This window comes from Persicobacter psychrovividus (assembly GCF_036492425.1).
Lineage (GTDB): Bacteria > Bacteroidota > Bacteroidia > Cytophagales > Cyclobacteriaceae > Persicobacter > Persicobacter psychrovividus.
Genome location: NZ_AP025299.1, coordinates 57,672 through 115,342 on the forward strand (window position 1 = coordinate 57,672; position 57,671 = coordinate 115,342).

At 44.7% G+C, this 57,671-nt stretch carries 28 protein-coding genes (2 of these 28 cut by a window edge); 5 read left to right on the top strand and 23 right to left on the bottom strand.

Annotated elements, in window-relative coordinates; all coding sequences use genetic code 11:
• Positions 1 to 321, bottom strand: partial view of a PAS domain-containing sensor histidine kinase gene (locus AABK40_RS22375; RefSeq protein ID WP_338399462.1) — the 5' end (the start) only. The gene continues 756 nt to the left of window position 1, outside the view; only the first 321 of its 1,077 coding nucleotides appear in the window; its start codon is at positions 319 to 321; its stop codon lies off the left edge, out of view.
• Positions 322 to 727: 406 nt separating this feature from the next.
• On the opposite strand from AABK40_RS22375, the gene AABK40_RS22380 reads away from it, so the two are divergent.
• From AABK40_RS22380 to AABK40_RS22390, 3 genes are all read left to right on the top strand, one after another.
• Positions 728 to 1,078, top strand: a complete 351-nt coding sequence (locus AABK40_RS22380; RefSeq protein ID WP_421953332.1) for an NUDIX hydrolase — start codon at positions 728 to 730, stop codon at positions 1,076 to 1,078.
• A 286-nt stretch (positions 1,079 to 1,364) separates the two neighbouring features.
• The gene (locus tag AABK40_RS22385) at positions 1,365 to 3,140 is read left to right on the top strand and encodes an ATP-binding protein (RefSeq protein WP_338399463.1); all 1,776 of its coding nucleotides are present in this window, start codon (positions 1,365 to 1,367) and stop codon (positions 3,138 to 3,140) included.
• A gap of 232 nt (positions 3,141 to 3,372) precedes the next feature.
• Positions 3,373 to 5,595, top strand: coding sequence for a GH92 family glycosyl hydrolase (locus tag AABK40_RS22390; protein ID WP_479681206.1), 2,223 nt, complete (start codon positions 3,373 to 3,375; stop codon positions 5,593 to 5,595).
• 469 nt (positions 5,596 to 6,064) lie between these two features.
• Here the strand turns inward: AABK40_RS22390 and AABK40_RS22395 are convergent, their stop codons facing one another.
• A complete protein-coding gene (locus AABK40_RS22395; protein WP_338399465.1) occupies positions 6,065 to 6,505 on the bottom strand; it encodes a hypothetical protein in 441 nt (146 codons plus the stop codon).
• Between the two features lie 310 nt (positions 6,506 to 6,815).
• Here AABK40_RS22395 and AABK40_RS22400 point away from each other — a divergent pair, with 310 nt between their 5' ends.
• Together AABK40_RS22400 and AABK40_RS22405 are read left to right on the top strand one after the other, a co-directional pair.
• On the top strand, positions 6,816 to 7,439 hold the full coding sequence (locus AABK40_RS22400; protein ID WP_338399466.1) for a BrxA family protein: 624 nt from the start codon (positions 6,816 to 6,818) through the stop codon (positions 7,437 to 7,439).
• Positions 7,440 to 7,580: 141 nt separating this feature from the next.
• The gene (locus tag AABK40_RS22405) at positions 7,581 to 8,156 is read left to right on the top strand and encodes a DUF1788 domain-containing protein (RefSeq protein WP_338399467.1); all 576 of its coding nucleotides are present in this window, start codon (positions 7,581 to 7,583) and stop codon (positions 8,154 to 8,156) included.
• A 179-nt stretch (positions 8,157 to 8,335) separates the two neighbouring features.
• On the opposite strand, the gene AABK40_RS22410 is transcribed toward AABK40_RS22405, so the two are convergent.
• The 21 genes from AABK40_RS22410 to AABK40_RS22510 form a co-directional block, all read right to left on the bottom strand.
• A complete protein-coding gene (locus tag AABK40_RS22410; protein WP_338399471.1) occupies positions 8,336 to 9,418 on the bottom strand; it encodes an IS3 family transposase in 1,083 nt (360 codons plus the stop codon).
• A complete protein-coding gene (locus tag AABK40_RS22415; RefSeq protein ID WP_338399133.1) occupies positions 9,372 to 9,743 on the bottom strand; it encodes a hypothetical protein in 372 nt (123 codons plus the stop codon). Before AABK40_RS22415 ends, AABK40_RS22410 begins: the two co-directional genes overlap by 47 nt.
• 206 nt (positions 9,744 to 9,949) lie before the next feature.
• Positions 9,950 to 10,342, bottom strand: a complete 393-nt coding sequence (locus AABK40_RS22420) for a DUF1987 domain-containing protein (RefSeq protein ID WP_338399468.1) — start codon at positions 10,340 to 10,342, stop codon at positions 9,950 to 9,952.
• 8 nt (positions 10,343 to 10,350) lie between these two features.
• Positions 10,351 to 10,890: a SiaB family protein kinase gene (locus AABK40_RS22425; RefSeq protein WP_332922828.1), complete on the bottom strand. Its 540-nt coding sequence runs from the start codon at positions 10,888 to 10,890 to the stop codon at positions 10,351 to 10,353.
• Positions 10,891 to 10,894: 4 nt separating this feature from the next.
• Entirely contained in the window at positions 10,895 to 13,369 is a 2,475-nt protein-coding gene (locus AABK40_RS22430) for a SpoIIE family protein phosphatase (protein WP_338399469.1), read from the bottom strand.
• Between the two features lie 68 nt (positions 13,370 to 13,437).
• Positions 13,438 to 15,645: a TonB-dependent receptor gene (locus tag AABK40_RS22435; RefSeq protein ID WP_338399470.1), complete on the bottom strand. Its 2,208-nt coding sequence runs from the start codon at positions 15,643 to 15,645 to the stop codon at positions 13,438 to 13,440.
• A gap of 17 nt (positions 15,646 to 15,662) precedes the next feature.
• On the bottom strand, positions 15,663 to 25,700 hold the full coding sequence (locus AABK40_RS22440) for a fibronectin type III domain-containing protein (protein WP_338399411.1): 10,038 nt from the start codon (positions 25,698 to 25,700) through the stop codon (positions 15,663 to 15,665).
• A 910-nt stretch (positions 25,701 to 26,610) separates the two neighbouring features.
• Positions 26,611 to 27,258: a fibronectin type III domain-containing protein gene (locus tag AABK40_RS22445; RefSeq protein ID WP_338399412.1), complete on the bottom strand. Its 648-nt coding sequence runs from the start codon at positions 27,256 to 27,258 to the stop codon at positions 26,611 to 26,613.
• 261 nt (positions 27,259 to 27,519) lie between these two features.
• The gene (locus AABK40_RS22450; RefSeq protein WP_338399413.1) at positions 27,520 to 28,917 is read right to left on the bottom strand and encodes a TolC family protein; all 1,398 of its coding nucleotides are present in this window, start codon (positions 28,915 to 28,917) and stop codon (positions 27,520 to 27,522) included.
• Between the two features lie 2 nt (positions 28,918 to 28,919).
• Positions 28,920 to 32,078, bottom strand: a complete 3,159-nt coding sequence (locus tag AABK40_RS22455) for an efflux RND transporter permease subunit (RefSeq protein ID WP_338399414.1) — start codon at positions 32,076 to 32,078, stop codon at positions 28,920 to 28,922.
• An 8-nt stretch (positions 32,079 to 32,086) separates the two neighbouring features.
• Positions 32,087 to 33,196: an efflux RND transporter periplasmic adaptor subunit gene (locus AABK40_RS22460; RefSeq protein ID WP_338399415.1), complete on the bottom strand. Its 1,110-nt coding sequence runs from the start codon at positions 33,194 to 33,196 to the stop codon at positions 32,087 to 32,089.
• Positions 33,197 to 33,571: 375 nt separating this feature from the next.
• A complete protein-coding gene (locus tag AABK40_RS22465; protein ID WP_332922836.1) occupies positions 33,572 to 34,021 on the bottom strand; it encodes a cold-shock protein in 450 nt (149 codons plus the stop codon).
• 488 nt (positions 34,022 to 34,509) lie between these two features.
• Positions 34,510 to 41,754: a malectin domain-containing carbohydrate-binding protein gene (locus tag AABK40_RS22470; RefSeq protein WP_338399416.1), complete on the bottom strand. Its 7,245-nt coding sequence runs from the start codon at positions 41,752 to 41,754 to the stop codon at positions 34,510 to 34,512.
• 3 nt (positions 41,755 to 41,757) lie between these two features.
• Positions 41,758 to 42,120 (bottom strand): hypothetical protein, encoded by a 363-nt coding sequence (locus AABK40_RS22475; protein WP_338399417.1) that lies wholly within the window; start codon positions 42,118 to 42,120, stop codon positions 41,758 to 41,760.
• Between the two features lie 1,257 nt (positions 42,121 to 43,377).
• Entirely contained in the window at positions 43,378 to 45,240 is a 1,863-nt protein-coding gene (locus AABK40_RS22480) for a 7TM diverse intracellular signaling domain-containing protein (protein ID WP_338399418.1), read from the bottom strand.
• Between the two features lie 19 nt (positions 45,241 to 45,259).
• The gene (locus tag AABK40_RS22485) at positions 45,260 to 47,290 is read right to left on the bottom strand and encodes a family 16 glycosylhydrolase (protein ID WP_338399419.1); all 2,031 of its coding nucleotides are present in this window, start codon (positions 47,288 to 47,290) and stop codon (positions 45,260 to 45,262) included.
• A gap of 641 nt (positions 47,291 to 47,931) precedes the next feature.
• On the bottom strand, positions 47,932 to 50,298 hold the full coding sequence (locus AABK40_RS22490; protein WP_338399420.1) for a glycoside hydrolase family 3 N-terminal domain-containing protein: 2,367 nt from the start codon (positions 50,296 to 50,298) through the stop codon (positions 47,932 to 47,934).
• Positions 50,299 to 50,520: 222 nt separating this feature from the next.
• Positions 50,521 to 51,948, bottom strand: coding sequence for a PKD domain-containing protein (locus AABK40_RS22495; protein WP_338399421.1), 1,428 nt, complete (start codon positions 51,946 to 51,948; stop codon positions 50,521 to 50,523).
• A 28-nt stretch (positions 51,949 to 51,976) separates the two neighbouring features.
• The gene (locus AABK40_RS22500) at positions 51,977 to 53,608 is read right to left on the bottom strand and encodes a RagB/SusD family nutrient uptake outer membrane protein (RefSeq protein WP_332922365.1); all 1,632 of its coding nucleotides are present in this window, start codon (positions 53,606 to 53,608) and stop codon (positions 51,977 to 51,979) included.
• Between the two features lie 24 nt (positions 53,609 to 53,632).
• A complete protein-coding gene (locus AABK40_RS22505; protein ID WP_338399422.1) occupies positions 53,633 to 56,668 on the bottom strand; it encodes a SusC/RagA family TonB-linked outer membrane protein in 3,036 nt (1,011 codons plus the stop codon).
• An 838-nt stretch (positions 56,669 to 57,506) separates the two neighbouring features.
• Positions 57,507 to 57,671, bottom strand: the final stretch of a protein-coding gene (locus tag AABK40_RS22510; RefSeq protein WP_338399423.1) for a TonB-dependent receptor domain-containing protein. Its footprint extends 2,304 nt past the window's final position; the window shows 165 of its 2,469 coding nt (coding positions 2,305-2,469); its start codon lies off the right edge, out of view — the gene reads right to left on this strand; the stop codon is at positions 57,507 to 57,509.

Consider the following 57,671-nt stretch of genomic DNA (forward strand, 5'->3'; position numbering starts at 1 on the left):
AGAAAACAAAACAGGAATCGTTGCCCCTTTTTTGGTGAGCAGACCCACCTCCATAGCAGGGAGATTTTTGTTGGTATCAATACCATTACCCACGCCGAGGGCAACATCAAGATCATTGGGATGAAAAAAATAGGATAATGATTTTCCGATCACTTCCGAATTTTCATACAATAATACCTTTGAAAATGAGGGGTTACAGGCCAAAATTTTTCCTGAAGAAGGACATATAGTAGCACATAGCACAGGAAGGCTATCATAAATTTTAAGCAGATTTTCCTGCTCAAGCGCCTGATTTGTGTTACTGTTGATCACTCTTTCCATGCTTATTTCCTTTTAGCTAAATGCCCCTGCAATGCAGGTTTTGATCTTTTGGTGGATTGTTTATTACTAACCTATGAATGATATTATTAAAAATAAATGAAATTACATAGTTGAGCCTATTTGGGCTTACAGGCACAGATGTAAGATATTACATAGGATAAGGTCGTCTATACTAAATATCCAATTGAATTCATTTAGAATTAATTTATATCTGTAGTTAAAACCACTGGAATAGGTGGTTAGGGTTCCTGTAATGATAACATCAAAACCCGAATTGGTTAATATTAATCAAGTTGATCGAATTTCTTACGTCTTGGTAATTATCCAGATTCTCTATTCCTTTGTTGCATGAAATTGATAGATAAAGTGGCTTGGATCCACCTCGAAGATCGAAGATCGACGAGTGTTGAGCACGCGTAGTAGGGGTAAATCGGTTTATTATTTCCCTGGCGGAAAAAGGGAAGCGGGGGAGACCGATGTTGAGGTGCTTTGCCGGGAGATTAAAGAGGAACTTGATGTGGAGATAGACCGGGACTCTGCCATTTATATAGGCACTTTTGAAGCACACGCACACGGGCATGATGCGGAAGTATTGTTGCAGATGCGGTGTTATGAAGCGAATTTTTCGGGAACACTGACCGCTTCAAGTGAAATCGATTGCTTCGAGTGGATGCGCTATCGGGATCGGGAACGGACTTCGGAAGTGGATCAGAAGATATTTGATTTTTTATGGGAGAGGGCGTTGATTGATATGTAATATTTTTCTTGAAAACAGCGCGTAAAATGATGGCAATCTCCATGCTTTATTGGCGGAAGAGTGAAAAAAAGTACGTTTACCGGTCAATTCAGATGATTACCTTCCTGTAGGGGTGTTGGTCAATTTAATTCGCACTTGGTAACTTATAGGATCCATTCACCGGATTTCAGAGTGCTAATTTCAAACAGATGTCTTAACTTCAGAAAGTGAGGTGAATTTAACCTCTATTGTATTTCTATTAGCGTCTTTTTTGAATTTTATCCTGTGTCGGATCAATCCAATATATATGATCGAGTCTTCCTATAAATCCAATGCTGATGGTGTAAAGTTGAGCAACACTATTGCCCTGCTGATTGCCTTGGTGATTTTTCCTTACATTTTTATTTTTCAGCAGATGCAAGGGCTTGAGTTCATGTCCCCTTTATCTGCGGTGCTGTCTTTTGCCTATATTACCGTTCCGGTGCTTAATCACTTTAAAAAATATTTGGCAGCAAAAATTTATATTGTCATCCAGACCACCATCGAGATCACGGTTTACTCCATGGTCCTGGGGGGAGAAACGTTGCTGTTTGTTTACTTTTTTTCGATGGTCCTGGTGCCGCTGATGTTCTTTTCCTATGAGGAAAAGAAGCTTATATTTTTCTCCTATCTTTTGATTCTGGTCAACCTGATCGTCGATATCAGCTATAAATATTTCACCAATGATGCCCTGATGAGCAGCTCGTACATGCCGCTGATTATCGGTAATATTGCCGTGTGCTTTTGTTTGGTGTGCATTTACAGCTATCGGATTGTGCAGGAAAAATACCATTACAGTAGAAGGCTGGAGGCGCATAATCAGCACCTGACAGATTTGATTGATCAGCAGATTGAAGCAGAAGAAAAGCTGATCAAAGCGCGAGAACTTGCCGAATCGGTCTCCGAGGCAAAACAGAATTTCCTTTCCTCGATGAGTCATGAGCTCCGCACCCCACTGAATGCCGTGATTGGGATTACAAATATTTTGATTGATTCCAAGCCCAACGAAGATCAGGTGGATAATTTAAATGTGATGAAATTTTCTGCGGACAACCTCCTGTCGCTCATCAATGATATTCTTGACTATAACAAAATTATAGCAGGAAAACTGACCATTGAACATGTGCCTTTTCAGTTGCATGAGCATGTGGCCAATCTGCGGGAAGCCAATTCTTTTAATGCTAAAGACCGCAACAATCAGCTGGTACTGTCCATTGAGGAGCAGGTACCCACTTTTGTAAAAGGGGACCCTGTGCGCATTGCGCAGGTGCTGAATAACCTGATCAATAATGCCATCAAATTCACCGAAAACGGGACCATTAACATTCGACTGAAACAGGGTAGCCCTGAAGATGCCACCGTTACTTTTGAGGTGGAAGACAGTGGGGTGGGCATTGCGCCAGAGAATATTGATAAGATTTTCAAGGACTTTGAACAGGCGGAAGCGAGTACCAACCGTAAATTCGGCGGTACCGGTCTGGGCTTGCCGATCAGTAAAAAATTGCTCCATTTAATGAATGCGGAAATTTTTGTTCACAGTGAAGTGGGGAAGGGAACAACTTTTACCTTTACAGTGCCTTTCGGAGTGGTTAAAGAGGAAGTGCAAACGCAGGTTACTCCACAGGAGCACGAGATTGGTCATCAAAATGAGTTGGTGGGCAAAAAGGTGTTGCTCGTTGAAGATAACCTGATAAATGTGAAGGTTGTCGCACAGTTTCTGAAAAAGTGGGGCATGTCCCACGACTGGGCGGAAAATGGGGAGATTGCCGTGAAAATGGCCTCTAAAAATGCCTACGATTTGATTTTGATGGATTTACACATGCCCGTGATGAATGGGTATGAAGCGACGAAAATTATCCGGACTTTTAACCCCACCATACCGATTATCGCACTGACCGCCTCCGCCCTTTTGGAAGTAAAAGGCAACTTGCTGGCTATTGGTATGAACGGGTCGGTGACCAAGCCTTTTGTGCCCGCAACCCTGAAGAATGAGATCCTGAAAAATATCATGATCACCGCTCCAGACAACGTCTCCTCCAATTAGGAGCGTAAGGGCTTAGAACCTCTTCTGACCATAATTACAGGTGATTTTATGCCAAAAAAAGAGAATGTAGCCCATTTGTAATTCGTATTCACTGCTTTTTTTCCTCCCCGACAGATATTTTTGATTGATGATACCAATGCGGTATTTTTTTGTCAGGTAGAAGTAGCATAATATGATAAAGGTAAAATCTATTTTTTTGTTAATCGCAGGGGTATTTGCAATGGGAACCACCATGGCAAATACTAAAAAGCAAGTTACAAAGTCACCCATGGATTACGTCGATCCATTTATTGGAACCGGCGGTATCGTCCATACTTTTCCGGGGGCTACCATGCCCAATGGGATGATTCAGCTGAGCCCGGATGGAGACACGCAGGGTTGGAACTGGTGCTCAGGCTATCATTATTCAGACACCAACCTCAAAGGTTTTTCCCACACCCATTTGTCGGGTACGGGCTGGTCGGATTTGGGAGATATTTTACTCATGCCTACCGTCGGGAAAATTCAAACCGAGCCAGGTACTAAGGAGCATCCCGATGCCGGTTGGCGGTCACGTTTCAGTCATGATCAGGAACAGGCTTCACCGGGCTATTACGAGGTATTTCTGAAAGATTATGATGTCGATGTAGCATTGACGGCCGGCAGGAGAGTGGGGTATCATCAGTATCATTTCCCTAAAACCACGGAAGCCAATGTGGTGATTGATCCTACGAACAAGATTTTCGGGTCGATTATCGAAACCAAAGTAACGCAAGAGGATGAGCATACGGTAAGTGGCTATTGTTACTCCAATGGTTGGGGCGGCAAACGCTATACTTATTTTGTGGCCAAATTTTCCAAACCCATGACGGGCTTCATGGTGAGTTCAGGGAAGGACCTTGCCCGCGCAACAAGCCGGGAAGGGAAATCAGCAAGAGGGTTCGCCATTTTCAATACTGAAGACGATCAACAACTCGAAGTGCGTGTGGCCATCTCTGCGGTGAGCCTCGAAGGTGCCAAAGCCAATTTGGCATCGGAAGTTACGGATTTCAGTACGGCATTGAAACAGGCCAAATCCTCCTGGGCAGAAAAGCTGAATGCTTTTGAGGTATCAGGCGGGACGGAAGCGCAAAAACGCATTTTTTATACCGGCATTTATCACAATTATATTGCCCCAAACCTGACCTCAGATGTGGACGGGAAATATATTGTCAATGAGAAAGTTTATCAGGCGAAAGGCTTTGAAAACTATTCTTCATTCTCTTTCTGGGATACTTTCAGGGCTACCCAACCGCTGTTACACATGGTTTCTCCAGAACTGTCAAGCAATGTGATGCAATCCCTGATTGCCCGCCACCGCGATGCGAAATCTCATTTACCACTGTGGGAGCTTTGTGGGGTAGATAACACCTGTATGATTGGTTACCCTACGGTGGCCGTGTTATATGATGCGATTATGAAAGGCGTTCCGGGGATTGATGAGGAAGAGGCTTTTGAAGCGATGAAGGACATTGCCAACACGAATAAAGATTCGAGTTCGGATGGTGTCGGTGGGCTCGATGAATATATCAGCCTGGGTTATGTGCCGGCCGATATCCCAAAGAACGTTTCCAAAACCCTCGAATATGCTTATGAGGACTGGTGCATTGCCTCTTTGGCAAAGCGGTTGGGTAAAATGGAAGATTACCGCGTTTTTAAAGCACGATCGGAAAATTACCGAAACCTCTTCAATAGCGACCGCAAAATGTTCTGGCCAAAAAATGCCGACGGCAGTTGGTTTGGAGAGATTAATCAGCATAAATGGGACGAATTGCAGCAACACTGGATTTCTGGAAATCTGTGGGCTTATGAATATTTCGCACCGCACGCAGTGAATGATTTGATTGAGCTTAAAGGTGGTGTGAAAGATTTCACGGCCCAACTCGATGATCTATTCAGCAAGTCGCTGGATATGGAAGGCGAGGAGCATGTAGATATTTCAGGCTTTATTGGTGGATACGCCCACGGCGATGAGCCCGGGCATGCGAATGCCTACCTGTATAATTATGTCGGTCAGCCCTATAAAACGCAAGCACTGGTCCGCCAGATTATGGATGAAATGTACACCGATCAGCCTGATGGCATGCCCAATAATGAGGATTGTGGGCAGATGTCGGCTTGGTATGTTTTTTCTTCCATGGGATTTTATCCTGCCTGCCCAGGGGATGAGGAGTTTTTGATCGGCTCCCCATTGTTCAGTGCTGCAAAAATGAAACTGGGCAATGGGAATGTTTTCACTATGGAAGCTAAAAACCAGTCTGCGGAAAATATCTATGTGCAGTCTATTGAAATCAATGGAAAAAAAGTGAACAGAACTTATATCACCCAGCAGGAAATTATGAATGGTGGATCCCTGAAATTAGTGATGGGCAACAAGCCGAACACCAAATTGGGGGCCAAGTCAAAATTCAGACCGACCGCTCCTGCAAGCAGATAAAATGACAAGCCTCAGGCAGCTTTCAAAATCAGCATTGTGTTGGACGTTAAAAATAACGTCTATACAGGATAATCTGCTTAGCTTAATGGCATCGGGTGAATCCGTAAAGTTGTTAACATAATATTTTGTGTTAAAGCCATAGAATTAGTTGCCCTGCCGAAAACCGAATATTATTTACCGCTAAAACTGAAATTTAAGAGGTGCAACAGCCCGATAAATATTAAAGAAATTCATTGATCGATCCCGAGGCTGAACGATGATGTTTCCTCAGGAAAATGAAAGCCATTCAATTTTATATATTTGAATTAGTGTTTGAAGCCACAGCGCGATCCTGTGGCTTTTTTTTAAGCCCATTATTTAACATAATGCTTTCTTTTTTTGGGGGGGAGTGATATTGAAAGCTTGCGAAACATGCCCCTTGGGTTGGGCAGTCGAATATTTTTGTATCCCTACTCCGAAAACTGGACGGTCAGACACACCCCAAACCCTCCAGTCGGTCCAACAGCTGATTCTCAAACCATTCCAGATCCTCAATGTCATTGATGGGGTAACGCATCCATTGCCCGTCCTCCTCGAGTCCAATGTAATGTCGTTGGCCCTCCTGCCATAACTGACACAGGCGCTTTTGCTGCTGACCGTCAATCAGTATTTCTTTTTTGATCAGGCGGTCGTTGGTTAAGAGTCGTTGGGGGTCGATATGCTTGGCCATTAATGCCTTCAGTTTTAATAATCGTTCGGGGGGAGTGCCGGAAAAGGAAATTTTCGCGAGCGAAGACCCTTCGGTGACCACCATCTTTTTCAGTCGGTGATTTTCCTGCGCAAGTTGATGATTCTCTTTTAGCCTTTTCAGGAAAAGAAAACCGAAAGCTGTGGTCAGCAATATATTTATGGAGAATAAATAAATCATCATCTTAATTGAATTGTGGTACCTTATGATTGGTTTGGACCTTTCGGTACGGACGGTGCATACAACCTCCCCACATCAAGGGCGGCTACCATCAGGGCGAGTATCAAACCAACACCCCAAAGGTCAGGCATGGCAGTGCAACGAAAGTGCAGCGGAGGATTTTCATGTTTTTTTTCGAGGCACATTGGCTGCACTTGGAAAGGGTAGGTTTGTGGTGTGGGTCGGCCCAATGTGGCTGACCTCAGCATAACGAATTCATTTCGTGTGGTACGGGCAGGCCTGACCCTTGAAATCATTTGCCTACCCCCTATAAATGTTTACCTTTGTTGGTTACCAAATGACCAATAAAAACAAGATGCCGAACAAAAAATATAGCTTTACTTTTACGCTTAGCCTTTTGCGATTATCCGAATTTTCGATGGTCATGAACGCACTTTTACGGGGGCAGGGAACGAAGGATGAGCTGATTTTAAATTTTGGAAATGGGAAAATAAAGACGGGGAGTCTGTTGTATTCCGAACTCAGCAAACGCGCCAAAGCCCTGACGCCCGAACAACAGGAGTTTTACCTCGATGCCGACTTGCCGACGCAAAAACTGCTCGCCCTGCTGGCGGTTTGTAAGGTGTATCCCTTCATTCGGGACTTCATCCTCGAGGTGCTGCGTAATAAGGTTTTGCTGTTCGACGATCAGCTCAGCCGACTGGATTATGACCGTTTCTTTGAGAACAAAAAGGAACTGCATGATGAGGTGCTGGCGCTTTCGGAGAATACAGAACGGAAAGTCCGTCGGGCAATTTTCGGGATTTTGTTGGAAGCAGGCCTGATCGAAGGGGAGGATGGCCAATACCAAATCCAACGCCCGTGGGTTTCGGGTAGATTGGAACAGGTCATTCGGCAGGACAAAGAAGAATGGTTGATGGTGTTGTTACATCATTAAATTGGTGGAATGTATGTAGGGTCAGCCCTATGTGGCTGACCTAAAAAAAAAATATCGGTATTTAGGTCAGGCACGCAGGCCAGACCCTACACGGCTGACCTAATTAATGATTGCATGCAATGCCACCCAAAAACAAAAAAAATGACAAGCATAAGCGAACAATTTGAACATATATTCGAGGTCGTTTCTTCAGAAGGATTTTTGAAGATGCAGGCCCTCGGCGGGGAGATCCCTTTCTATATTTCAGCCTATGATCCCACGCAGGAGATGCCCGTGCGTCAGGCGATCCGTGGGTTGATCAACAAGCTCGAGAAACGATCCATTTCCGTTCTGGAGGTCAATCTCTATGACTTGTCAGTGGAGATTATTGACAACAAAATGGGCATGGAAAAGATGTTCAAGGTAGAGCAAAGGCGCAAGGACAAAGCCAAGTTCATGCGCGCTTTGCAGTCGAGTTTGAACATGCACGAGGTACTTATGCCGGCGGTTGAAGCCAAGATCAAGCAGGCGCAGGCGCAGGTATATTTCTTCACAGGCATCGGCGAGGTATTCCCCTTCATCCGATCCCATAACGTGCTCAATAATTTACAGAATATTGCCAAACAAGCGCCAACGGTCATGTTTTTTCCTGGCAATTATAATGGTCATTCCTTGGAGCTTTTTGGTAAATTAACGGACGATAATTATTATCGGGCTTTTAATATCCAAAACGTGTAGGGTCAGGCCTATGTGCCTGACCTGATGATATACGCCTACGTGATGTACGGTCAGACCTACGTGCCTGACCTGATATCGGGATGGATAATCATGTCTTGTCCTGAAATAACTTGGCACTTATTATCAGCTTTTTCGTCTGATTGGATGCTTTGTAAATTGTACTATAATAGGTATGTGTTTTATGTTACATTTCGAGATGTCGCCGCGGGCGCCGCGCTCCCGCGGGGAACTTTTAAATTAGGGTGAGTTCCTTTGGCAGGCTCGAGCCTGCCAAAACTCACTAACCCAAATTCAAAAGTGCACGAACTACACCGCTGAAAAGGAGCGGCTCCTAATCGCTTATTTTTTCTATAGTTTTTCCATTTTCGTTTGATCAGTCCTTGGTGATTATGAGCTTCTTCCGGTGTCATCAAATCGAGACTCCAATGCCTTCTTTTATGGTTATAAATATCAATTGCCCAAGTGGCTTTTTTCTTTGCATCTGCAACCGTTAAAAAACTTGCTTCAAGGTAAAACTCTTGTTTCAAAATACCATTTACTCGTTCTGCAACGGCATTTTGATAGGGGTCATAACTTTCCGTCATACTCACTTGTATTTCATTCTTTCTCAACATTTTGATATATGCGTTGCAGCAATACTGAACACCACGATCGGAATGATGGATCAACGGTTGCGCCTTGTCTGGTCGCTGTTTGAGTGCCATCTTTAAGGCCTTAATGCTATCAGCCGCAGCAAGACTGTCAGAAAGTTGCCAACCGACAATCTTTCTCGAATACAGATCAGTCACCAGGTGTAAGTAGGCGTGTCTCTGGCGCCCCAAAATACTGATATAGGTAATGTCTGCTACCCAAATTTCATTTGGTCTTGTGGGCTGAATGTTACCAATCAAGTAGGGATGCTTCTTGAATTTATGCTTTGAATTGGTGGTTTTTATGTAGCTTTTTTTCTTCTTAATCAAGCCGTTATGCTCTTTCAAAAACGAGAACAACCGATCACGCCCCAAATAGATACCTTCAGCTTCAAGCGTATCATTGATTTCGATGTGTAGTTTGCGGCCACCCATATTTGGCTGATCTTTGCGCGCTTCTTTAATTACCTTGAGGATAAACTCTTCTTTACCAACCCAATCCGCCAATTTCACTTCATGCTGCTGCCAGGCTTGTCGACTCTTACCAAAAATACTTGTGAGCCTTAAAAGCCCAACAGAAGGGTGGTTATGTTTTAACTTTTCGACCGTTTCGTACCAACTTTTTTTTAAGATTCATCCCATATCGCTGCTCACCGATATCCACCAAAATTTCCATAGCCTCAGCCTTCAACTGAGCATCTTCCTTTTCACGTTGCAACTGCATCACCAATGCTTTCAATGCATTGGGGTCATTAGGTAAATCCGATTTTTTCATCTTAGGTCGTGTCTTGTATTTTGTTTGTATTAATTGTTGATACCACCAGCACCAGCGCTTCAGGGTGCGTTCACAGATTTGATAATCTTCCAAAATTTTTTTCTTACTCGCAAGCCCGACGTAATATTTTTGTACAGCTGTCCGTTTTTCTTTTGCGCTAATTTTAAGTTCCTTAATTTGCATTTTCCTTATTTTTTAATTCTCAACCATTTATGAAATAGTTGCCAACTGTATTCAGGACGATGCAACAGTTTATATAATTTACCTTATGTTAAATAAAAAGGGTCAAAAAATAAATGCTATTGGTTTAGAGTAAAAATCGGACGGGTATTATATCACCATGACCCGCCCTCAGGTATTTTTACTCATCGCTGTAGCATTTTCTTAGCTTATAAAGCGTATTCCACCAAATTCATTTCCAGCTCACTTTCTTCGATAAGATCTTCTGCTTCCATAAGCATTTCTTCATCATCGGGATCTGGATAAAACCAATTGACCGTCAAGGCGGCACCATTATCACTCAGTTCTTTTAAGTTGATGAACAAATCCAATAACGCACGAGATGAAGCGGTATTGAAATAAGTCAGTTTAATGTCCAGGGTAAATTCGCCTTTGGTTACTTCAAAGTAGTTGGCGATCCACTTGTAAATATCCTCATAAAACTGGTATGGTTCTTCAAGGTAAGACTCTCCCTGAATGGCTCCTTTTTTTGTGTTTCCTGATAGGTTCACATTAGGGACGAAAAACTTATCCCTGCTTCCTTCGACTATATAATCTTCCATGATAGTAGTTATTTTTCAAGTTGTATAAATATTGATAATAGGGATCGGTCATCGTCGATTTCTTCGACTTCAAACTGAATGGGTACTTGGGCTTTTATGGCCACCTGTATTATCCCAATATTACCGGAATTTAACCGGTGTTCGTCAGCCTTCAAAAGAAAATCTCTTTTCATTTTCCGTAAATCTTCTTTTCCGAGGTGCCCTACCACCTCGCCCTTTTGCATCACCCGGTCAATATCCTGATTATAAATTTGATTGCAGGCCCAAATGTCCAGGTGGTCGTCGGTTTCATCGATGGTAAACATCCCGATACCGTCCTGCGTTTCCGGATCGCGATCTGCGGAATAGTTGGCAATGTTTTGCACCAGTTCCATATAAATGGAAAATGCACGTTTCCATAGCTTTGCGTCATCTATGAATTTTACGCGCAGGTAATTGCCTACCATGCCAATATTACCCGAATTGAAAGGCCCGTACGCCTCGAGCTTGGCAGGGTCCGATTGCCAATAGATGGTTCGTTGCTTTTGTTTAATTTGGTCGTAACGCATGGAATTAAATTTTAAATGCTAATACAGTGATATCATCTCGTTGATCAGCACCTCCTTGATGTTGTGCCAATGCTACAGCTAATTCTTGGTATTGATCGTCCATCGGACGATCACATATTTCTTCCAAAAGAGCCTTGAATCTCCTTCGGTTAAATTTCCTTCTTTCGGGGTTGGCCTGATCGATGTAACCATCGGTCGGCAGGTACACAATGTCACCTTTCGCTAAGGTGACCTCACTGAGGCCAAACTGAATCTCCTTGTGGGCATAAATTCCCCCAATGGATTGCCGCTCTCCCATTACCTCATGAATTTTCCCCTGATGGCGATAATACACCACCTGCTTTGCGGCAACAAAGCTGAATTTTATTTGGTCTTCAGCAAGTTGTTCAAAAGAGCAGACCGTCAGGTCCATACCATCTTTGTTCCTGCTTTCCTCCTGATTAAAACGCTCCACGACATTAGCGTGAAGGTTTTCGACAATCCTGTTAGGCTCAAAAACCCGGTTGGTATTGATGATGTCGTTCAGGCCATTCATGCCCACCATCGATAAAAATGCCCCAGGAACACCATGCCCGGTACAATCCACCACGGCCACAATCTTTTTATTGTCGATTTCCTTCGCCCAGTAAAAATCACCCGACACAATATCACGTGGTTTATACAGCAAGAACAGTTCATCGAACATTTCCCGAAGGTAACCCTCAGTAGGCAAGAAGGCCTGCTGCATGGTTTGGGCGTACTTTATCGACTGCGTAACTTGCGTATTTTTCTCCTCCAGGTTTTCCTTCGCTCTGGTAATTTCCTGATTGGCCTTTTCAATTTTCAGCTGCTGCATTTGCAAAATCTTGTTATCCTTACGCTTGCGCATAAAGGAATAGATCAGTCCGAAAATCCCAAAACCAAAAAATATAATCACCAGAATGAACATATTCCGCTGACTTTGCGCCGCCTCAAGCTGTGCCTGTTTGGCCTGTTCCTGAGATTCGAGCAGCCTGATTTGCTCCTGTCGCTTTTCCTGCTCAATCTGCTGATTCTTCAGTTCAATCGCCTGCATCTCCCGCTCCTGCTTCACCTTGTCGAGTTCACTTGCCTGCTTAATCGCCTCCAGTTGCTTCTCCACAATATCCTTCGCCTGTTGCGCCCGAAGCCTTTCCAGCTCCTGATTCTTCAGCTCCGCTTTCTGTAAATCAGACTGATTCCGCAATAAATCCAACTCTTTTTCGCGCATGGCAAGCATCGTTTGCTGCCTGCGTTCATTCTCCATTTTTCGGTTCCGCTGAGCAATTTTTTTATTCAGCTGCTCTTCATTTTGCACCAATCGGCTTACATCAAGAAGGGCAGATTCCTCCTCCTTTTCTTCGGCAATCAGGGCATCATAATTTTCCTTGGCCTTCTTTGAGGCGTTATACTTACCGTCTTTCTGATGGATCAGCTCCAAAATTCGGTAACTCGTTTGCTCCAAAGATTTGTAACCGTATTCTGTCGCAATATTTAACGCCGTGGTTACCTCTTGCAGGGCCTGCACCGTATATCCCGACACATAGTAGTTGGCCGCAAGGTGGTTTAACGCATTGGCCTGTTCATACAGATTACCGCTTTTTTCAGCAATATTCAGCGCACTTGTATAAAACTCTTTTCCTTTATTGTATGACTTCAGGTTGGTGTAAGCCACCCCCACATTCAGTCTGAATTGAATTCTTTCCTCCGTGTTCAGCTGATTGTCGTTGATGCTTAACAGATCGATTACACGCATGAAGTAAGTATCCGCCTGACGCATATTTTCAAGACGCTTCTCAATAACCCCCATATTGTTGAGTACAGAAGCTTGCATGGCCGTTTCTCCGACGACCTTGTAATCCTTAACCAGCTGCTCATACTGTTTGATCGCCAATTCATAATTTCCCAGGTCGAAATCAATATTGGCGATTTTCAGCTTGGTGGAAATTACTTTTTTCTGATCTGATTCCTGATGATAATATTCCTTGAGCTGACGATACACCTCCTGATTTTTTATCGGATTGAAAGGCCCATTCAGCTGTACAAATTTTTCCCGGGCCACCATTCCCCAATCAGGCATATCGGCCTCATCATATCTCTTGAAAGCCATTTCCAGGTTTTGAATCGCCAGGGGAATCACATTCCGATCCTCATAATATTTTGCTTTCAACCAATAGACCTTCGCCTCACGTGCCGGATCAGAAATATCCTGCGCAATTTTCAGCGCAGAAAGATAATACTCAAGTTGTTGATTATAATGCGCTTCTTTGCCGTGGTTTTCTGCCAGAAGCAGGTAAATTTCATATTCCTGCCGATGAAGAAAATTTTGCTGAGCCAGCTCCAACGCCTGCTCATTGTAAGCATACGAGAGCACGTATTTCTGCTCGTTGGCCATTTGCTCACTCTGCATCAAAAGTTGTTTGATCAGTGCCAGACTTTCTATCTGAACAGAGTCCGCCTCCGCTTCATTCCCTTCTGCCATAGCCTGTAAGGGACCAAAAAGCAAAAAGTAGCAGGATAGTATCCGATATATATATTTAAATTTCAAGATTACAATTTCAAATTAAGCCCAAACATATATTGAGTTGCAGTCCGGTCTGCCATAGGGTAAAAACCGTGCTGGTTCGGCAACAAATTTTTCACATTGACAAAAACGGTGGCAAATTTAGCGAGCTGATAATTCAGACCCATTTGCCATTGGTAGCTGAAAGGAATTTCAAAATGTTGTGCCCCGGCAAAATAGGCCTCACGGCTGCTGATCAGATTTACATCATAACCGGTCTGAAAATTCAGACTGCTCTGCACAAACATCCTGTTGTAAAGAAATCTGAAACTACCATTAACCCCTCCCATACACGAGGGCATGCCATAAGTTTGTACACCTGCTGTGCTCCCCTTTTGGTAGGTCGCCCATACATGTGCATTAAATCGGTTATTGGGCAGATAGTCAATTTCTACCGTTAAGGACTGATTTCGAACCTGCCCCCCAAAGTTCTGATATTGAATAATATACTGCTCCCCTTTTTCAGGTTGCGCAATCAATTGACCCACCTCATTTTCATCCTCCTGATGATTAATCTCCTGAGCGCGCCACTCATTGTTGGCATTGCTCAATCCGTAGGTCAGGGAGAATGAAATGACCTGTATAAAAGTATTTCGATATCCAATTTTCAGGCTCTGACTTGTTTGTGGCGCCAAGTCGGGATTACTGACATAGGTGATCGTATCCATTTCACCGGTCCCCTTACTCGAAGGGTCATAAATCGGGCTCAACGAAGCCGTATGGTACTGATTCATCCCATAAGGACTCAGGCGATAACTGTTAGCTACATTCATCCACAGGTTCGCCGATTCCGTCAATTTGTACTTGGTTTGTAACTCGGCAGTCGGCATCAGGTGGTTGCTTAAATCAGCAGCATAATCCATCCTTACGCCATAATTAAAAGCCCATCGCTCAAACTCATGACTGTTTTTAGCATAGAGCCCCACGACGGTTTTATTCCCTTCCGTATACGGGTTTCTGTTTTCGTACCACTTCAGATAGGCATTGTGTGGCAAATTGAGGTACCTGATAAATTCATTATTGGTACTGATATCAATATTTTCCTGCTGAAGGTGTACACCCAAAATCAGGTCACCCTTCATCAACTTTGTCAGATACTCTCCGCGGCCATTCAAATAGCCAACCTGCTGAACCCCACCAATGCGGCCTCCCACACTTCGCTCACCCGACTGATAGGAAAGCTGATAGCGGAATTTATCCCAAAGTCCATTCAGGTTAAAATAATGCATTTTGGTGTCGTTATACGACAGGGCGACATTTGATGGTGCCTGATAAATATCCTGATACTGTGAACGCACATAGGCATAATCAATGGATATATCACGGTTTTCAGAAATCACAATGTTGGACCCTAAATCCAGAACATGGTGGTTTTTTGCGATGAACGGATAGGGGTTGGTGTAATAAGCGTTCGGTTCATAGAAAAGCAGCTCATTATTCGGGCGGTAGGTCCCCTGCGATTTGATATAGGAAGAATCATTGAACCGCTCGGTATAAGTATGGCTATAACCCGACTTAAAATAAACCCGATCTTTCACCCCCCAAGAGGCATTCACGCGGGTGTTCACTGAGCTGGAATTTCCCGCCTGAACGCTGCCGTCGAAGTGTAATTTACTGCTGTTATGTTTTTTGGATATAATCTGGATAATCCCCAGCACGGCACCTTCACCATAGGTAATGGTTGCCGGGTTAAAAACCACCTCAATACGTTCAATTTGCGACAGGTTGACGGGCACTTCTTCCCATCGTGGGCGGTTGTACACCCGGTCCATCAATGGCATTCCATCTTTCAACAGCAGATACCCTTGCCCACCAAGATCGCCTACCGTCTGAGGGCCGTTCAAGCCCTGCTTGCCCATCATCACCACATCGTAAGTACCGTTCAATTTCGGCCTTACCATTAGGCCCGGAATCATCCCCAAGCCTTCTTCCACCGTCAAAACCCCGTAATCGATCAGCTTTGCGGCAGACAATACATTGGCCTGTACTGCAAGCTCCTTGGTCTCCTCGAACTTCCCGGTAGCGGAGACAATCAGCGACCTCGCCGATATATCCACAGGCATGGTCAGGATGTCCTGCTCCACATTAAAGCGCAGGATTTCCTGACTGCTTTCCTGGGCAACCACTGACGGCATCGACAGGCAGCCTATTGAAAGCAGGAATGTTAAAAAATATGGTTTTATATAGCTATGCATTGAATATTTTAAATCATTTAGATCGTAGCGGTAGTATAGAGAATCATTGCCGATGGCTGACTTTCGTTAGTGCCAACAGCCACCACCGAAAACTGATAGGTCGAAGCCGCAGGCAGGGCATTAAAAGTATGGTTATTCACTGAAATGGTCACTTCCTCTATCAGGGTCGTTCCTGTCTGGTCATACCTTCTCAGCATATAACTTGTCGCCCCAGGAACTGCATTCCAGCCGAAAGAAACCTGACGGTCACCTGCGTTATCATTGTCTGCACTCATCGCTAAGCCCGTTGGTGCAGGAAGCTGATTCGTTTGCTGAGATTTTGGTGTACCGTAGGCAGAAACAACATCGCCATCCTTCAGTGCTCTTGCCCTGAAATAATAGGTCGTGTGATCCTCAAGACCACTGACTACCCTACTGTTTTCACTTAAAGTTACCGTCTGCTTGTCGGTGGTAAAGTTGATATCCTTGGCCCATTCGAGCTGATAACCTGTGGCATCCGTAACCGTTGCCCATGATACCGCTATGCTACTTTCCGTTACCGTCCCAAAACTCAAATCAGGGACACCCAAAGTAGCGGTGGTAAAGTTATTGGAAGCTGAAACCGTTTCTTCCGTCAGGTGAACAGCCATAATACGCACCCAGTATTGGGTGGCAGATTTTAGGCCCGTCAGGTTTGCTGAAGTAACATTCCCCACAGGCAACTGCTGATAACTTGCAAAGCTATTGTCCTCTGAAAACTGTACCGTATAGCTATTGGCGTTCATGGCTGCTGACCAACTTACCGTTGCCGAAGTATAATCTGGCGTACTGACTGTTGGTGCGCCCACCGTTCCAAGCGCTTGCGTAGTGGTGCTTTCGCTTGCCGTGAATTTCGACAAGGCGCCATCCGCTTTTGCTCTGAGTTTTACATAGTAAAGGGTATTGTTCGACAAGCCTGTTACCGTCTGACTCGTTGCGCCCACAACTGGATTATAGCGAGTGCTGTTGCTGAAATTTGACTGTTCCGCAATCAGCAAAATATAACCCTCTGTTGCTTCCGCCAGGTGATCCCACTGCACCTCAAACTCCGTGAGTGTCTCCGATCCGAGGCTCAACCCTGTTGGAACAGGAACTTCTTTTGTTGTTCCTGAAATGGTCGTCGAATATTCTGATATCTGACCGCCAATGATCGAGGCCACGGCAAAGTAATACGTTTCGTTTTGCTTCAGCCCCTCTACCGAATAGGTCAGGATGTTACCGTCGAGATTCACTACCGACGCATCCGACAAGTCCGAAGCCAAACCATATTTTACCAGGAATCCGGTTTCTTCCCCTGAATTTCCTGTATTTTTCGTCCACTCGATTTTTACTGAAGTGTAAGTCGTTTCCGCAGGGCTCGATACCGCAGGGGCAAGCACCGCCGAAGTCATAACATCTACTTTTGGCAATCGCTCTGCTGAGGCATGTCCATTGTGTACGCCCTTCACGGTATAATAATATGTCGAAGACTGCTCCAATCCTGTTATAGGATAAGCGGTTACGTTGCCCACATTGATCTCCTGTGTGGCCTCACCGTCTTTGTTAACCACAAGGATATAGCCGTCGGTTGGTCCGTAATCAATGGCTTGCCAGTTGGCCGTAAAACCATCCACAGTAATGTTCGTCGCGGCACTGAGTGACGGAACTGGCATGGCCGAAGTAGTGGCGATCACCTGATCAGAATAGTCAGAAAAATGATCTGAAATATAAGCCTTTAACCTGATGTAATAAAGTGTTCCAGGCTTCAGTCCGGTCAGGTTCGCAGATGTTGAACCTACGGTCAGTTGCTCCGTTGGCGTAAAGTTAGATTGCTCTGAATACTCCACACGGTAGCTTGTAGCACCGCTTACCGCTGGCCAGGCCACGGTCATGTCATTGTAGCTATTTACCGTTACCGAACTAATCTCCGGTTTTTCCAAAGTTTCGGTCGTCGCAGTGATCGCTGGTGTCGAGAAATCAGATTTCTCCGCATTGTAAACCGATCGGATTCTGAAATGATAAGTCGTTCCCGGATTAAGATTCTCCAGACTGTGGCTGCTACCACTCACCGCAATTACCGTCGATGGGCTGAAAGCACCGGATTCCGAATACTCAATTTCATAACTTCCCGCCAACGCGTTCGCCGTCCAGCTCAATGGAATTGTATAGAAAGTGGTGGTACCCACAGCAAAATCTGCCGGTGCACTCAATGTCTTCGTTGTTGCTGCCTCCGCAGTGCTGCTCACACGGTATGTTGATCCGTAAATACCCGTAACCGTAATGGTATAAGCCTTATTGTTGGCAAGGCTGCCCACCGTGTAGGTGTTGACATTTCCCACATTCATTGTTTTGTTGGTGCTTCCACCCACAACCTTTACTTCATAACTTTCGAAGTCGGTGCCAGTCCAGCTGATCATCAGCGCATCAGGAGTACTCCCCACTGGCGAGCTGATCGCCGGCTTGGCGATGCTGCTGGTGGTGATGTCGCTTGTGGCTGAATAAGCCGTCGAATATTCATTCACCCACGCTTTCATTCGCACATAATATGTGGTGTTCGGCAACAGGTTAGGAATCACGACCGTGGTCAGGTTACCATCCGGCACAACCACCTGCCCTGCTGAAGCAAAACCATTGTCCGTCGCATATTCTACCGTGTAGGAAGTCGCAAGGTCCACCTTGTTCCATTCCACTGCAAACTGATTGAAAGTTTGATCTTTCAGTGCCGTAATGGTAGGTGTACTCATCGCATCTGTTGCGCCACTGATTTTCGCAGAAAAGTCCGATTTCACATTGTTGTAAACCGATCGGATGGTAAAGTAATACATGGTGCCTGGCAGTAAATTCCCAAGCGAATGACTCGTGCCTGTCAGGTCGGCAATGACCACGGCATCACTCATATCCGCATTCACGCTATAAGCAATTTCATATTGCTGGGCATCCATTGCGGCAGTCCACGTCAAATTAATATTGTTGAAGTCCTTCGATGCCACGCTAAATCCTGTAGGCGCCAGCAGTCCTTTGGTGGTAACGTCATCAGTAGGTCCATCCACGGTGTAGGTCGCACCATACAAACCGACCACTTTCACGGTGTAGGCCGTTGCCAGCTCCAGATTACTGATGCGGTAACTTTTGCTTCCACCGGTGTTAATCACCTGATCTTTTCCGCCAGAAAGGTGAATTTCATAGCTGTCGAAATCATTTGCCGTCCATGAAACGTCAAAGGCATCCTGCGTTACATTACTGAATACAAGTGCCGTTGGGGCATCCATATTGGTGGTTGTGAATGTTTTCACGTCTGCGTAATCACTGAAGTGATCTGAAATCCAGGCACGCATTCTTACGTGGTAAGGCGTGTTTGGCATCAGGCCTGCCAGGTCCGTCGAGGTGATTGTTCCGTCAGCAACTTCCACCTGCGTTGCGGCAGTGAAAGAGGCATCCGTCGCAAACTCAACGGTATAGCGGCTCGCATTGCTGATTTCATTCCAGTGAGCTTTGGCAGATTTAAACCCGATATTATCTATGGTGGTCAGTACTGGTTTTTCCAGTGCGAGGGTCGAGGCGGTCAAATCAGCTGAAAATTCAGAACGCTGCGCATTGTAGGCTGATCTTATTCTGAAATAATAGGAAGTGCCCGGCTTCAGGTTGTTCAATGTATGCGAAGTACCATTCACTGAAATTAAAGTCGATGAGGTGTAACCGCTGTTATCCGCATATTCAATTTCATAAGCACCTGCATTTGTAACTTCAGCCCAGTTCAGCGTAATTTTATTGAAATCTGCTGTACCCGCCGTAAAGCCTGAAGGTGTATTCAGCTTTTGGGTAGTTGCGGTTTTAGCCGCTGAACTTACTTTGTAGCTGGTGGCATAAACCCCACTGACGGTGAAAGTATAGCTTGAATGATGCGTTAAGCTGCCATAACTCCAGCTGTTTACACTCCCTACATTAATGGTTTCATCCATGCCGGGGCCTGTCATATGGACCTCATAACTTTCGAAATGGTCACCAGTCCAGCTGAACGACAAAGCATCAGGCAAAGCCGTAACTGTAGCCGCAATTACGGGAGCATCGATTTGCTCCGTCGTGGTGTTCAGCACATTGGAATAGGCGGTGGCGAAACCATCCACCCACGCTTTCATGCGCACATAATAAGTGGTGTTCGGCACAAGTCCAGGAATGGCAACCGAAGTGGCTGGCGCTGTGACGGTCAACTGACCTGCATTTGTAAATGCATTATCAGTAGCATACTCAATTGTATAGCTTGTTGCCTTGTCAACGGTATTCCATTCTGCGGTAAACGCATTGAAAGTCTGACCGGAAAGTTGTGTAACCACCGGCGTCGCAAGGTTATCCGTTCCACCGCTGATCGGCGATGAATAGCTTGATTTTACTTTATTGTAAACACTTCGGATTTTGAAGTGATATGTTGTTCCTGGCAATAGGCTCGTCAGGCTGTAATCGGTGCCACTGATCGCTGTCACCAATACCTGATCACTGAAAGCCGCATCGGTAGCGTAGGCCAGTTCATAAGACTGGGCATCAGCTGCAGCAGTCCACTGCAAATGAATTTCATTGAAGTTCACCGACGAAATACTGAAATCTTCAGGCGCTAAAAGGTCTTCGGTGGTTGTGCTTTTCACCACACTTGCTGCCTTATACACTGGGCCATACAATCCATAAACCTGTACAGAATAGTCTGTTGCTTTTTGCAGATCGGTAAAGGTATAACTGAAGTTATTGCCCACATTGACCACCGCTGTGCTTCCGCCGGAAAGGTGTAGTTCATAGCTTTCGAAATCATCCCCCATCCAGCTTACCGTGAAACCATCCTGCTCCACCGTACTGATCAACACCATCGAAGGTGCAGTCATTCCTGAGGTCGTGAAGTCCAACGGCTCAGAATATGCACTGAAGTGATCTGAAATCCAGGCACGCATTCTTACGTGGTAAGACGTGTTTGGCATCAGACCTTCCAATTTCACATGCTCGAGTGAACCATCCGTCACTTCTATCTGCGTTGCGGCTGAGAAAGAGGCGTCTATCGCATATTCAATTGTATAGCGGCTTGCATTACTCACCGCATTCCAGTTCGCTTGCGCTGATTTAAAATCGATTTCGTCGATATTGGTCAGTACCGGTTTCTCCAAAGCAAGTGAAGTCGCTGTAATGGCCGCTGAATAATCTGACAGTTGGGTATTATATACCGAACGGAGTCTAAAATAATATTTCGTACCTGGCAACAGATTGTCGAGTTTGAACGCACTTCCTGAGACGATCACGGTTTTAGGATCCGAGCTAAAGGCAGCATCAACAGCATACTGAAGTTCATATTTCTGTGCGTCATCAGCAATGTTCCAGCTGAGATCGATCGCGTTAAAACTCACACCGTCCACAGCCAAATTCGTTGGGGCCAATAGATCTTTAGTGGTTACCGTTTTCTCGGTTGATTCCACCTTGTAACTGCCATTATATACCCCCGAAACGGATACTTGATATACTGTATTTCTCTCAAGGTTACTCACCAAATAAGTAGTGCTGCTTCCTGCGCGCTCTACCCGGCTGGTTCCTCCAGAGATATTAATTTCATATTCATCAAAATCATCTTCCAACCACGAGATGGTAAACTGATCCTGGGTAATGGATGAGATCATCAGCCCATCCGGTGCAGGAATCGCTTCAGTGGTGGTGTTTTCAGCATCAGAAAAAGCACTGAAATGATCCGTAATCCAGGCACGTACCCGTACATAATAGGTTTTCGCTGGCTGAAGGTCTGTTAATGCCAACGAACCGACATCACCATCCGGGATCGCACGTTCGCTTGCCGTACTGAAATCAGCAAATTCACTGTATTGCAGCGTATAGCTGGTGGCATTTTCTACCAGTTCCCAATGGGCGGTAAATCCGCTGAAGACAACATCTGTGGATGTTTTCATCACCGGCTTGGCCAGGTCAAGGGTGCTGGCATCAGCCGACGCAAAGGAATCTGACTTTTCAGTATCATATAAACTGTAAAGCTTGAAATACCAATGGGTTCCGGCTTTCAGTCCAGTGAGTTTAAAGCTTGTACCGGTAACGTTGGTCGTTTTTGGGTTGCTGAAGGTCGCCTCATCTGCCCAGGCCAACTGATAGCCGTTGGCATTGGCTTCCGCATCCCAACTTAAATCCATGCTGTTGAAAGTAATATTGCTGATGGCCAAATTTGTTGGTGCCACAAGCGCAAGGGTATTCACCGCCTGCGGCTCAGACCATTCAGAATAATGACTGTTGTACCAGCCCCGCACACGGTAGAAATAGGCTTTATTTTTCGACAGTTCAGCGAAATCATAGCTGTTGGCGGTACCTACTTTAAAGGTCGGCTCACTGCCTACGCTTGAGGTGGTCCCCATCCAGATTTCATATTCTGTTTCATAGCCCATCACCGTCGCCGACCAGTTCGCCCTGAATCCTGCGGCAGTAACAGCGGTAGCCTCATTCACTGCCGGCACTTCAAGCGCAGGGGTTTTCAGCTGCTCCACAGAAGAATACTGCGAGTAATGATCCCCTACCTTGGCCCTGAACCTTACATGATAAAGCTGATCAGGCGCCAGGCCGGTAATGGTATGCGCCAAAGATGATGCGCCTAAAGTCATGCGTTGTGGGCTGACAAAAGAGGCCTCCGTAGACCATTCCAGTTCATATTCGGTGGCCAGCTCTACCGCTTCCCAACTCGCTTGCATGGTATTGTAAGTCGCATCCGCCAGGGCAAGACCTTTAGGCTCTACCAAAATTAAGGTCGATACCCGGATTTCTGTACTTTTTCCAGACTGCTCCCCTTTATAGTTGGCACGCACACTGAAATAGCGATTGGTGCCCGGACTAAGATCGGCGATGTTATAGGTCGTTGTATTGGCAGGAATAGCGATTTGCTGTGCGGAGGCGTTATTTACTGTGCTCGACACAAACAGGGTATAGGAAGTTACCGGACTTACGGCATCCCATTCTATGGCCATACTGTAAAAATCTACCGACTTTTCACGCAAGTTTTCTGGCGTTGCCAAGTCGATGGTTTCCTGCATCGTTATGGTTGAGAAGGCTGATCTGTTGCCCTCAAAAACTCCTCGAATTCTGAAATAATAGGCGGTATTTTTCTGCAAACCGCCCAGCGTGTAAGCCGTCGAGTTCAGGTTCAATACATTAACATCGGTATTGAAATCGGCATCTGTAGAATATTCCGCTTCATAAACATTGGAATAAGGCACCGCTGTCCAGGCCAAAGAAATCTCATCAGGATTTGTAGATCCTGTCGTGGTAAACTGTGGTACTTCAAGTGTTCTCGTGCTCACGGGTTGCACCTCAGAAATAGGTGACTGATGCTGCTGATAATGTGCCTGCAACCAGAAATAATAGGTATTGGCCGGCTGTAAAGCGCTTACCGTCTGACTCGTTCCAATCACAGGAATAGCGATGGCCTGGCCAATATCATTGGTCGCTGACCAGTACAACGTGTACTTATCCGCCTTAAAACCTCCCGCAACAACCTCATGCCACTGAAGCATAATGTTGGTATAGTTGCTTTGCACCACCATTGGCGGTGATGGCTGGCTGTAGAAAAGAGTTTGTGCAGAAAACTCCTCAGGCGTATCAGAATATTCATTTCCAAAACGGGAATACAGTCTGAAATAGCGATAAGTCGCCGGTTGCAGGTTCTGAAGCATGTAGGAGTTGACGGACAATTCAAGCACAACAGGCTCGTCGGAATAATCCTCACGCTCATAGATCGCCAGGCGATAGCCCGTAGCATCTGTTACCACCTGCCAGCTTGGTTGCATCGAGTTAAAAGTCAGGTCGATGCCCACCAATGTTGGCGAGTTCAGTCCGAGGGTTTGCCCTTGCTCAACCGCTGACCATGCTGAAGAAAAATGCTTGAACAATCCCTTCACCCGATATTTATAGGTCGTGGCTTTCTGCAGATTTTCTGCCAGAAAAGTGGTTTCGCCCGTAAGGGTTACATTCACACTATCAGACCAGTCGCTTTTAGTTGCATATTGCAACAAGTAATCTCCTGCGGCACCCTGACCATGATAATCAACCGGTGACCAGCTGAATTTCAGTGCGTCAATTGCTTCTTCAGTAGTTTCAAGATCCTGTGGTACCGCTAAATCCGCCGTAGCAAAAGTATAAGCCACAGAATAATCAGAGTAAAACAGTTTTCCTTCTTCAAAAACTGCGCGGACTTTGAATTTATAACCTTCCCCATTCGGGATCAAATCATTTGGTGTCGTAAAACTGGTGGTTTCTGAATAACCGTAGCGGAATTCCCCGGCGTCAAAGCGCAGGGTTTCATCAAACAATACCTCAAATCCAACAGGGGCAATATTGTCATACCTGTGCATCCAATCCAGGTGGGCGGTATCGTAGCCGTTTTCAGATGCCGGCATATAAGGAGCCCTCAAAACCTCCGTCGCCACAGGATTATCGAGAATAGAAGTCGATCGTGACTCTACCTCTTCAAAAACACTTACAATTCTTACCTGATACTTTTCGTCGGGTTCCAGTCCTTCAATAAAAGTTTCAGACTCCGTGTCCGCCACTTCTTTGGTTTTCACCGACTCCTCGCTATCCCCTTCTCTATAATAGTAGATGCGGTATTTGTCGATATGCTCCTTGGGTGTCCATGCGACTTTGAGCTTCGTTAAGTAAACACCTGATACGGTGAAATCTGTTGGCGCAGGGACCTGCTCGGTATTGGCCGCAGCATATTCAGAGAAATCACTTTTGGAAGCGTTGTTCAGCTTGTTATTTTTTGCCTGAACACGGAACCTGAACTGCTGATCCGCTTTCAGTGCACGGAATACATAGAAGGTATCCGCAACATTTTTTGCCTGCTTAAAAACGGTTTCATCGAGCGAAAGTAGCTCTACATCGTAATGCGAGGCATACGCTACACCATCCCAGCTGACGGTAATCTCATTTTTCTTATTAACAAACTGTAAGTTACGCGGTGAATGAAACTGTCCGGTGGTTACACTGACAACTTTGGAAGGGTCCGATTGCGTGTAATCATTCTGAACATATACCCGCGCATAATATTTTCTGGGCAACGATTTGGTCGAAGGGGTCAGGCCATTAACTGTTACCACAGAATCACTGCCCACCTTCAATTCAGTATAATAATGTTCCCCATCCTTGAGGAAATCAGGGCTTGATGATACTTCCAAAAAGTAGTTCTTCACCAAAGCGTCATTGTTCCAAACCACACTCATTTGATCCAAGCCCACCTGATCGATATGAATACCAGTAGGTGGGTAAAGCTCGTTCGTTTTAATAAACTCACGATTATAGGTCGTCGCAGAATCTTTGGAATAAATATAGCTCAGGTCCTTCAAGGGTTCTCCCTGATTGTTATATTCCTGATATTCATACATAGAGAAAATCCCTATCCTATATTTGGCATCTGAGCGCAGCTCATCTACCAGTAAATTCAGGCTGTCGACCGCTCCGAGGTCTTTTACCGTAATCTCTTTTTCAAGTTCAAGCAACTCCGAGTTATCATCTGGGCTGGCATCCCAATAAACTTTCACCAGGTAGTGGGTCGCCCCAGCTGCCGGTGGCCAATGAAAGCGGATAGAAGAGGAATTATCCGGGCTCAGTGGCGTAACCAAACCAAGTGGCGCTTTCAATTCACCAATAACCACCTCTTCAATTTCAGAAACCTGTTTTACCTCGCCTCGCGCTTCGGACTTTACTTCGACGATCACTTCATAAAGCTGCTCAGGTACAAGGTTTACCTTATCTTCAATATTGATAAACGTTTCATCGCCATTATTTACTGCCCGCCCATTGGCGTTGGAAAAGTCCCCATTGGAGATGACCTTTCTTTCATACTTTACATTATAAGCTCCCGCTCCAATGATCCGATCCCAGCTGACATTAATTTCTGTGGATTTATCAGAGGAAAGTGTTACTTCTGGTTTAGGGAAAATAAACTCTGGAGATTCCAGGACACATCCTACCATTATGGCCATTGTCAGGGCAATGGCAAAAAAGTAAATCGCTATCCGTCGGGAATTGGTGGAGCGCATGGCAATAGGTTAATGTAAGGTTGAATTCAGGTTTTCACTAAAAATAATATCAAATAAACGTAATAATTTATAAAATTTCAAAAAAAAGTAGTCAAGTGAATGATAACGATCCCATATTTAAAAATAAAATATAGGAAAAGTGTAATTTAATTCAATTGATTAACATTTGAATTTGATCAATTTATTCCGTACAAAAAATTGGGTTTTTAAAGGAATAACGCGCAATTACGCTGTTAAAAGCCTAACTATATAATAGATGTATTGCAACAATCAACAACGCCTATAATTTACGATCCCGATATATTACATTAAATTAAAATTAAATCCATTGTTGCTTTTTCTACCCAGTTTCAGACAAAATGAAAATATCGACTTTATTCATCATTCCATTACGGAATTACTTTCATTTTTTTATGACCCTACTTTTGTAACCGTCATGTTGCCCTAACACCTGCACACCAAAGAAATCCTCAGGAACCACTGATAATAATATATACCCATAAAACCCCCTTTATTTGCTGAATTAGGGGGAAAATAAGCATAATAAGGAGCCGTGAAATCTCCTCTAACGCGGCTGCTTTAGTGAGCAAACCACAAACTACCCCCCTTTCTATAACAAATTGTACACATCCCTAAACCACAGATTGAAAAAATATCCTCGATTTCCTATCGGGATACTGCTGAGGAAAAAGGCGATCAAAGTCACCATATTAAAAAACCAATCCTATTTTTATCTCGCACTATTCACGTGCTATTCGCAGATACTGCCACCTGCTCTATCGATATCAAACCCCATAAAAAAAGGATGTCAATTTAAGTCACATTATCGACCGATTTACATCCCTTTTTTATGTAAGAATATCCACAGCAAGCAAGTCATTTCACCCTATTCCCTTAACAAAAAGGGGAATTACTGCCCGGGCTCTGTGAGTACGGCAATGGTATTTTCACTGAATTCAGATTCCCCAGCCTGCCCAATAGCCTTAACCCTATAATAATAAACCTGATTCGGTTGTAAACCCGACACCATCGCTGCGTCCCCTTCCACAACAATGCCTGCAAAGTTTTTGAGATAGGCCGATGGCTTACTGAAATCATTACTGGTCGAGATGAATAACTTGTACTCTCTTATCCCTGCTTCTTTCTGCCAATGCGCCTGAAAACTTTTCGCCATAATAGCAGTGGCTTCCTTCGCCAAAGGAGCGTCAGGGCGGGTGGTCACACTTACCACATTGGAAAATGGTGTCGGATTACCATTGTTCACACTCGCACTCACCCGATAGTAATAAGTCTGGTTTGCTTCTAAATTCAGGACTTCCGTAGGGCCTGCGAGCAAGTCAATATCCTGTGCCATAGCAGAGAAATCATCCGTAGCAGCAACCTGCAAGTGATACGCATTTGCGCCGCTTACCTTATTCCAGTTGGCTTTAAACTGTCCCGCCGACACAGCAGTCGCTGGTGTGGCCAAAGGGGTGGTCAGGGAACAAGGGTCTTCATTTTTACTGCAGGAAACTAATACCAGCCCGAAAAACAACATATATAACTTTCTGAACATCATCTTCAATGGGGAATAAATGAATAGTAAAATGACAGCAATTCTTACCTACAAGTTCAAGGATCGTTCCTATTTTCTGAAAAACGCTTTTTCATTCATAATTTAACCCACTGCTAACCATTTGTTTATCAGTACATCATAAACCAATCGTTTCTCAAATAATACGCCATGCCATTCCAATATTTCTTTTTTTAAAGCACAAAGGGACTGATGATAGATCACCAGTCCCTTTTATTTATATTGCTGATATCAGCTCAATCAGTATCAACGAACGCCACCACCTACCGCACGGTAAAGGTTAATCATGGCGCCATATTTAATATTTTTCAATCTTGCCTCCGACAAAGCGGCCACCAGTTCACTGCGTTGTGCATTCAACAATTCCAGATAATTGATCATCCCACTTTCCAACAACAAATTGGACTTACGAACCGCATCCTGATAAGCAACCACAGACTGATGCTTCAGGTCGATGCGTTCCTGACTGACCTTTAAATTGATCAGGGCATCGTTCACTTCTCTACCCGCATTCATCACCGATTTTTCATAATCCAAAAGCGCCTTTTTCTCTTCTGCCGAAGCCGCTTCATATTGTGTTTTCAACTGTCGGCCATTGAATATCGGTGCGGTGACGCCTCCCATCAGGTTGAAGAAAAGGGCTTCAGGACGCATCAGGTTTCCGAGCTGTTCCGACAGCGTTCCACCGCTTGCGGTAATGGTAAACTTCGGCAACATATTGGCTTTGGCGACATTTTGTAGCTCAAAAGCATTGATTACCCGCTGCTCCGCAGCACGGAGATCCGGACGGTGCTGCAATAAATCCACGGGAATGCCCACCGCAAAAGGGGTGTCAAATTGTTGCGCATCAATATTGCCACGTGCCACCCTGTGGGCAGGCGTACCGAGCAGGGTACAAAATTCATTTTCCAGAATTTTGATTTGCCCTTCGAGTTGGCTTTTGGTTTCTTTGGCATCAAAAAGCTGCGCCTCCAACTGCAAAACAGCCACTGCCGTTACCCCAACGGACCCGGCCTCTTTCAGTGCCGTAATCACCCGCACACTCTTGCTTCGGTTTTCAATATTTTCATTGGTGAGTCGCAACTGCTCATCCAAAGTCATCAGCTGAAAATAAGTACTCGCCACCTGCGCCACCAGCTGCGTAACCACCGCCTGATGCAACTCTACCGACTGCATATAGGCCGCACGAAAAGCTTTGTCCTGACTGTTGAGTTTCCCCCAGATATCCGCCTCCCAGGACAGTTTCCCCTCTACCTGATATCGGGTTCCATAAATGCCACCAAAAGGCACTTCTTTGGAGGTCCCAACACGGGTAACACTCGGCGTAATATTGGCCGTGGGGAAATAGCCCGCTTTCCCCTGTTTCTGAAAAGCTGCTGCCCGGGCAATATTTTGCAGGGCAATGCGGACATCAAAGTTACTGTCGAGGGCATGTTGAATATGCTTTTGCAGGAGCGTATCCTGAAAGAATTTCCGCCAGGAAACATCCGCCATATTTGTGCTGTCCTCCGAAGGGGACGCCAAGCGATATGCAGAGGTTTGAACCTGCTGAAGTTCGGGAGCGGTATATTTTTTTTGCGCCAAACAGGAACAAATGATCGGCACCAAAAGCATCAGGATGCCATTTTTTATAATTTTTTCCATGATTAAATTCTTTTTCTCGCTGCGTTAGAACTCGCCTTTTGATCGTAATTTTGCCCTGTGATTTTTTCATGCAACCACTGAAAAATTACAAACAACACCGGAATGATAAACAAGCCCAGCACCGTACCAATCAGCATTCCTCCAGCGGCGCCTGTTCCAATTGACCGGTTACCTGCGGCCGCAACACCAGAAGCAAGCACCAAAGGCAGCAGCCCTAAAATGAAAGCAAAGGAGGTCATCATTACCGGACGGATACGAGTTTTGGCACCTTCAATAGCCGCCTCGGGCAGCGACATTCCCCGCTTACGGCACTGCAGGGCAAACTCAATAATCAGAATGGCATTTTTTGCCAGCAATCCCAGTAACATAATCAGGGCCACCTGAAAGTAAATATTGTTTTCGAGTCCTCGGCTCCAGCTTACGAAATACGCCCCAGCGACCCCAAGCGGCAAAGAGAAGATCACCGCAAAAGGCAGGATATAACTTTCATACTGAATGGCCAGAAAGAGAAATACAAACAAAACCGACAGCAAGAAAATAAAACTCATCTGCCCACCAGCCAGAATTTCCTCGCGGGTCAATCCTGAATATTTAATGGCATAACCTGCCGGCAAATAGTGCGCTGCTGTTTCCTGCAATGCCTTGATCGCCTGACCTGTGGACACCCCATCTACGGTGGTTCCACGCAAGGTTACCGCATTCATCATATTGAATCTCGAAACGGTCTGTGCGCCAGTGGTGCGGGTGAGGGTTACAAACTCCGACAAAGGCGCCATTTTCCCATCCGCATTGCGGACAAACATGTTATTGAGGCTGCTGACATCCGCTCGGTCTTCGGGTTTGGCCTGAATAAACACCTTGTATTGTTTTCCATATTTATTGAAATCTGCGGCATACAGTCCGCCAATATAACCTTGCATGGCCGCCATAATTTTACTGACCGTCAGGTTGGCTTCCTTAATTTTCGGCACATCAATATGCATGTCATACTGCGGAAAATTGGTATTGAAAGAACTGTTGACAAAAGCAAATTCCGAGCGTTTCATCAGTTCACCTGAGAACTCCTGCGCGGTATTCCCCAGCGATTTCAACGCCCCCGTTCGGGTATCAACAATCTGTGCTTCCACCCCATTCGATGCCCCAAAACCTGGCACACTTCCCGGTAAAAAGAAGATAATTCGTGCGTCGGCAATGCCTTGCACCTTCCCAAATAGTTTGCCCAGTATGGCTTTGGAGCTCAAATCAGGACGTTCGCGCTCGCTCCAGTCTTTCAACCGGATAAAGCCCATGGCGTAGGAGCTTCCCTCCCCAGCAAAGAAACTTCGTCCTTTTATACAGGTGAAATGCTGTACCCCTTCTTCCTTATTCACGATATCTTCCAGCTGCGTTGCCGCCGCCACGGTTCGGTCAAGTGATGCCCCTTCGGGCAGTTCAACATTGACAAAAATGGTTCCCTGATCCTCATCGGGCACAAAGCCTGTAGGCATATTTTTATTGATCAGGAAAATGACCCCAATCGCCACTAAAACCAGTCCGCCAGCAATCCAACGATGGCGCAAAAGGCGTCCGACGCTTTTTATATAACGCGCCACCATCAGGTTAAACGCCACATTGAAGGCATCATAGAAACGATTCATAAAGCCTTTTTTCTCGGTACCGTCACCATGAGAAGGCTTTAAAAACAACGCACACAAAGCGGGCGATAAGGTCAGGGCATTCACTGCTGAAATCAGGATAGCGATAATCAGCGTAATGGCAAACTGCTTATAGAAAACCCCCACAGGGCCCGTTGCAAAAGTTACCGGAACAAAAACCGCCGCCATCACCAGGGTAATGGAGATGATCGGCACTCCAATTTCATTCATGGCCTCGACGGTCGCTTCTTTGGCATTTTTTGCCCCCCGTTCCAATTTGGAATGCACCGCCTCAACGACCACAATGGCATCATCGACGACAATCCCAATGGCGAGAATCAGTGCAAAAAGGGTCAGCAAATTGATGGAGAAACCCACCATCTCCATAAAAAAGAAGGTTCCAATAATGGCCACAGGAACAGCAATTGCGGGAATCAGTGTCGATTTAAAGTCCTGTAGGAAGATAAACACCACAAAGAATACAAGGATAAAAGCCTCGATAATGGTATGTTGTACCTTATCTACCGACGCCATCAGGAATTTATCCGAGTTCAGGTTGTAGGCAAAATGCAGCCCCTCGGGCATGGTTTTCCGCAGGTCATCAAATTTGGTGTACACCTTTTCGGCAATATCATGTGCATTGGAGCCTGGCGTCTGGAAAACCCCAAAAGTTACCGAGGCTTTCCCGTCGGTTCGGGCCTGTCCTGAATAGGAAAAAGCGTCGAGTTCAATTTTGGCAACGTCATTCAATTTCAGCAACTTCCCATTGTCGAGGCGACGAAGAATGATGTTCTCAAACTGACTTACCTTATTGTATCGGCCTTTATATTTGATCACATATTCAAAGGAATGTCCTGCATTTTGACCAAGCGTTCCCGCCGAGGCTTCACGGCTCTGTTCAGCAATTGCTGCCCTTACGTCATCCACCGTTACACCATAATTGGCCATACGGTCGGGGTCAATCCAGATTCTGAGGGTGTAATCTTTCACCCCAAAAATATTCACCTGCCCAACGCCATTTACCCGCAAAAGCTCTGGGCGAATGTTAATGGCGGTGTAGTTTTGTATAAAGGTTTCGTCGAATTCAGGATTATCCGAATATACAGAAACATACATCAGTGCAGAGGCTTCCGTTTTTTTTGTGGCCACCCCCATATTTTTTACTTCAGCAGGCAATTTTGGCGTCGCCAGCGAAACACGGTTCTGCACATTGACTGCCGCAATATCGGGATCATAGCCAGATTCAAAGAAAACCGTAATGGTGGCCGAACCATTATTACTGGCAGAGGAAGTCATGTAGGTCATCCCTTCCACCCCATTGATTTGCTCTTCCAAAGGCGTAATCACCGATTGAATCATGGTTTCGGCATTGGCACCTGGCAAACTGGTGCTGACCACCACCGTTGGAGGTGCCACCACAGGGTATTGTGTCATGGGGATGGTTTTCAACGCCAACAAGCCCAACAATACGATCAGGATAGAAATTACCGTAGAAAATACGGGTCTTTCAATGAAGATTTTAAACATAAGAAGGCCTATTTAAAATATGTTGAAAAGGAATTCACCACCTTGTCAGTTGTTGATGGAATAGGCTTTATGGTCATTCCTGGACGCAACTTGCCCACCCCTTGACCAACAATTTTGTCATGACGTTTCAGCCCAGCATTTACCACTGCCCGATTATTTACAATGGCCTCAACCTTGATGTACTTTACAAATACAGAATCGTTGGGCGCTACGGCATACACCATTTTTCGGTCCTGAAGTTCTGAAATCGACATGGCAGGAATCACCATTACCTGATGATATTCTTTGGGAACCATCACCTGCCCAGAACTTCCATTGCGCAGAATATGGTCGGGATTTGGGAATACTGCACGGAACTGTACTGCTCCCGTCATTTTATCAATTGAGCCCGTGATGGTTTCAATTTTTCCTTCATAAGGATAAGTGGTATCATCCGCCAAAAGGAGTTTCACTTTCGGCAAATGCTCAATTTTATCGGTAACGTTCTTGCCCTCAGCATCTTTAATAAACTGCAGGAACGCTTTTTCATTCATCGCAAAATAAACATAAACCTGATCGATATTGGAAACGGTGGTGAGTTTGGCAGTCATTGGACCGACGAGCGAGCCTTCACGAAAACGGATTTCATTCACCACACCATCCACTGGCGCAGTAATGTTACAATAAGCAATATTGGCGCGAATGGCCGCAAGGTTACTTTTGGCAGACTCAAGTTTGGCTTCTGCGGTTTTCAGCTGAATCGCACTTACAATTTCTTCCTTTACCAAAGGTTTTAATCGGTCCACTTCCACCTGCGCAGCACTTACCATTGCTTTGGCAGCATTGGCTTGCTGATTGAACGACTGTGTTTCAAGCTTGAAAAGGGACTGCCCTTTTTTCACCCGCTCGCCCTCATCAACCAATACCTGATTGATGTAGCCAGACACTTTGGCATTGATGTTAATATTCGAAACCCCCTCAACACTGGCTGGGTACTTAGTATAATCCACTAAACTTACGGTATCGACAGTCAGGGTCGGCAGTGCCATAGGAGGCATCGCAGGACGCCCATTTTCTGCACCAGCAGAACACGCACTCATCAGCAGGATTACTGATAAGATCATCAGGAGTTGTTTCATAAAATAGGTGTTTTTCTTAATTCCACTACAAAAGTCGAATTTTAATTCAACAATAAGAAGTGCAATCAATAAAAGCGTACAAATTATCTATCAAAGATAGCAAATCGACGACAAAGGGCTAAAATTTCGTGTTTTACCCCCCTTTATGAATTTTTTAGCGCTTAGGTTGATAAAAAGGAAATATATAAAAAATGCAATTCAGTCATTTGATTTTAATCATCATCATGTGGCATCACCCGCAGGAGGAAGGGTGATTTTTGGGGGGCAACTTCAAAAGTATAGACATATAAAAACCCCACACCTATAAAAATAAGTGTGGGGCTAATTTATATTTTCTTCAGATCCTTAGCGGACCGTAGAAAGTGTGGCCTACATTTAGGCTTTTTTGACATTCACAGCGTTCAAGCCTTTCATGCCTTGCTCTACTTCAAAAATCACACGATCATTCTCTGCAACTTTGTCGATCAGGCTACTCACGTGAACGAAGAACTTCTCACCAGTGTCTTGCTCTTTGATAAAACCGAAACCTTTAGAGTCGTTAAAGAATTCAACACGACCTTTACGCTCGGTTTCCACTTCTTCTTCCTCTTTTTTCGGTACACTGATTTCAATACTTTCGATGTCCACCTCAGTCTTTTTAGTTTCATCTGGTGGCGTATCGGTAATATTACCGAATTCATCAACATAGGCGATCATGTCGTCAAAGCTTGCCGCTCCGTCTCCTGAGGCCTTACGCTCTTCTTTTTTCTTCAGCTTATCCTGACGTTTCTTTAGACGCTTCTTTTCTTTTTCTTTTTTGTTGAATGATTCTTGTGATCTTCCCATTCTAAATTTTTAATTAAATAATTTTTATGACGCCATAATTATATGCATCGAAACAAGGGTTAAAACGGTTATGCTTCCAAAATTGTGTAATTATTTCGGCATTATACGTCGGTCACCTTGTGTTTTCACGCCTTTTCGTTAAGATTTAGCTTGAACCTCATAAAGATAAGGCTTAATTGATTAGCGAGCAAATTTACAGGGCACGTGAAAGGTAATCTATTCAAAAAAATCCAATATTCAATATTAATTGAAACTGCATTTAATAATCCTTATACAAAGCGGACGCTTGGGGCGTGTTCAAAAACATGTTTACCTGTCCCCCAATCAGCCGCCGCGCATGATGGATGATGGTTACCAAACAGGTGATACAAGAAAAAGCCGACTCCAATGGTGTCGGCTTTTTACATTTTGGGTGATTCTCTCTCGTCTTAAATTTTAATATTTGATAGGGTTCAGTTCAGGGAATGCCCTGAACCTGCCCCTTTTCATTATTTAATCATCAGTTTCAACAGTGCGCTGTCTTGGCCATTATGGTTATATTTCACCATGTAAAGACCCGATCCCAAGTTCATATTGCTTACTTTTACTCGAACCTCATCCTGAAGTTTCTCGATAGAAGTTGCATTGATGTTATGGGTAACCCCAGCCATATCTACCAGCTGAACAGCGAACTGATCGTCGGTATCTACTGCCACATTCAAGTTGAAGTAATCTGTTGTTGGGTTAGGATAAACCTTCACCGCTTCAGCAAATGGTACAAACTCACGGCTGTTATCCGCAGGCATTTCATCCACTTCCGTTACACAGATCGCTGATACTTTAGCGTTGTCGGCACAGTGCTCGTCAATGAAGAATCGGATATCAATCTTGTTTCCTTCAGTGCTTACGTAGTACTCTTTCGTGATCGCCATGTTCATTCCGCCAGCTTCTTTGAAGATGTCGAACTGTGTCAGTTTGCGCTCACCGTTGATTTCCACGTTGAAGCTACGTTTGCCTTCCGCCTGCCAGTAATTCTCAGCAAAGAACAATTTCACTTTGTAAGTTTTTCCTGCTCTTGCTGGAATGCGGTACTTGAAGTCTGCGCCGTAACGCTCTGAACGGTACAACTCATCATCGAAGCTGTTGTCAATCTGAGCGCCTCTTGCATAGTAAGTGCGTCCGCCATAGAAATACTGATCTTCAGAGAACTCAAATCCTTCATCCGACAAGTATGGTGCAGTACCGTGTGCATTCACATAGTATGAAGTGATCACTGGTGCTGGTCCGTCGATTGGCATCACACAAATCGCTGATACTTTCGCCATGTCCACGCCGTTGTCGCCTTTGTAGAATCTGATTTTCAACTCATCGCCCTGTGCCATTACATCGAATGTCTCAGTAGTTGCGATGTTCTTACCACCAGCTTTCGCAATGATGTCATAACGGTTCAGCTTGTTTTCGCCGTCGATATCAACGTTGAATACTCGCTTGCCTGCTTCTCTGTGGTAAACCTCAGCGAAGAACAACTTCACGCGGTAGTGCTTGCCTGCTGTTGCTGGGATGCGGTAGCTGAAGTCACGTCCGTAACGCTCACCTACATACAATGCATCGTCCTCAGTGGCTGCAATCTCTGTTGCATCAGCTACTTTGTAAACTGATCCGCCAGAGAAGTAACCGTCACGCTTGAAGGTATAACCTTCGGCGGTAGTGTATTCCGAGCGACCGTTAGCGTTCACATAAGTTCCCACTTCCTCGTCACCGATTGGCATCACGCAGATACCGTCCACTTTTGCGTTGTCGATACCGTTTGGTCCGCAGTAGAATGCCAGGTTCAGATAATCATCATCAGCATATACTTTGAATTCGCGCGTGATACCGATGCACTTGCCACCAGCTTCGCGGAAGATATCGAAGTCTTCCAGTACTTCTTCGCCTTCGAGTGCCACGCTGAACTTACGTTTGTTCGCTGCATTGTGGTAATTCTCAGAGAAGAACAAGGTTACTTTATAATGTTGTCCTCTTTCCGCTGGAATTGCGTAGCGGAAGTTTCTTCCGTAGCGTTCTGTGCGGTGGATTTCATCATTGTCTGTTCCGTAAATTTCCTTCGCACGGTGCGTATAGCCTGTTCCGCCGCGGAAATATTTATCGTAATCGAATACCATTCCTGAGCGGGTAGTTACCTGCTCGCTGCCATTGGCATTGATGTAAATCGGTCCGTTTTCTCTTGGAGTAGGACGAACGACTACATTGAATCGGCATTCTTCGCGGTTGCCACAGGCATCCGTAGCCGTAACGGTAACTTCTGTTGTTCCGATAGGGAAGAAATCTCCTGAACGGTGTGAGTAAGTTACTCTCAAGCCTTCGTTGGTTGTGTTTACCTTCGCTTTGAAGTCCACGAAAGAACCATCGTCGCCAAACTCAGCATATACATTCACATCCTCTGGGCAAGTCAAGCTTAATGGACGTGCACCTTTAACGGTTACCTTCTGAATTTTCATGAACTTGTTATCACAAGAGTCAATCGCAATCCAGTTACGGTCGAATTCCGCCGTGTTACAGTCGATATAGTTCCACTCGCCGTCTTCGAAACACAAGTGCTTCACGCCTGAGCAATCGTCTGCTGCTTCAATCTGTCCGTCGATTGGATCCGTTGAGTCGCCGAAGTTGATTTCTCTGTGATCAGCAAAAGCTGAGAAATATGGTTTCGAATCGTCTTTGATCTCGATGGTCTGAACATAAGTTGAGGTGTTCCCCACTGCGTCAGTTGCTGTCCAAGTACGGGTGATGATTTCGAAAGCTGGGCATTCGCCTGTTCTTGCTTTCATATCTTCGTAGCTTACGGTTACGCCTGCACAATTGTCTGTTGCTTCTGCCATGCCTGTGTTGTCTGGCAATTCGCTGTCGCCACAAGAGATCATGGTGTTGGCTGGCTTCACGGTAAACTCAGGATCGGTAACGTCTGGCTGTACGCCGATGGTTGCGTCTTTCTGTGTTTCACAACCGTTGGCATCCTTCACATAAACGGTGTAGTCACCTTTTGCCAATCCGTCGAAGATGTTTTCCGACTGATAAGTCTGACCATCCAAAGAATATTCGTAAGGCATTGTTCCGCCCATCACCGTGATGGTCAAAGCGCCGTCCAAGTTCTCAGGACAAGTAACATCCAATACCTCGATTTTCGTGATTTCCAATGGATCTGGCTGGCCAATAATAAAGTCTTGCTGAGCGATACATCCGTTTTCGTCCTCTACGGTTAAGGTATATGAACCTGCTCTCAAAGTGGTGAAAGCATTTGAGCTTTGCGCCGCGAAGATCACGTCGTTACCTTCGAAATCCATTCCTGCAACTGCATAAGTGTAGTCACCTGTTCCGCCGGTTGCTGTAATGATCGCCTTACCGTTGCTGTCGCCGTAGCACAATGCATCAGTAGTTTCGATATTGGTGATTTCCAATAATGGTGGTTGCTTCAGTTTGTAAACTGCCGAAGCCATACATCCATTTTCATCCAATACTTGCAACCAGTAAGTACCAGCACCCAAGCCTGACCATACACGCTCGCCGTAAGTCTCGCCTGTTCCAACGTTGGTCCAGAGGAAGATACAGTCGTCGTGGATCTCAGAATAAGTTCCGCCGTTGATTACCGCCGTCAATTCGCCAGTCATGTCACCGAAGCAAAGAATAGATGCTGTTTCTTCGATTTCCAATTCCAGTTTCGATGGGTTTTTCAGGGTTACATCTCCTGAAGCAGAACATCCTTTGGCGTCCGTTACGGTCAAAGTGTATTTGATCGATCCTGCCAAGTTCTCCGCCGTGAAGTCGAATGAACCGTTGTTGTCCATTACGGTTACATCGTCCATGTGACCGTTCCACTCATAAGTATATGGAGAAGTTCCGCCCATTGCTGTGAACTGTGCCGAACCGTTCGCGTCACCGTTACAGTCTGGGTTCATCGAAGAAACCAAAGTAACTTCTGGGTTTGGATGGATATTCACCGTCGCCATTTTCACTACTTCAGCACACAATCCTTGTGCAGTGAATGTGAAGTCGATCGATGCGCCATTCTCCAACTCAGCAGCTGTAGGATAATATTTAGTGATCAGGCTCTCGTCATTTTTGAAAGTACCCGCACCCGTTGTTGTCCATTTGATTGGCATGTCTGCGGTAACGTCCTCGTCTCCGATGATGTCCGCTTCCAAAGCTACCGCCTGTGCGTCTGATGAACAGATGTTCGCCATGGCATGCAACTCAATGATTGGCTCGATACATTTAACACCCAAATCGATGTTTGGATTGTATTCGCCTGGTCCCAAAACGATATCCGCTGTCATTCCGCCTGTTGAAGCATCCGCATCAGAATCTTTTGTATCGTTAGCATTTGCGCTTGCATTTGCTTCCGTTGCACCGAAACCTGCTGGCAATGATGACAAGTCGAACAATACCGAGTAAGTTGTGCCTGGCTCCAGGTTAGCGAAGTTGTATGCGCCATTTCCGTCGGTTACTGTCTCTGCAATTACATCGTAAGAACCGTCGTCTTTTTTCACTTTAAGCTTCACGATAACATGAGGAACGCCTGTTTCATTTGGATCCTGAATACCATTTCCGTTGGTGTCGTTCCAAACGAAATCACCCAATGATGCTGCAGGAACATTGATTCCCAAATCCCATGACAAGTCATTTTCATTGATTTCCAAAGCCGTTACCATCGTGAATCCGTTGGCGTCCGCATCTGAATCCAGTGCATCATTTCCGCCCTGATTCTGTGGAGAAGCTACGTGGTCTGCTGGCAAAGTGCTCAGGTCAAATTTCACCTGATAGTTATCTGGCAACAACTGTGTGAACTGATAGAAACCGTTCATGTCAGTGTTCATAGAGTCAAGCTTAACGCCATTTTCATCGAGTAAAAGTACTTTCACTCCTGGAACGCCCGCTTCGCCTGCATCCTGAATACCGTCGCGGTCTGTATCAAACCATACGAAATTACCGATGCTTGCAAACTTAGGCTCAATGATGATTTTGAAAGTCTCCTTAGACTCGCAACCTGCTGCTGAAACCGCTGTTACTTCGATATTCGCCTCAATAGTGGTGCTTCCAGGATTTTTCGCTACAAAGCTGATGTTTCCATTTCCGCTTGCTGCCAAACCGATCGCTGTGTTGTCGTTGGTCCAAGAGAAAGAAGCGATATCTGTTCCAGTAATATTTACTGTTACCTGATCTTCTACACATTTCTTAACATCCTCGATGTTTACAATCGCTGGCTTGTCGTTTACGGTCAATTTGAATGAACCTGCTTCCGATACACAACCGTCAATCTCAGCCGTTACATAGAAAGTATATTCACCTGCACTGTAATTGCTTGCTTCGAAAGTTGAACCTGTTTCGATTGGCGTCGTCAAGGTCGCATCATCATACCATTTAGCACCCTGTGCCATGGTGGTGAATGTTGCTGTTTCGCCTTCACAAATAGATTGGTTCGCTACCTGAGGACCCGCTGGAGATGGCTTCACGGTGAATTTCACCTCTGCACGCTCACTCTCACACCCATTGCTGTTGATTGCAATGAAACGAGAACCTGAACCTACACCCAGTACACCCAAATTCACTTGGTTGCCTGTTGCGATTTGTCCTGTTGAAGTTGCTGAAGCATACCAAACGATGTTGTTGCCCTGCGCATTCAAGATTACTGGCTCACCTTCACAAATCTCTACTGGCGCTGGCGCTACAGGAGCTGAAGGTTGTGCGATATTTACCGTCAATTGTGCTGAGGAAGCGCCACATGGCTGTCCTTGCATAATTTCGTAGGTGAACACCAAAGTAGTGCCATCTGCTTCATTATCAAAGCTTCTTGCATAGGTGTCATCACCTACTTCCGAATTGTTCAATGTCCATTTACCGCCATTATCAGGGTTTCCGCCCAAAAGGTCGATTAAAGTAAATGAGGTTTCATCACCCACACAAAGGTCAAGCGTTGCGTTGTTTCCTGCATTTTTTCCTTGGTCAACATTTACAGTAACATTTGCCGTTGCATCAGCACATCCGTTTCCGCCAGCAACAGTGTACTGGTAAGTAAAGCTTCCTGCTTCAGAAATAGTAATTTCACCATTTCCGTTAGGAGCAGGACCTCCGTTGGTTGCTGTCCAAACACCTGCATCAGCACCTGAATTGGTGTTATCCAAATCGAAAGTGATATTGCTTCCTTTATAACAAAGGGCCTCGTCTGTCGGGTTGCCTGCATTCGGTGCACCTGTTACTTTTACGGTTACTTTTGAATTGTCAGAACCACAAGGTGACTGACCGTTTACAGTATAAGTAAACACATATTCGCCTTCAGCAACACCTGTTAGATCTACAGTATTACCGCTTGGTGTTGGGTTACCTGTCCAAGTTCCACCTGTGGTAATATCTGAACCATTTAACTGTGCAAACAAGTCGAAATTACTTGGCAATGCTTCGATACAAACCGTTGCGTTACCATCCTGACCTGCATTTGGAGCTTCTTTCACTCCTACTGTAACATTCACTACTACATCATTACCACAAGGATTGTTGATCGTATAAGTGAAGTTGTAATTTCCAGCCGCTTGGCTCGAGAAATCAACGCTACCACTACCATTTGGCGTTGGCGTACCTGTCCAAGTTCCGCCTTCGGTATATCCGCTTTGCAAAGTGGTGAACAAATCAAAGCTGCTGTCATTGTTACAAGCCATTTGCATTTGAGGGTTTGCTGAAGCGCCCACTGAACCAAATACGGTCACTTTGAAATTACATGAGCCTGAGTAACATCTTACCTGGCTTCCACCTGCACCTGGTGTTCTGTCTTCGTAGTTGAAAACAAAGAAAGTATAAACACCTGGAGAAGACATATCATAGCTACCTGCCAATGGTGTACCATTAGTATTGTTCGCTAAATATACTTCCTGATTTCCTCCGATAGTATAAAAATCAGACAGTGTAGGAGATGCGTTATCACTCAAACATACTTGCTGAGGCGAAGGACAGGTTGGGTTACCTACTGCCGCTGGGTTACCTAATTCGATGGTCAATCCCAAAGGATCCACACAGTCGTTTCCATCCATAATCTGAATAGAATAGTCACCTGCTGGCAAACCTGTGAAGTTACCTGAAGTGTTTGAAGCCACCGCGTTACCATTACGCATAATGGTATAGGTCAATTGACCTGTTCCACCAGTAGCACCAACGTTAATTGTACCATCGCTACCGCCTGGGCAAGTAGGATCTGTGCCATTAGGTGTACCTGCAAGAGCAGCAAACGGCTCTGGCATACGATACAAGAAATTATCTTCTGACTCTTTCCCAGTAGCACTCTCAATCAATTTGAATCCATATTCTACTTCTTCCTGAATATCATAGATGGCAATACTGAACGTATCGCCGAATTCATCTTCAATATTCTTCATATCCACACAGATCAGTTCAGCTGCATACTGAGATGGAGGAATTAAAACACCCTCTTTATATACTTCGATAATATCTGGGGTAATCCCTCTCCAGTCTACTGCAAGCCATCCGCCATCATAGCCATTCGCTGCTTGGCTATCTGACAAAGGAGGCAATGAACAAGGGTCATTACTGGTGATTCTCTGGCTGTTGGCATCGAGCGGACAGTCAGGAATATACTTTACAAAAGAAAAGCGCTGTGCCTGCGTGACGTTTGCCATCAGCACAAACAGGAGCATCAAGAAACCCGTGGTCAGGAGCTTCATGAAAAAGTTATTGTGGTTATAGTTTTGCTTCATCGATTAACGGGTTCTAAAGTTTTTCTCAAATCTTTCTGCTTCAGGAATCTCCAATGGGTTGTTGGTAATTGCGCCGTCAAAAGCGATCAGTGCATATTTGATTCCTTTTTTCATACTTCCAAAGGAAATACCTGCACTTCCATTGGCGGTTTGTATGAGTTGGTATTGTCCGTTGACTACCTTATAAAAAGCGACTTGCGCATTGGCTCCGAAGCCTGAAACTTCTGTTATCAATACCTTCTCGGTGCCGTCAGCCTCCGCACTGACCTGGACATTAAGTACCTTTCCGTCTGCAAAAGCAGAGGCAGTACCAAAAGTCATCATCATTGCCAAAAGGCAAAAAGTTATGTGTTTTAAAAACTTCATTATTGAATTGATTTTATAAATGATTTTTAATGCGATGGATTAAAGTTTCATCTATGAGGAATTGTAAACTTGGATCATGGTTAAAATTTCAGGTTATGGATAACCCCACCGTGGGGTCACTTAAGTTCACAAACCCTGAAAATTATTACATAGTTCCAAGATCATATTGTATTCATTCCCAACAATATAATTGACGGATGAAAGGTAAATGACTATGATGATTGCGCTTCAACCTCACCATTTTGAAGGCTAAAAAGTAGATTTAATTATATTAATATGATTTTTCATTGCACTTAACGGGTAGTAACCGAAAGCTGATACTAAATAATCATATTAACAGGTGAATTCGTCATTTAGGAGGCAGGACGAAAAGGTGCAAATTTGCTGATTTTATCACCTGCAAGGCTGCGACCCCACCGATAATGGGCAGTTAGTGCCTAATGGTGTGCTGATCGGCAAAGCAGAAGCAATTGATGATGAGGCAGGAAAACGAGGGTAAGAGCGATCACGAGAGGGACTCTCGCAATAGTAATAAGGTGTTTGCCCTCCTACTGGCGCAACGCCTGATTACCACTCAATTTTTTATTGGCCACAGGTTACGCAGAATTACACAGATTGCTTTATTTCGCAAATCGCCCATCGTAAATCTGAAATTACTTTTCATCATTTGGTCAAAAGGGTTTCTCATATAAATAGCAAGCGTTATTTAGGGGTTGCAACACTACTGTTATGTACTCAAATTATAGCTGCCTATGGAGGTGGAGAATTCATTCATAGCAATGGATTAAACGCTTAACATTTCAGGCATCCGCTATTATTCTTTCCAACTACAGAAAAGATGAAAAAAGAATACAGCTTCTAACCCATTGATGATCCATTACTTATTGAATATTTGGAGGTAAAAAAGGGGAACATTATAAAATATTCCCCTTGATTATCTGATCAATAAATTGTTAAATACACTAAGCGCAATCATTTTTTTGATTCAATTTGTTGGCATCTACCTTTGAAAGGTCATTTCTTCTAAGGGGTTTTTGAAAGATCTCCAATTTAGGTCATCCAATGGTGATTGCACACCTCTGAAACTACATGCTTAAAGCATAGGAGTCTTTAGGTTTTGGATACTTCGGATACTTAGCGCGTGTTTAAACCTTTAAATTCATTACCAAAATTCGGCGTTTTGCAGCAGTGATAAATCATTCAACATCAATCCAATAATCCGAATTTGAATACGACGGTAAGTTTATAGACACCCACTTATTCATTGTTGTCCACTGCTTCGTTTTCATTAACGAGCAATAGATCATCCCAGCCATCAATTTGGTTGCCATCCAGGGATTCCATCTGCTTGATGATTTTTTTGGAAAAACGCCAGCAGGTATTTTTCGGTAAGTCCACCCAGGAAGATAGCTGAATCGACGTTACTTTTCCTTTGTGGGAATAGACCAGAAACACCAGATAAAATGCCTTGATAATGGAAATATGCAGGCGGTGGAAAATGGTTCCGAAAGTTGGCGACTCATCGTATCCGCATTTGGAACAACGATGGGAAAATGGCTGTTTGCCTTCGGCATGCTGTGTCGATCCGCATTTCCGACAACGGTAGCTCCCTTCGCTCCATTTCAAGTCGGCCAGGTATTGAAAGCACGATAAATCCGTTGGGAACATCGTTCTGAATTCCTCAAAAGACAGCTTTTTGTTCATCACCCGTGCTTTTTTTATATTGGAAAGGTCGCCCACCAGGTTCTGATTCTGCCGATTGAGAATCTCATTCATTTTCTTGATCTTTTCTGCCTGTTGCGAAAGCTCCTCATATGCTCTGCCCAGTTCTTCTTTTTGCCCCTCGACAATATTCTTCTGCTCCTCAACTTCGGCGGTGCGTTCAATGACTTTCTGCGAAATGATCTCTTCCCGATCCTTTAGCGAAGAAATGGTTTCTTTCTGTGCATGCTCCTTGTCTTTTTTCAGGTCTTTGAAATTTTGCACCAACGCCATGGAGTAAAACAATGCCTGCAACACCAAACCCACATTGAAGAAATACACCACACGAAAATCATCCTGACTGAAGATACCCATTTTTGGGAGCAGCCCCAGGTAGGTAATCGTAAAACCAATCAGGAATAATACCGACCCTTTCTTATAAATAGACGTTCGGCGTATCGCCAAAAAATACAGTAGCGTTGTCGGCAACATATATAGGTAGGGCGCAATAGAGGTTACTTTGGCCACAATACTGAAATTGAACCAGCATAACAAAAACAGCCCGTAAGCCACCGCAATACCGTACTTATAAATCTTTTTTCTGATGTTGAGGTAGGTTACAATATAGACCATCAGCGTTGCGAGGTAAATCGGCATAGAGAAATGATCGAGGAACTGATTTACCCACGGGTGCTCAGGCCATAAATACTGAAAGCCGAGGCTGTCTTCATACAACGTCAGGGTGATACTGCCCAGTATGTAGATCATCATGACCAGGTGCAGTCGGTCTTTTACAGAAAGGTAAAAGAAGAAATTGAAGATCAGCATCAACATCATCAGGCCATAGAACAGGCCGAGGAAAAAATATTCGTTGGTGCTGTAGGCAATCTGAAATTCGGTATTTCTCAGTTTGAAGATCAAAGGAGAATATTTGGAAGAAGATACCTCCGCAATAAAATACAGCCCCTTTTTATTCAGGTTGCCACGCACCATTTCAGGCGTAACAGAATAGATGAAATTTTTGTGATAGGAAGGTTTGCGTTCAAAAGGATACCAATAGCCCGACACCCCTTGATCGTACAATTGTCCGTCACGATAAAAATAAGCATGAAGATGATCGATATGCGAATCAATGGCTTCGAGGGTTTGCGGCGCACGATAGAGCTGATCGTTGGGCAGGCGAAAAATTACCCAGTAACTTCCATGCCCTGCGGCAGCGAAGGCGGGTTCTTCCTGAAATTTTTTAAACTTCCCCTGATGCAATAATTCCAGGGCACGATCCACCCCAATTTTTGATTCTGCATCAAAATAATATTGCATATCTGCCGAAGGCACCACATGGTTGCCGTCCGTATCTGCCGCGGCAGTTACCGAAAAAACCGTCAGTAAAAGATTAAAAAAAATGAATAAAAAACGCATATCCCTCAGTACATTTTGCCTATCCCCGCTTCAAAAATTTAGTGTACACCACTCGGCCATCCTGCAGGATCAGTCTTAACCAATAGAGGCCTGGTGTGAGTTCTCCAGTGAAAATTTCACCATTTTGCGGAACAGTTGATGATTGTTGCAATTTACCTAAAACATTGCATATTTCATATTGATTCCCTCCCCAGTTGCCTTCAATTATCAGGCTTTGGTCGCATGGATTTGGATAAACTTTTAGGTCTGAACTGATCGCCGAGCTTAATGGCATATGCTCGACGGTGATCGACTGAAGTTCAACGGCTTCCCCTTCTCCAAGCTGATTAAATTGAACGATGGAATAATCATAGGTTTTACCATTCTTTACAGCCTCATCAAGAAAAGATTGCTGCCCTGTTGGTAGGTCGATACTCATTGGGGCGTCGTTATCGCCTTTTCTGCTGCGTAAAATTTTCGTCCCTTTCACCCAATCCCCGACGGACAACCAGCTGACTAATACACCCTGCCCCGCTAATTCTTCGACGGCTGAGTTTTCCACCGCTGCGGGCAGTTGTAGGTTTTCCGCAGGCTCAAACTTGAGTCCCTTTACTTTTATCTGCCCAGATTTTGCCTCGGCAAAAGCACCATAATTCAGGTAAAACCGTAACCCTTTGACCTGTGTAAAATCAAAATTCCTATGTGCCGCCATCAGCGATGCATAATTGTGGTGCAGACGATGAAACTGCCCGTCCATAGCCCACTGTTCAGTATTAAAAACCTCGCCATTACTAAACACCTGCCCACTATGGTCGATCCAGTCGATTCTCATGTTGGCGGGTGCGTCGGTCGTGGCAATATCGATGGACATCAATGCATCTTCCGACAGGTCGAAAAGTGCATTGAATGTTAGATCAAGATAAGGGATGCTACTCGGTTGCGTGATGTCAAAATCAATCGTAGCCTCTTCAGCAGTGGCATTCACTGCTATTTCCCCCAGATGTTTGTCCGATACTTCCCATTGATTTAAGGAAAGGTCAAAAACGTGTCCCGTCGGCTTTTTTTTTACAGTAACTGCGTGCTCTGACCAATAGACTTCATTATCGTGCGTCATCTTCAGTTTGATCACATCGCTTTCACCATGCCATTTCACCTGAACTGTGCCTGTTCCCTGTCCCTGCAAAATTTCCACGCCTGTCGGCACGACCCATTCGTAATCGGCATCGTCCATAGTCGCCACGGTAAAAGTTTGCTCCGATTCCGCTTCAATAATCGTTGCTCCCTGAATTTCAGGTGCCTGAACTTTTCCATAAACCCGAACATAATCCACGAGAAGTTGCTGCGGAAAAATGCTATCATCAACGCCCTGAGCTCCACCCCAAGTTCCACCGATTGCAAGATTCAGAATGATGAAATGGGGCTTGTCAAATGGCCAGGTGCTTGCATTTCGAACCGCAGGTGCATAAGTGTAAATCAACTCATCATCCACATAAAATTTCAGTGCGGTTTCTGTCCACTCCAGAATATAATTGTGAAAAGCCGACTCTGCCGTGCTCAGTGTGTATTTTTGCGTGTTCACGGTCGCCCCGTAACTGCTTGGCGTGTGCGTGGATGAATGCACAATGCCAGGCTCAAAACCAACATATTCCATGATGTCAATTTCACCACAGGCAGGCCACCCTACCGAACTGATGTTCTCGCCCAGCATCCAGATGGCTGGCCAGGTACCTCTGCCTTTTGGCAGTTTGGCGCGGACTTCAACACGTCCGTAGGTGAAATTTTTCTGCCCCTGGGTTTTTATCCGCGCAGAACTGTAACCATAGGATTCCTTTTTGGCGGTGATCTTCAGCAAGCCCGCCTCCATTTTTACATTTTGTAAATTGTTGGTATAGTTTTGTAATTCATTGTTCCCAAAGCCACCATCACCGAGGTCATAATTCCAGGCATCTGCATCGGGCAAGCCTGAACCGTTAAATTCATCCGCCCATAGCAATTGCGGGAATTCATCAGATTGCGCCGATGCCCATTGGCTGGCGCAACAAATAAAAAGTAGTGTAAAAAGTTTTTTCATAGGATGTGTTTTAAAAAATTTAAAGGCTGTGCAATGGCATGAAGCACACTAATGAATGTTTCAAAACCTCCCGCAACAGCCCTGCTTAATCATGAGATTTAAAGAACAGCATCTTTTTTGCCTAAGATGAAAACCGGTTCAGCACAAAAAAAACAGCTGCAAGGCCACCATTCGGCAGCACTCACAGCTGATATCAGATGGATCTTTTAGAAAATTGAATTCGTTGTATACTTTGGTTCAAGCATCCCGCCTGGATCAAAGGACTTTATAAAGTTAGTCCAAGCGGGACGCTTGAACTGATGGTAGTATTAATAGGATGTTAAAGACCATGATTACCTTGATTTAAAGGATTACCATGATTATTTATATTTTGCCTGTTGAAAATATGCTATCACCCTGTCCAATAACAGGACTTCTACTGCCGTAGGGATGTTGCATGCAACGTCCGTACCGATAGGTACAAAAATATTCGACAACCTAATTTATATTAATGATTTGTGACAACAGCTGAATAGATCTCTTCAAAAAAAATCTGTGGAAATCTATGTAATCTGTGGACAAATCATTACACCTTTCAAACTATCACGAGACGGAGTCTCGCGATAGTGATATAGTGTTATAGTGTTATAGTGCTAATTTTTTTAAAGCACAGGATTCGTTTTACCGACTACCTTTGTTTCAGACACATTGAAATCTACCTGCTCAGAACCGATACCCAAGCTGAATTTTCCTTCTTCAACCACAGGTACATTGTCTGCATTGATGAAAGCCAAATCTTTTACCGGTACTTTGAAAGTAAGCACTTTGCTTTCGCCTGCATTCAAGCTGATTTTATCAAAAGCTCTCAAACGGCTAACGTCTGGTGTAATTGTAGCAAAATGATCTTTGGTGAATAACAATACGGCTTCTTTACCTGCTACTTTACCGGTATTGGTTACCGTTACCGAAGCTTCAACCGTATCGCCTACTTTGAAATCTTTTTGGTTCAATTGCAGGTTGCTGTACTCAAAAGTTGTGTAGCTCAAACCAAAGCCGAATGGCCACTGGATATCCAGGAACGACTCATAATCATACATCCCTGACATTTTCTCCTGATTTTCTGCCGGTTTGAAATCGTAAGTAATCAAAGTGTTAGGATACTTAGGGTAAGTGTAAGGCAATTTACCTGATGGGTTGATTTCACCTTTCAAGATTTTGGCCAAAGCTACCCCACCGAAGTTACCTGGAAGGTAAGTCTGAACAACGGCATCCATTTTATCCACAAACTTGCTTACCAAACGAGGACGGCCTTCATTCAATACCAAGATCACTGGCTTGCCTGTTTTGGCCATGGCTTCAGCCAATTTTTGCTGATTATCCGAGATGTACAAGTCATGCAAATCACCCGGCTTCTCGGTGTAAGTATTTTCTCCCAAACAAAGTACAATCGCATCAACACCTCTTGCTGCACGAACTGCCGCAGCAATGTTGATGTCTTTTTCTTCCATATAACTTCCTTCGAAATTATAATTTACACCCGCAGCATACTTGACGTTCGACTTACCGAATGCATCTTGCATCGCTTCCAAAATCGTCGAATACTTATCAGCAAATTCGTGAACTTTTTCTCCTTGCCAAGAATATGACCAACCACCATTCAAGGTTCTCATGTTGTTGGCATTCGGTCCTGTTACCAATACTTTTGCGTTGGCTTTCAATGGCAATACCGCTTTTTCGTTTTTCAACAAAGTGATACTCTCCGCCGCTGCATTCAACGCTTTGTCTTCAAATTTCTTTGATCCGAAATCAGGATAATCTGCCAATTTGGTTACTGGCTTTTCAAACAAGTTCAAAGCAAACTTCACACGCAACACACGACGAACCGCATCGTCAATTCTTGACATTGGCACTTCGCCTTCGTTCACCAATTCGATCAAATAATCGCAGAAAGCGAAGTTGTAAGGGATCATCGACATATCCACACCCGCATTGATCGACATTTTCACTGCCTCTTTTTGTGTTTTGGCTACTTTATCACGGTTGTGCAAGTTTTCGATATCTGCCCAGTCGGTAACTACCAAACCTTCAAAACCCATTTCTTTTTTCAAAAGGGTCGTCAGCAAATTGTAGTTCGCATGCACGGGCGTACCGTTGATCACGCCTGAATTTACCATTACAGTCGCTGCGCCCTGCGCAACGGCTTTTTGGAATGGCACCAAATATCTTTCTCTCAACTCATTCTCAGGAATGTAAGCCGGCGTACGGTCTTTTCCAGAGAAAGAAGAATAACCCAAATAGTGTTTCAAGCAAGACGCCAAATGGTTCGGATCATCCATCTGATTTTTGTCACCCTGGTACCCTTCAATCAGGCCAGCACCCATCACACTCACCAAATGAACATCTTCACCGAATGTTTCCCACATACGTGCCCAACGTGCATCACGTCCCAAATCCAATACCGGAGAGAAGGTCCATGGAATACCACAAGCACGCGTTTCGTAGGCCGTTACCTGACCAGCATCCACTGCTACTTGCTTGTTGAAAGTCGCCCCTACGCCCACTTGTTGTGGGAAGAAAGTCGCCCCAGCCGTATAGGTGGCCCCATGAATGGCATCAATACCATAGATCATCGGGATACCTGTTGCTTTGATTGAAGCCGCTTGCAACTGACTGATAATTTGATTCCATTTTTCAGGCGTACGTGCACGGTTGTTGGCCGTATTCAGCACCGAACCAATTTTATATTTTTCGAAAGCTGTGGCTACGATTTTCTTATCGAGCACCAATGGTTCATTACTGACAAACTCATTCTCCCCTTCAGTCAATACATCCAAAGTTACCTGCGCCATTTGCCCCACCTTCTCTTCCAAGGTCATTTTTTGGAGCAACTCGTCAATCTTGGTTTCAGTATTTTGCGCTACTTCAAACCCACCAACGGAAGCCTGCACCACCGTCTGCTCTTTTTGTGGTGAACATGCCGTAAGCAATGCCGCCACCATTATTCCTAAACTTACAAAAACCCTTTTCATCAATAAAAAATTTAAAGAAAAGGGACTGTTGCACAAGCACAAATTAATGTTATTCTCTGAAATTCTATTTGGTTCACTGTACGGGCCGACCTATGTGTCTGCCCAAATTATCACAAGTTTGGGATAGTTTGGATACACACACAGGTGCATCCCTACAGCTTACTTAATAATCCTTTGTGTTAGCTTCACAGCATTGAGTTGTGCGACAGTCCCCTTATTTAATTACAACAATTTAAAATCATCCAGGAAGAAAATCCCTGAGTTCTTATGCCCTTCACTACCAAATTGCAATACCACTTTATCAAAATTAGTGGCCTCTTTCACACTGCTAAAATCGAAAGTCAGTTCTACCCACTTCCCAAGGTCTTCATCAGCAACTGTTTGCACGATCTCTACCTGTGTTTCCCAAGGAGAAGGGTGTTTAGAGTCCTGAAGTTTCAGAGCAACGACTTTCTGCAATTTACCACCGATCGTTCCGCCATTTTCTGATTCATAATCATTGTAGTCTGGCAATAAAACTTTCAGCTTAAATGTATTTCTTGTAGAAAGATCCATACGGTAGGCTAACTCAAACTGAACATTCGCCCATTCGTTATCTCCAGTTCTTGTATATTTTGCCACCTTCGGAGAAGTGTTAATTCCTGCAGGACGTGGGTTATCATAAGTTGCAAATTCTTCTGTTTCCAAGATCCAGGCAATGTTACTGTTGCCGTCGAAATCGTCGAAGATATCATTTGCTTCCAAAGGTTTTTCAACCTCAGGAACTTCTGGATGCTCAAAGCCTTCACGAATGAAATTCATGTACCAGGCATTTCCATCCTGACCAATCGTACGCAATTGCAATTCATCTTCTGTCAGAAGCATTACTTCAAACTCCTGATTTCCTCCAACATGCCATGAAGGAAAGGCGCCATTGGTAAAGGTCAAAAATTTCTTTCCGTCACGGTCAGAGATTGCCCATCCCCAGCCTTCAGTGTTCAGATCAATATCAAAAGTGATGTCATCATCCTCTTGAACAATAGTACCGCCCATCGACAGAAATTCATCTTTCATATAATCCTTCACATAGGTATCGCCATTGTTTTCCAAGTCAAAAGCAAAACCAAAAATAGAGAAGTTCAAAACATCATCATAAGCACCCAACCCAGCTTTTTGATCAGGAGATGCTGCCCACCACTCTGGCGTGGTACCATCTGGAGGTCCGATGCCCATATGTGCTGGCATGGTGTGATCCCACTTCCAGTTTTTACCATTCAATGCGCTACCACCACCTGTCAGGAAGTTGTAATCTTCACGATCCAATAGCGAGGGATCATCTTTCGGCACATTATACACGATGGTTTTCTGTGCTTCTCCTCCTGCACTGATCACCTTGAGGGTGATGTCATAATCCCCTTTTGAGGGGTACATTCCCTGCGCTGTTTCGCCAGCGGCAGAAGTTCCATTCCCCAAATCCCAGATGGCTTTGAAGCCCGTTGCTGAGGTGTTGGTGAATACAGGCTGGTTGGGATCGCTGTCATCAATAGCGAAAGATATTTGATCCTCCGTAATTTGATCACCAAGCGAAGGTCTGCTTTCCTCATAAGGAGAACAGGCGTTCCACGCCATCACACAGAGGAAGAATAGGCTTATTTTATTTATAAATTTCATGTTGGTTCATTTAAAAAATGGCACTTGATTAATAACCGTCGTTTTGCTTGAGGTTGCTGTTCAGGTCGATCTCATTTTGAGGGATCGGCCAGAAACCACGCTTTGTCAAGTCAAAAGTTACTGCATAATCAGCATCTGCGCTGTTTCTTCCCGTAGCAGGGAAATCTTCCATTGTTGGTGCTTGCAGGCCTTCCGCTTTTTTCTCGATTTGTGTTTTGGCGACCTCAAGTCCCTGACGCAACAAATCAAAGTAACGGTGGCCTTCCATTGCAAGTTCCTTGCGGCGCTCCGACATGATGTCATCCATTGTTACCGCCGTAAGATCCGACAAACCCGCTCGCTCACGTACAATATTCACATATTCTGCCGCTTTGCTTCCACCATTTTTCAGGTGTAGTTCCGCCGCCATCAGGTAAACATCTGCCAAACGGATATAGTGGATGTTTTGCCCCCAGTTATTTGGGAAGTTAGCGGCAGGCTTATTTGCGGCATGCGTTGTATATTTGAAAGCGAAATAACCGGTGTTGGTGAAAGAAGGCTGAAGGCTCAGGCTGTTAGGGTCTGCGCCAGCGTCAAGCTCCATCTGAATCAAATCTTCGGCACTGATGAAAGTGCTTTTGGCACGTAAATCTTCGTCCGTAAATTGATTGACCAAATTCGCCGTTACGGTACCAAATCCCCAGCCATCGGCCAAGAGGCTATTGTTCCAGCCACGAGGGCCACTCATCGCACATTGGTAGTTCCCCATATCGGTATCATTCCATGAGCCTGAGTTGTTGTCCACGAAAGGAATATCGAACAAGGCTTCTTTACAGAAATTTCCTTCCGCAGTGAACAAAGTCGCGAAATCGTCCATCAGGGCAGCACCAGAATTGGCAATTACATCGTCAGCCATCGCCATGGCATCAGCGGCGGTGAAAGTACCACCATCTGCCGTAGGCAATGCCGATTCGTTATAGTAGCCTGTGTAAAACAGGAACATTTTCACTAATTCTGCTTTGGCGGCCCATTTGCTCAAACGTCCCGACTGATCCGCGCTTACTGCATCGCCCATCAGGGCCATACCGTCAAGCATATCTGTGGTGGCCTGTGCATAAACCAATTTAGGATCTTCCTGCGTTGAGTTTGTCCAGTCATCAGAATACAAAGGCGAAGTAATCAACGGAACATTTTCAAAGAAACGCAACAGTTCAAAGTAGTAGTGCCCTCTTAAAAAGAGTGTTTCCCCTTTAAAATTATTCTTGTCTGTTTCTTCCGTAGTTTTAAAAGTGATGCCATCGTATTTGGCAAGCATCATGTTGGCACGGGAAATCCCACGGTAACATTTCTTCCAGATACCACGGACAGCATCTTCCTGAGGGCGGGCATTGAAGCGCGCCATACGCTGCCAGTTGATCATATCCGAAGCAGATCCTCCGCCTACATAGGCGTCATCACTCTGGATGTCACTTGAAAGGGCAATAGGATTATAAGTGATGGTAAAATCTGAACGCAATGGTTCATAAATACCGATCAGTGCTGTGTATGCGTGATCCCTGTTTTGGTAAAAATTGTCCTCCGTTACCGAATCCGTAGGATCCAATGATAAGAACGAAGAGCATGAACTCATGCCCATGGCCATCATCAGTAGGCCACAAACGATATATCTTAAATTGATCATCTTTCTGAGTTTTAAAAAATTGAATTAAAAGGATACATTCAATCCCATCAAGAATGTTTTTGCCTGAGGGTAAACACCACGGTCGATACCGAAGTCACCCCACCAAGTACCACCAATCTCTGGATCAAATCCTGAGTATTCAGTAATGGTGAACAGGTTTTGTGCTGATACATACACACGCACACGGTCAGCACCTACTTTAGCGGCCACCGCTTCAGGTAAGGTATAACCAAGCTGAATGTTCTTCAGGCGAAGGTAAGCGCCATTTTCAATATGAACCATATCGTTCAGGCGGCTGTAGTTCCCGTTGGCATCGGTGTAAGTAGAGCGAGGGTAATTGTTTGAGCTTCCTTCGCCCGTCCAGCGGTTCAGCGTTCTTGTGCTGTAATTTTGTCCGTCCAAATCCAGGCGGCGGTTTACATTGGCAATTTCGTTACCTGCAACCCCTTGCCAGAACATCATGAAATCGAAGTGCTTATAGGTGGCATTGAAAGTCATACCATAAGTGATGGTTGGAATTGGGTTACCGATATTGGTACGGTCGTCGGCATCAATTGAGCCGTCATTATTCACATCCACAAAGCGGATATCACCTGGCTGTGCATCTGGCTGCAACTGCTGGCCTTCGGCATTCACATAGCTGGCAATTTCCTCTGCATTCTGGAAAATTCCATTGGTTTTATATCCGAAGAAATAAGGCAAAGTATGTCCAATTTCCATACGGGTACCACCGTCGTAGGCAAAAGGTGTATATCCTGGAACATAACCGTTTTGGTTGTCAAGGGCAGTTACCTTATTTTGGTTGAAAGCCACATTACCACCGATATCGAAGTTGAACTCACCTTCATTTTTGCGATACTGAGCACTCAATTCCAATCCCTGATTTTGTACTGTTCCCAGGTTGGCAATTGGGTAATCCTGCCCGGTGTAGTCTGGTTGAGGACGGTCCGCCAAAAGGTCTTTGGTGATTTTGCTGTAATATTCAACTGTCATGGTGAATTTGTCATCCAATAGTCCCATGTCGAAACCAATGTTTGACTGCTCCGAAGACTCCCATCTCAAATCTGCATTCGATGGGCGGTTGATGGCAATACCATTTACTGGTGATCCTGCAATAGGATAAGGAATGGTGCGGCCTGCCGTTGATAAATATCCGAAGTTACCGATATTCTCATTACCTACGCGTCCCCATGAACCTCTAACTTTCAGGTGGTTGATCGCTTTTACGTTGAAGAATTCCTCGTTGTGAACGTTCCAACCTGCAGAAACAGAAGGGAAGAAACCAAACTGATTGTTCTGACCGAATCTTGAAGAACCATCATAACGAACTGTTGCGGTTACCATATAGCGCTCATCGTAATCATAATTGGCACGACCGAAGAAAGACAACAGACGGTTTTCGTAATACCATCCACCAGATTTCTGTGTTTCATCGTCGGCACCATTGCCCAACCAGCCTGTGTCCCAGCCTGCAGGGTTGATATTGGAACGTGTACCTGTAATGGCCTGCCCCTTGTTAATCATGGCGGTGGTTCCCAAGATACCACCAAATGAGTGCTTATCAACGGTAGTATTGTAAGTCAAGACATTCTCCCACTGCCAGTATTCATTCGACTGGGCTTCCTGCCATGCACTGTTCAGTCCTGTGTAGTTCACCTCATTATAATAGGCTTCAGGAGTGAAACTTCTATTTTGTGAATTCCACCAGTTAAAACCGATGTCCGTTTTGAATGACAACCCTTTCATCATGTCCACTTTTGCGAAGATATTACCCTGAATGGTGCGGTCTTCATATAACTGATTGGTGTTCTCGATTCTTGCCAATGGGTTGGCGATTTCACGAAGTCCCTGCTCAGAAATACCATAATACTGCCCGTTGCTGTTTTGAACAGGGAAGTGTGGCAATGCATCGTAAGTTTTCGATACTTCAGGGTCGGTAATCAATGCTGGCGTAAGGGGATCGTGCATTAAGGCAGCGCCCAAAATAGAACCAAATTCTGATTGCTCTTGAATCCCTGCTGACTGCGACATGATAATTCCTAAATTCTGACCAACCGTTACACGCTTGTTTACTTTATGCTCAGAATTCAAACGCAAATTCAAACGGCTATAATTGGACTTGTCTCCAGCAACAATACCCGTTTGGCCGAAATAACCGATACTGGAAGAGAAAGTAGATTTTTCACTACCCCCACTCAAAGAAATCGAGTGACTTTGGATCGGTGCATTGTTCGAGAAAATCTGATCTTGCCAATCGGTGTTTGCCGAAGGGTTGGCAATTTGCTCAGGCGAAAATTTAGGAGCACCACCATCATTGTATAATGCTTCGTTGTGCATGGTCATGTATTCTCTCGAATTCAGTACGCCCACTTTTTTCCAGGCATTCTGAACACCGAAGTAACCATCGTAGTCCACTTTCATGGTACCTGCTTTTCCAGATTTGGTCTGTACCAAAACAACCCCGTTCGCACCACGAGAACCGTAGATTGCTGCCGAAGCGGCATCTTTAAGGACTTCCATGGAAACGATGTCGTTAGGGTTAACATTGTTCAGGTTGGCAACCACCAATCCGTCTACAATGTACAAGGGAGAAGAGTCCCCGTTTGTCCCGACCCCACGAACGCGGATCGAAACACCCGAACCTGGCGCACCAGAGTTGGTGGCTACGAACACACCCGCCGAACGCCCCTGTAAGGCTTGCTCTACTTTGGCGATCGGTGTAGCGGTAATCTCTTCAGGAGAAACAGAAGCAATCGCCCCGGTTACGACTGATTTTTTCTGAACACCGTAACCGATAACCACCAGTTCTTCCAGTGTTTCGACATCCTCTTCAAGAGAAATATCGAATTTTGTTTGATTCCCAACTGCAATCGTTTGCGGCTTATAGCCCACATAAGAAATCACAATAGAAGGGTTTTCACCTTCGAGGGTGAAAGAAAATGCGCCGTCGAAATCTGTGATCGCACCGTTAGTGGTACCTTTTTCAACAACGTTTGCGCCAAGAATTGGTGCGTTGTCGCTGGCGCCCTTCACCATCCCTCGGATCGTTACCTGTGCCATAGCTTGCATTGCTGTAAATGTCAGCAAGCAAAGGATTAATAGGGGTCTTAAGTTATGCCTAACCTTCATAGTATAATTTGGATCATTCATGAAAAAATAAATTGGGGAAAATAAAAAAGTAGCTACTTTGATCTAATGACCGATACAAAAGTACAATAAGTTTTAAATTCTAAAAACTTTGTATTTCCATTAAGAAATTTGATTTTCCATAAAATAACAAATGAGAAATTGCCCTATTTGGCTCTAAAACACGCTTTTTAGAGAATTTAAATTGAAAAACCAATTTGCTCGAAATCTTAAAAAAACATAAAATAATTATTAATGTAACCCAACCAATCAAAAATGTAACCCAATCAACCAAAAATGTAACCCACCGGTTTCAGGCTTCCTGATATCATAATCACTTAAATATATTTTCCTATCGATCGAAAAAATGACCGTTTGAACAGCATGAATTATTCTTTGATCAGCATGCCGACTCACCTTTGGGGTTCCATGAACGATCGGCATCAACTGTGCTGAGACTGAATTAAACCTGATGGTGGTCTATCGTTGTCCCAACTAAAATCAATCATCGGGTGTGCTTTTCCATGGGCTGAAGCGGGCAATGCTGACCGAAACTTCAGGGCTTTAATTTGGGCACATAAAAAAGCACCAGTGGATAGCTGGTGCTTTCATTATTGCGTCAAGGCGCATTGGATTTGTGTTTCCTCTTCACTTCCGATCAAATGCAATTGGTGGAGTACGAAGAAACTGTCATCAGAACATATTGATTACCATCGGCACAAGCAAGCCTCTTGATGGCGCCAAAAGGAAACCGTTGACGATATTTCTTTCATCAATAATCCATTTCCATTCCCCCACCTGAGGACTCCCCATTTCCCTGGCGTTTACGGGAGGTCTTTTTGTTGGACTTCCCAAAATTATAGCTCAAGGACAGGTTCACGGTCTGGGCAAGCATATTCAGCTCCATGTCCTGATAATACATCGGATCCCAGGTGCT

Bases quoted from the DNA above. Each gene is read 5' to 3' on its own strand.
- AABK40_RS22385 (WP_338399463.1), top strand. From the start codon at position 1,365: ATGATCGAGTCTTCCTATAAATCCAATGCTGATGGTGTAAAGTTGAGC.
- AABK40_RS22390 (WP_479681206.1), top strand. From the start codon at position 3,373: ATGGCAAATACTAAAAAGCAAGTTACAAAGTCACCCATGGATTACGTC.
- AABK40_RS22395 (WP_338399465.1), bottom strand. From the start codon at position 6,505: ATGATGATTTATTTATTCTCCATAAATATATTGCTGACCACAGCTTTC.
- AABK40_RS22400 (WP_338399466.1), top strand. From the start codon at position 6,816: ATGTTTACCTTTGTTGGTTACCAAATGACCAATAAAAACAAGATGCCG.
- AABK40_RS22405 (WP_338399467.1), top strand. From the start codon at position 7,581: ATGACAAGCATAAGCGAACAATTTGAACATATATTCGAGGTCGTTTCT.
- AABK40_RS22415 (WP_338399133.1), bottom strand. From the start codon at position 9,743: ATGCAAATTAAGGAACTTAAAATTAGCGCAAAAGAAAAACGGACAGCT.
- AABK40_RS22420 (WP_338399468.1), bottom strand. From the start codon at position 10,342: ATGGAAGATTATATAGTCGAAGGAAGCAGGGATAAGTTTTTCGTCCCT.
- AABK40_RS22425 (WP_332922828.1), bottom strand. From the start codon at position 10,890: ATGCGTTACGACCAAATTAAACAAAAGCAACGAACCATCTATTGGCAA.
- AABK40_RS22430 (WP_338399469.1), bottom strand. From the start codon at position 13,369: ATGGCAGAAGGGAATGAAGCGGAGGCGGACTCTGTTCAGATAGAAAGT.
- AABK40_RS22435 (WP_338399470.1), bottom strand. From the start codon at position 15,645: ATGCATAGCTATATAAAACCATATTTTTTAACATTCCTGCTTTCAATA.
- AABK40_RS22440 (WP_338399411.1), bottom strand. From the start codon at position 25,700: ATGCGCTCCACCAATTCCCGACGGATAGCGATTTACTTTTTTGCCATT.
- AABK40_RS22445 (WP_338399412.1), bottom strand. From the start codon at position 27,258: ATGATGTTCAGAAAGTTATATATGTTGTTTTTCGGGCTGGTATTAGTT.
- AABK40_RS22450 (WP_338399413.1), bottom strand. From the start codon at position 28,917: ATGGAAAAAATTATAAAAAATGGCATCCTGATGCTTTTGGTGCCGATC.
- AABK40_RS22455 (WP_338399414.1), bottom strand. From the start codon at position 32,078: ATGTTTAAAATCTTCATTGAAAGACCCGTATTTTCTACGGTAATTTCT.
- AABK40_RS22460 (WP_338399415.1), bottom strand. From the start codon at position 33,196: ATGAAACAACTCCTGATGATCTTATCAGTAATCCTGCTGATGAGTGCG.
- AABK40_RS22465 (WP_332922836.1), bottom strand. From the start codon at position 34,021: ATGGGAAGATCACAAGAATCATTCAACAAAAAAGAAAAAGAAAAGAAG.
- AABK40_RS22470 (WP_338399416.1), bottom strand. From the start codon at position 41,754: ATGAAGCAAAACTATAACCACAATAACTTTTTCATGAAGCTCCTGACC.
- AABK40_RS22475 (WP_338399417.1), bottom strand. From the start codon at position 42,120: ATGAAGTTTTTAAAACACATAACTTTTTGCCTTTTGGCAATGATGATG.
- AABK40_RS22480 (WP_338399418.1), bottom strand. From the start codon at position 45,240: ATGCGTTTTTTATTCATTTTTTTTAATCTTTTACTGACGGTTTTTTCG.
- AABK40_RS22485 (WP_338399419.1), bottom strand. From the start codon at position 47,290: ATGAAAAAACTTTTTACACTACTTTTTATTTGTTGCGCCAGCCAATGG.
- AABK40_RS22490 (WP_338399420.1), bottom strand. From the start codon at position 50,298: ATGAAAAGGGTTTTTGTAAGTTTAGGAATAATGGTGGCGGCATTGCTT.
- AABK40_RS22495 (WP_338399421.1), bottom strand. From the start codon at position 51,948: ATGAAATTTATAAATAAAATAAGCCTATTCTTCCTCTGTGTGATGGCG.
- AABK40_RS22500 (WP_332922365.1), bottom strand. From the start codon at position 53,608: ATGATCAATTTAAGATATATCGTTTGTGGCCTACTGATGATGGCCATG.
- AABK40_RS22505 (WP_338399422.1), bottom strand. From the start codon at position 56,668: ATGGCACAGGTAACGATCCGAGGGATGGTGAAGGGCGCCAGCGACAAC.